This window comes from Cupriavidus basilensis OR16 (assembly GCF_000243095.1).
Taxonomy (GTDB): domain Bacteria; phylum Pseudomonadota; class Gammaproteobacteria; order Burkholderiales; family Burkholderiaceae; genus Cupriavidus; species Cupriavidus basilensis_D.
In genome coordinates, this window is record NZ_AHJE01000003.1 from 171,402 (window position 1) to 228,540 (window position 57,139).

Consider the following 57,139-nt stretch of genomic DNA (forward strand, 5'->3'; position numbering starts at 1 on the left):
ACGCGGCATTCCCAAGCTGCCGACGCCCAAGGGCGAGAACGTGGTGATCATCACGGGCGCCGGCGGCTCGGGCGTGTTGTTGTCGGATGCGTGCGTGGACAACAACCTGTCGCTGATGACCATGCCGGACGACCTGGATGCGGCTTTCCGCAAGTTCATTCCGCCTTTTGGCGCGGCGGGCAATCCGGTCGACATCACCGGCGGCGAGCCGCCCGCCACGTACAAGAACACCTTGCGCCTGGGCATGGAGGACCCGCGCATCCACGCCATCATCCTGGGCTATTGGCACACCATCATCACGCCACCGATGGTGTTCGCCAAGCTGGTGGTGGAGGTGAAGGAGGAAATGGCCGCGCGCGGCATCGAGAAGCCGATCGTGGCCTCGCTGGCGGGTGACGTGCAGGTGGAGGAGGCTGCCGAGTACCTGTACGAACACGGCGTGCCGTCCTACGCGTACTCGACCGAGATCCCGGTCGCGGTGCTGGGCGCCAAGTACAAGTGGGCTCGCGGCGCCGGCAAGATCTGAGGGCAAGGCCCGGCATTTCGACAATGCGGCACAAGGGTGGGCGCGGACAGCATGCCGCGCCCGCCGGAGGAGTTGACTGTGCAAATGTGGATTCGCTTCCAGAGCGGGGACGGGGAGATCGGCTTTGGCCGTATCGAGGGGGATCATGTCATCGAGTACGACGGCCCCGGCTACGCGCGGCCGGAACCCACCGGTGCAACTGTGCCGCGCGAGGGGCTGCGCCTGCTGAGCCCGTGCGAGCCGGGCAAGATCGTGGCGCTGTGGAACAACTTCCATGCGCTGGCGCGCAAGCTGGAAAAGCCGGTGCCGGCGCATCCGTTATTCCTGATCAAGCCGGCGAGTTCGCTGGCCGGCCCCGGCGACGCCATCCTGCGGCCCCGCAGCTACAGCGGCAAGATCGTCTACGAGGGCGAACTGGGCATCGTGATAGGGCGCCGCTGCCGCAACGTGGCCCCGGGAGAGGCGGCGGACCATATCTTCGGCTACACCGTGGTCAACGACGTGACGGCCGGCGAATTGATCGCCGAAGACCCGAATTTCCCGCAGTGGTGCCGTGCCAAGGGCTTCGACACCTTCGGCTGCCTGGGCCCCGTGATCGTCACGGAGTTCGACTGGCGCGGCGCCAGCGTGGTGACGCGGCTCGACGGGGCACAGCGGCAGAACTATCCGCTCTCCGACCTGATCTTCTCGCCAGAGCAGCAGGTGAGCCTGATCTCGCAGGATCTCACGCTGATGCCTGGCGATGTGATCGCCTGCGGCACATCGGTCGGTGTCGGCTCGATGAAGGATGGCGCCGTGGTGGAGGTCACGATCGAGGGCATCGGATCGCTGGTCAACCACATGCGCGGATAGTCGATAGTCCGGGCGCTGGCATCCAGCAAAGGAAAAGGGCAGGCGCCGGCTCACGCCGGTGCTTGCCCTTTTGCGCGTCAAAGCGGCAGCGTCATCAGCAGGGTAAGGGCGGAAGCATCGCGCAGGCCAAGCCGCGCCATCACGCGGCGCAGGGCAGCCGTGGCGGTACCGCAGGCCTCGCCGGCGCGGTTGGTGAAGTTCAGGCGTGCCAGCACACGGGTGGCAAAGCGCAGCGTGACAGGCACCTGCTTGCGGCAGAACGCTACCTTGCGCACATAGCCATCGACCTCCCAGAGCCAGGTCGTGTTGGCAGGGAAATAGCCGATGTCGCCGGCCCGCAGCACGTGCACGCGCCCGGTTGCGCTGGTGACCCTGACCTGGCCTTCCAGGATCAGCACGGTCTCCTCCCAGCCGTAGTACCACTCGAACGCGCCGCCGGTGCATTCCCAAACATTGGTGGACGCCAGGCCGTCGATCGCGCGGGAGTGCTGCGCGGCCCGCGATTGGGGAGCCCCCGTGCGAATCCAGGTGGGTTCGATCGGGCAGTTCTGCATCGGCAGGTCACCGGTGTTGGCGAATGCCCCTTCGCGCTGCTGCGCGATTGTGCCGGCCGGCGCGCCGGCGCCGGACATTGTCTGTGACCCCATGTCTGCCTCCTTGTCCTTGATTGGTAGGCAGACATTAGCGAGCCTGGCGTCGCGCCAATGTGCGGTGGCGCACTCTCGGCGCGATCTTGGTGCATGGCGCAGGCTTGCCGGAGAGAGAGGCGCAGGTGCTCAGTTGGCCTGATGCGCCATCGCACGCAGGTAGTCGGCCTTCTTGTCGAGGATCAGGCGGCTGAGGAAGTCGGCGTCGTAGGCATTGAGCAGGTGCGCGTGGTACTGCTCGATATAGCGCGCGATGCGGCTGTGCTCGCATTCGATGCCGCACAGCCAGGCATACATTTCGCTGTCCCAGCGAAAGCGCAGGCCGAGCTCGGCGAAGGCGGCGTTATAGGCCGCGAGTTGCGATTCGTCGACCCTGCGTGGTGCGCTGGCAGCGGTGTCGGCATGGGAACTGGCGCGGGTTGCGAACTGGACCTGGTTCATGATCGGACTCCTCGGGCTCTCAGTGAAAGGTGGGCCTGAGACGAGGATAGGTTTGCCGATCAATTAACGATAATTAAAGTTTAGCTGAATAACCATAAGCTATCGTTTATGTTTTATCAGCTTGTCCACGCCGGTGATACGCTGGATCAGGGTGGCGCCTTCTTCCATCAGGAAATGCTTGAAGGCCAGCGCCACCGGCGGCAGGCGCTTGTTCTTGCGATGCACCACGTACCAGTTGAGCATCACCGGGAAGCCCTCGATATCCAGCACGGCGAGATTGCCGGTCTGCAGTTCCAGCCCGACGGTGTGAGCCGACAGGAAGGCGATGCCCATGTTGGCGATCACGGCCTGCTTGATGGTCTCGGTGCTCTTGATCTCCATGGCAATGCGCAGGTTGGACAGGCGCCCGGCAAAGCCTTCCTGCATCGAGTTCCAGGTGTCGGAGCCTTTTTCTCGCGCGACGAAGGCTTCGTCGGCCAGCGCCGCCAGCGGAATGTTGCGCTCGCCGACCAGCCGGTGGTTGGGCGCGGCAACGATGACGTAAGGGTGGGGCGCGAAGGATTCGCTGATGGTATCCATGCCTTCCGGGGGGCGCACCATCACCGCCAGGTCGGTCAGGTTGCCCGCAAGCTGGTGCAGCAGTTCCTCGCGATTGTGCACTGCCAGATTGAGCGTCACGCCGTCATGGCGCTGCATGAACTCTGCCAGCAGCCGCGGGAAAAAGTAATCGCCGGCGCTGATCACGGCCACATTGAGCCGTCCGCCGGAGATGCCCTTGAGCTGCGACATGGCGTCTTCCGCTTCGCGGAATTGCTGCATGATGCTGCGGCTGTAATGCAGCATCTCGATGCCGGCCGGGGTGAGGTAGATCTTCTTGCCCAACTGCTCGAACAGCGGCAGGCCAACGTGGCCCTCGAGCTGGCGCACCTGCGTCGAGACGGCGGGCTGGGTCAGGTGTAGCTCTTCAGCCGCGCGGGAAAAGCTCAGGTGCCGGGCGACCGTCTCGAAAACCTTCAACTGGCGCAGCGTGGCGTTCTTCATGCACTCGTCCGTCCCATGTATAAAGGATCGTAAATGATCATAATAAAAAACTTTATGCTGTGCCGAACTTAGTTTGAACTAGCATCAGTCCACGGATGCACGTGCCGCAATGTCAGGCGCGCTCAATCAAGTAGTGACCAAGGGCTCCCCTTCCAGAGAAGCCTACCCGTCGCGCCACAGAGCGCGACACGCACTATGCAGGAGACACGACATGGCGCACGACAATTCGGCGGCAATAGCCGCAAGCCGTTTGGGCTGGCTTCACAACCGCTGGTTCCAGCTGGCGATCGGTGTGGTCTGCATGGGGCTGGTAGCCAATCTCCAGTACGGCTGGACATTATTCGTGACCCCGATGAACGCCAAGCATCACTGGGGCGAGTCGGCCATCCAGGTAGCCTTTTCCATTTTCATCGTGACCGAGACGTGGCTGGTGCCGCTTGAAGGTTGGCTGGTCGACAAGATCGGGCCACGCCCGGTGGTGGCATGTGGCGCGGTGTGCGCGGGGCTGGCCTGGGTCATCAATGCGTATGCGACCAGCCTGCCACAGCTGTACCTGGCGGCGGTGATCGCCGGCATCGGCGCCGGCGGCGTGTATGGCACTTGTGTAGGCAATGCGCTCAAGTGGTTTCCGGACAAGCGCGGCCTGGCCGCCGGGCTGACCGCCGCCGGGTTTGGCGCGGGCTCGGCGCTGACCGTGATTCCCATTGCCAACATGATCCAGCGCTCGGGCTACGAGATGGCCTTCATCACTTTCGGCATCCTGCAAGGCGTCAGCATCCTGCTGATGGCCTTGCTGCTGGTCAAGCCGCGCCCGCCTGTGGGCGCCGTGGCGGCCAAGGCGGTGCTGACCAATCCGATCGAGTTCACGCCGGGGCGGATGGTGAAGACGCCAGTTTTCTGGGTCATCTACGCCTCGTTCGTGGCGGTTGCGGCCGGCGGCATCATGGCCACCGCGCAGTTGGGTCCGATTGCACGGGATTTCGGCTTCGCGTCGATGCCAGTGACGATGCTGGGGTTCACGCTGCCGCTGCTCACCATGACGCTGTCGATCGACAACCTGTGCAATGGCCTTACGCGGCCGCTGTGCGGGTTTATCTCGGACCGCATCGGCCGGGAGAACACCATGTTCTTTATCTTCATCGGCGAGGGGCTGTCGCTGCTCGGGCTGATGGCGTTCGGGCATAACCCGTATCTGTTCATGACGTTCGCGGCGCTGACGTTCCTGTTCTGGGGCGAGATTTTCTCGATCTTTCCCGCGCTGTGCGCCGATACCTTCGGCAGCAAGTTTGCCGCGGCCAATGCCGGCACGTTGTATACGGCCAAGGGCACGGCGGCGATGCTGGTGCCGCTGGCTTCGATCCTGTCGGCGCGTGGCGGGTGGGATGCCGTCTTTACGGTGGCTGCGACCGTGACCATCGCGGCAGGTTTGTCGGCCAAGTTCGTGCTGGCGCCGATGCGAAGGCGGTTTATCACGGGGCACGCTGAGTCCCTGGCGCCCGCGACCGATCACGCGGCGTATCTGGCGGGGCTCTCTCCCCGCAAAAGCGATTGAATCACCAGCCGGGCCCGGACTCGCGTGACGCGATTCCGGGCCCGATGTCTATCACGATGCGCAGCGCGGGGCGTGGCAAAGCGGTTCTCCGCGCCGAATGCATACAGAAGGGGTGATCATGAATATCTCGCTTCCGCAGCTCAAGGCCTTCGCGGCCGTTGCACGACAGAGGAGCTTTACCCGCGCCGCGGCCGAGCTCGGGCTGACGCAATCGGCCATCAGCCGCAGCGTGCGCGAACTGGAAGACGAGATCGACCAGCGGCTGTTTGACCGCACCACGCGCCAGGTCGAGCTCACCGATGCGGGCGAGCACCTGTCGCAGCGCATCTGCCACCTGATCGAGGAGGTCGAGCAGACGCTGCGCGAGAGCCACGGTGCCGCCAGGCCGTGCCAGGGCGCGGTGCAGATCGCGTCCGACCCGGTGCTGTCGTCGATCTCGCTGCCGGGCTGGCTCGCGGGTTGCCGCACGGCCTGGCCGGGCATCGGCATCAGCCTGAAAGACCGCTCGCATGAGTCCGTGCTGCAGTGCGTGCGCAGCGGCGAGGTGGACTTCGGCATCGCCACGAACCCGCAAGCCGGGGACGATCTCTACTGCGAGGCCCTGTGCGCCGATCCATTCCATGCCGTGCTGCCGGCGCAGCATCCGCTGGCAGCGCGCGAGACGGTAGGGTGGGGCGACCTCAACGATGCCAGAGTGCTGATGCTGGATCAGCACTCTGGCGTCCAGCCTGCCGTGGAGCAGGCCTTTGGCGTGTATCACGTGCGCACCGGCTCGCTGCAGGTGCTTGGCCACTTTGCCTCGATCTTCGGCATGGTGGCGCTGGGGCTGGGTATCGGCATCGTGCCGTCGCGCGCACAGGCGGCTGGGCTGAGCCCTGCGGCCGTCATGCGTCCATTACGGCCGCAGGTTACGTCCACGATCATGCTGGTGCGGCGCAAGAGCCGTTCCCTCAAACCTAACGCAGCCGCGATCTGGGATGCGCTACGGGGCATGGAGGTTGAGCAGACGTCGCTGGCGCGTGTGAGCTAGCCTGGCGCCGCTGTGCGTTGCGCAGGCCTCGGAATCTTATTGATATATTACATACAGGATATTTACACATAGTGCGGCGCAGCATATAATGAAAACTCCTACTCACCATCCTTACCGGAGTTTTCTGATGGACAGCGCTCTTCTTCTCGGTCTCGCCCTTGGTCTGATTGCCCTCGGCGTTGGCGTTACGTTCCTGATTGCCACCCGCGTGCCGACCCCTGTGCTGGTCCGTGCCCAGGAGCATGGCCGCTTTGCCGGCCTTGGCTCGTCGCAGGAAACCGCCGGCATTGGCCGCGCTAGCCCGGCTTCCCGCGGCGTCCGCGCGGAACCCCAACTGGCTCGCGCCTGATGCTCGCGTGTTGCGATTGGCGGGCCGCCCGGCTGCCAATCGCTGCCGCCATGCGAGGGTAGGGGCCTAACCCTGCCCAATCCGTGTGGTTTGGTTGCTGAGCTTGCTTGCACAAAGCCATCCCGGGCACTTTTTTCCCGTTCCGCGGCGCGCATGCCGCCCTGCACGACCCCTCCGCTCTTCTGTCCTGAAGGGCAAGACATTCAGTACATTGACCTGCCGGCCTGCCTGACTTTATCTAGGGACTTTCCCGGAGATCGTCCGCGAGGCGCTAAGCCCTCCAACTTCCCGCCACCCGGATCTACATCTCCACAGCCGCCTGTTTACGCGCGCCATTGATGAGGCGGACCGCCCTAAGTCATTGATCCTTCAGCAGGCCGGCTTGCGCTGCCCGCCCGCTTTGATGCGCGTGACGCACGAGTCATCTCCATGCCGCTTTCCGGCACATTGCCACCGCCGTTTCCAGGCAGTTTCAGGGTCCGCCAGGTGGGCTAAAAGCGCCTTGACTATATTGATATATCACATACTGTATAGCACTGAAACGACCGCAGTATCTGGGATGCAGCACAAGCAGTGCCGTCCCAAAAGAGGTGTCCGAAGACGCCCTTTCCACATAAGGCGGCCCCGCCCGCCATAGGAGACACCATGGAACATCAGCAAAACGCGCCCGAGTCACGCTTTGCCTCCCCCTGGGTTCAGCTCGTCTTTGGCGTGATCTGCATGGCGATGATCGCCAACATGCAATACGGCTGGACGTTGTTCGTCAACCCGATCGACGACAAGTACCACTGGGGCCGCACGGCGATCCAGGTGGCATTCACCATCTTCGTCGTGACCGAGACCTGGCTGGTGCCGATCGAGGGCTACCTCGTGGACAAGTACGGCCCGCGTCCCGTGGTGGTGGGTGGCGGCCTGCTGTGCGCGATTGCCTGGGCCTTGAACTCCGTGGCCGCGTCGCTGCCGATGCTCTACTTCGCGGCAGCGGTAGGCGGGGTAGGCGCGGGCGCGGTGTACGGCACCTGCGTGGGCAATGCGTTGAAGTGGTTCCCCAACCGGCGCGGGCTGGCCGCAGGCATCACCGCCGCTGGCTTTGGCGCAGGCTCGGCGCTGACCGTGGTGCCGATTGCCAACATGATCAAGAGCAGCGGCTACGAGGCCACGTTCCTGTGGTTCGGCCTGGGCCAGGGCCTGATCGTCTTCTTCCTGGGCATGGCGCTCTATCCGCCTTCGGCCAAGGTGCTCAACCAGGTCACGTCCGCAGTCAAGACCGCTGCCTACAACGCCTCGCCGCGCCAGGTGCTGTCCTCGCCGATCTTCTGGGTGATGTACGCGATGTTCGTGATGATGGCGGCCGGCGGCCTGATGGCTACCGCCCAGCTGGGCCCGATCGCCAAGGATTTCGGCCTCGATGGCGTGCCGGTTTCGCTGCTCGGCCTGACGTTGCCCGCGCTGACCTTCGCCCTCACCATCGACCGCGTGCTCAATGGGCTGACGCGCCCATTCTTTGGCTGGATCTCGGACAACATCGGTCGTGAGAACACCATGTTCCTGGCCTTTGCGGTCGAGGCGGTGGGCATTCTGCTGCTGGCAAAATATGGTCAGGATCCCATTGCTTTCGTGGTGCTGACCGGTGTCGTGTTCTTCGCCTGGGGGGAAATCTACAGCCTGTTTCCGGCCACCTGCGGCGATACCTTCGGGCCCAAGTTTGCTGCCACAAATGCCGGCCTGTTGTACACCGCCAAGGGCACAGCCGCGCTGCTGGTGCCATTCTCCAGCGTCATCACTGCCGCCACCGGCGACTGGCACGCAGTCTTCATGCTTGCCTCGGGCATGGCTGCGCTGTCCGCCTTCCTGGCCTTGTTCGTGCTCAAGCCAATGCGCGAAGCCCACGCCAAGAAGTATGTGCATGCCAGTACCACGCCGCCGATGGGATATCGCGCGGTGCCGGAGGACCTGACCTGAGGGGTTTGCCGGCGCGGATCGGCGCGTCCAATGCGTCGCGGGAATAGGGATATGATCGAAGGCAAAGCCCATCCCCCGGCGCCAGCAATTTTCAGCAATTTTCAGCAATCGCCAGCAACCACCGGCGGGACCGCGGGCGAGGCAAGACAAAACAAAAAGACAAGAGCGGCGGGCAAGCATGTAAGGCGCTTGCCCCGTTGCCATTCGGCACCCATACGAGACAGCTTTCGAGATTGCCATGAACCAGGTCGTCATTCCCATCGCGGTCCAGGATATCGGCAAGGCGCGCAAGCGCCGGCAGCCAAAGGGGCGGCAGCCCGACCCGGCAGCCCTGGCCGAAGTCCGGGCCCTGCTGGGCGACGCGCCGCGCCGGCGCGACCTGCTGATCGAGCACTTGCATGCCATCAACGACCACTATGGCCAGTTGGCGATCCCGCACCTGGTGGCGTTGGCGCAGGAGATGGGGTTGTCGATGGCGGAGGTCTATGAGGTCGCCACTTTCTATCATCATTTCGATGTGGTGCACGAGGATGCGAATGGCGTGATCGCGCGGCCGCCCGGCGTGACGGTGCGCGTGTGCGAAGGCATCGCCTGCGAGCTCGGCGGGGCGCGCGACCTGCTCGCCCGGCTTGCGGCCCTGCTGGGTAGCGAAGTCGGCGTGGTGGCAGCGCCTTGCATCGGCCGGTGCGAGCGTGCGCCCGCCGCGCTGGTCGGGCAGAACCCGGTGGATTTTGCGAGCGCGCAAACCATTGCGGATACGGTGGCATCGGGTGCCGTGCGCCATGCGCCCGAAGCTCACCTGGGCTATGACGACTATCGCGCGCAAGGGGGCTATCGCTTGCTGCGCGCGCTGGCCTCGGGTGAGCGTGATTCGGCATCCTTGCTGCGCACGATGGAGGATTCCGGCTTGCGCGGGCTGGGTGGCGCGGGCTTTCCCGCTGGGCGCAAATGGCGGATCGTGATGGCCGAGCCGGCCCCGCGCCTGATGGCGGTCAACCTGGATGAGGGCGAGCCCGGCACCTTCAAGGATCGTGTCTACCTGGAGCGCGATCCGCATCGCTTCCTCGAAGGCATGCTGATTGCCGCCGCGGTGACCCAGGTCAGCGCGATCTACATCTACCTGCGCGATGAATACGCAGGCTGCCGCGCCGTGCTTGGCGAAGCGCTGCGCCGCCTGCATGCCGATCCACCGATCCCGGTGCTGCCGGAGATCCAGTTGCGGCGCGGCGCTGGCGCGTACATTTGCGGCGAAGAGTCCGCCATGATCGAATCGATTGAAGGCAAGCGCGGCATGCCCAGGCTGCGCCCGCCCTATGTGGCGCAGGTCGGCTTGTTCGGCCGGCCCACGCTGGAGCACAACTTCGAGACCCTTTACTGGGTCCGCGAGATCCTTGAAAAAGGCGCGGGCTGGTTTGCCGCACAGGGACGCCATGGCCGCCACGGGCTGCGCTCGTTTTCGGTGTCGGGGCGCGTGAAGCTGCCCGGCGTGCATGTGGCGCCGGCGGGGATCACCGTGAGTGAGCTGATCGCAGAATACTGCGGCGGCATGCAAGACGGCCATCGCTTCTATGGCTACCTGCCGGGCGGCGCGTCGGGAGGCATCCTGCCGGCGTCCATGGGCGATATTCCGCTGGACTTCGATACGTTGCAGCCCTACGGCTGCTTTATCGGCTCGGCCGCCATCGTGGTGTTTTCGGAGCAGGACAGTGCGGTGGCTGTGGCGCGCAACCTGATGCATTTCTTCAAGCATGAATCCTGTGGGCAGTGCACGCCATGCCGTGTGGGCACGGCCAAGGCGCTGGACGTGATCGCGCAGCCGACATGGGACCTTGCCGCGCTGGCGGACTTGTCGGCGGTGATGCGGGATGCGTCGATCTGCGGGCTGGGGCAGGCCGCGCCCAATCCGGTGGATTGCGTGATCAAGTATTTTCCCCAGGAACTGGCCTGAGCCGCGAGGACGACATGAATGCGCTGACCCGCGCCGAGCGCGCGCAAGTGGACGCCTCCTCGGATACCACGGTGACGTTCCGCCTGAATGGCAGGGACGTGCGCGCCGGGCCGGGCGAGAGCTTGCTCAAGGTGGCGCAGCGCGAGGGCTTCGATATCCCGCACCTGTGCTACAAGGACGGCCTGGACACCGCCGGCAATTGCCGCGCCTGCATGGTGGAGATCAAGGGCGAGCGCGTGCTGGCGCCGTCGTGCTGCCGTTACCCAATGCAGGGCATGGAGGTGCAGACCGCCTCCGAGCGCGCGGTGCGCTCGCAGCGCATGGTGCTGGAGTTGCTGCAGTCCGATATGCCCGAGGCGCATTACACGCGTAACAATGAGCTGGACCAAGGGTGGGTTGCCAGCTCACCTACAACGTCAAGGACAACCGCATCCTCTTTGTCGAAGGGCGTTTTGGGCCGGCCAACCAGAAACGCCTGTGCGTGAAGGGGCGCTATGGCTTCGATTACGCCCAGCATCCGCATCGGCTCACGGTGCCGCTGGTGCGGCGCGATGGCGCGCCTAAACGCGGCGATTTCGTGATGGATCCCGCGCGCGTGATGGACGTGTTCCGCGAAGCCAGTTGGGAAGAGGCCCTCGCGCTTGCGGGCGCCAGCCTGTCGGCCATCCGCGACAGGCACGGCAAGCGCGCGCTGGCCGGCTTTGGCTCCGCCAAGGGAAGCAACGAAGAGGCCTACCTGTTTCAAAAGCTCGTACGCACCGGCTTCGGCAGCAACAACGTGGACCATTGCACGCGGCTTTGCCACGCGTCGTCGGTGGCGGCACTGCTCGAAGGCATCGGCTCGGGTGCGGTTTCCAACCCGGTGATGGATGTGGCGCGCGCGCAGGTGGTGATCGTGATCGGCGCCAATCCCACCGTCAATCATCCAGTGGCGGCGAGCTGGATCAAGAACGCCGTAAGCAATGGCACCAAGCTGATCCTGGCCGATCCGCGCCGCTCCGACCTGGCGCGCTTCGCCCATCGCTTCCTGCAGTTCGAGCCCGATACCGATGTGGCGCTGCTCAACGCCATGATGCATGTGATCGTGGCCGAAGGACTGGTCGATCAGGATTTCATCGCCAGCCGCACCATCGGCTACGAGGAACTGGAGCGCAACGTGGCGGCCTACAGCCCGGAGCTGATGGCGCCGGTCTGCGGCATCGATGCGGAAACCATCCGCTATGTGGCGCGCCTGTATGCCAGCTCCAAAGCGTCGATGATCCTCTGGGGCATGGGGATTTCCCAACATATCCACGGCACCGACAATGCCCGCTGCCTGATCGCCCTGGCGCTGATGACGGGGCAGATCGGCCGGCCTGGCACGGGGCTGCATCCGCTGCGCGGCCAGAACAACGTGCAGGGCGCTTCCGATGCCGGCCTGATCCCGATGATGTATCCGGACTACCGCCGCGTCGACGATCCCGAGGCCATCGCGCGCTTCGAGTCGTTGTGGGGCATGCCGCTGGACCGCCAGCCGGGACTGACCGTGGTCGAAGTGATGCAGGCCATCGAGCGGGGCGAAGTGCGCGGGATGTACATCATGGGCGAGAACCCGGCCATGTCGGACCCTGACGCCCAGCATGCGCGCGAGGCGCTGGCGGCGCTGGACCACCTTGTCGTGCAGGATATCTTCCTGACGGAGACGGCCTACCTGGCCGACGTGGTGCTGCCGGCTTCGGCGTTCCCGGAGAAGACGGGCACCTTTACCAACACGGACCGCACGGTGCAGCTTGGCCGCCAGGCGATCGATCCGCCCGGGCAGGCACGCCAGGACCTGTGGATCATCCAGCAGATGGCGGCCAGGCTGGGGCTGGACTGGTCGTACGCAAGCGTGGCCGACGTGTTCGACGAGATGCGCCATGCCATGCCAAGCATCGGCGGCATTACCTGGGAGCGCTTGCAACGGGAGGACGCGGTGACCTATCCCTGCCGCGCCGAAGGCGACCCGGGCGAGCCGGTGATCTTTACGGATGGGTTTCCGACCGCCTCGGGCCGGGCCCGTTTTGTTCCGGCCGACATCATTCCCGCGGCCGAGCGGCCCGACCAGGATTATCCCGTTGTGCTTATCACCGGCCGGCAGCTCGAGCACTGGCATACCGGCAGCATGACCCGGCGTGCGGGCGTGCTGGATGCGATCGAGCCGGAGCCGGTGGCGCTGGTGCATCCACTCGACCTGGCTGCCATCGGCGCTCAGCCGGGCGATGTGGTGACGCTGGCATCGCGCCGGGGCCAGGTCTCGCTGTTTGCGCGGGCCGACGATGGCACGCCGCGCGGCGCGGTGTTCGTGCCATTCTGTTACTACGAGGCCGCCATCAACAAGCTGACGCGCAGCTGATTGACTTGATGGAGCCCCGCAATGAAAGCCGTTGGCCTGACCCGTTACCTGCCGATCGACGACCCGCAATCCCTGGTCGATGTCGAGATCGCCACCCCCGTGCCAGAGGGCCGAGACCTCCTGGTCAAGGTGGCGGCGATTTCGGTCAATCCTGTGGATGCCAAGGTGCGCGCGCCCAAGGACAAGGTCGAGCCTGCCGTGCGCGTGCTGGGGTGGGATGCGGCGGGCACGGTGGCCGCAGTGGGCCCGGATGTCACGCTGTTCAAGGTGGGCGATCCGGTTTTCTATGCCGGCAGCATTACCCGGCCGGGCGCCAATAGCGAGTTTCACCTGGTGGATGAGCGCATCGTTGGCCATAAGCCCGCAGCGCTCGATTTTGCTCGCGCCGCCGCACTGCCATTGACGGCCATTACCGCCTGGGAAGCCCTGTTCGATCGCCTGGGCGTCTCGCCGCAGGGCGAGCACGCCGGGCGTTCCGTGCTGGTCATCGGCGGGGCGGGGGGCGTGGGTTCCATCGGCATCCAGCTGGCCAAGACGCTGGCTGGGCTCACGGTCATCGCCACCGCGTCACGGCCCGAATCGGCTGCGTGGTGCCGCAAGCTGGGCGCCGACCATACCATCGATCACCGCAGCGACATGCCGGCCCAGTTGCGCAAGCTCGGGTTTGCCGAAGTCGACTACATCCTGTGCTTTAACGACACGGACCGCCACTTTGCTGCCATGGCGACCGTGATTGCACCGCAAGGCAAGATCTGCTCGATCGTGGAGAACAGCAGCCCGCTGGCCGTGGGTGACCTGAAGAGCAAGAGCGCCACCTTTGTGTGGGAGTTCATGTTCACCCGTTCGATGTTCGGCACGCCGGACATGATCGAGCAGTATCTCCTGCTGAACGAAGTGGCACGCCTGGTCGATGCCGGCCGGCTGCAGACCACGCTTGGGGAGAACCTCGGGCGGATCGACGCGGCCAACCTGCGCCGCGCCCATGCCATGCTGGAAAGCGGGCAGACCATCGGCAAGCTGGTGCTGGAAGGGTTCTGAGGTTTCCCTGGACGGGGAGAATGGCGGGAGAGGTGAAGGCCCGCCTCTTTTCCCCCGTCAATCGGCAATTAACCGCCAGGACCAAGCCCCAACCGCCACCAGCGGTTTTGTGGCGCACCACAAAACCGCTAAAGCAAACAGGGTTCAGGAGTGATTCAGGCATGGGCCTCGGCTTGCATCCCGCGGGTTGGCTCGGCAACGCCAGGCACGCGCGCGGCGCCGCCGACGAATGCCACCGCGCGCGCGACGACTTGTGCATCGTGCAATACACGGCGGTGGCCGAGTCCGTCCGTGGTCATCAGTTGCGCGCCAGGCCAGGCGCCGGCAATGGCTGCGCCATTCTCCCAGCCCACTTCCTTGTCCTGCCGGTCGTGGATCACCAGTGTGGGCGGTACCGGGCGGGCGTGGCCAATTGCCGGGACGTTGAAGGCTGACCACGGCATGCCCAGCCAGCGCTCGCTGTTGCGCTGCATGCGAGCCAGCACGCCCGGGCCAATGCCGAGACGCCAGGCCAGTGCCGCGGCGGCATTGTGCATGTCGGCTGGCGGGCCGATCATCACGGCAGCCTGCAAGTGCAAACCTTCGCGCACGGCCAGCGCCAGTGCGGCGCTACCGAGCGAATGCGCGATCACCGCGTGGATCGGGCCGGCGTGCCAAGCCGTGGCCAACAGCGCGCGCGACATTTCCACAACGGAACTCTGGCTCCTGCCGCGCGCACCCGCGTCGGAGCCGCCGTGCGAGAGCGCGTCAAAGGCAACGACGCGCATGCCGGCCGCCAGCAGTGGCGCAACCAGCGGCTGCCATTGGGCGGCATGGCCACCCCAGCCGTGGGCCAGCAAGACGGTCGGCCCACTGTTGCCCCATCGATAGACGCGTACGCGCCGGCTCGCTCCCTGGCCAGTCACGAGCGCCCAGTCCGCGCGCGCGCGGTCAAGCAGTTCGCGGCCAGCGCCATCCGGGCCGGTGCCGCGGGGCGGACGGAACCACGCTTGTTCCAGCGCGCGTGCCGCGCCGGCGGGATAGAGCAGGTCGGCCAATTGCCAGCCAAGGCGGACCCAAGCCATTGGCACTCTGGATGGCGGTGCGGCCTGGCGGGCTTTGGTGGATGAGTAAATCGCTTGCGTCACGGCGGGCACCTCCAACGAAGACTCTTAACATCCCGGGCCGGGTTGTTTGGGGCAGGGGAGCTGCCCCACTAGTAAGACCGACCAGTCGTGCTATTTATGATTTCAAAAAAAGACGACGTCCAGTCGTCCCGAAATTCGTGCCGGTTGGTCGCGCGGGAGGTGTCTCGCCCAAGCGCCTCCCGGCCCTTTGCTACTTGTGCGCCGGCTGCGCAAGCTCGGCGCGGCGGAGCAGCGCTTCGAATGCCCGGCGGGCCATGATCTCGGTGTCTTCACGGCCCAGCAGCTTGAAAGACTGTTGAAAGGACATGCCGATGCCCACCATCTCGAAAGCGAACTGCCGCGCGTCTTGTGCCGGCGAAAGATCGCCTTCCTCGATCGCATCGGTCACGGCTCTGGCGATGAGGCTATGCCAGTCTTTCAGCGATTGCACCACCTGATCCCTGATCGTACCGGGGCGGTCGCGGTATTCCTGGCCTAGCGCCATGAACAGGCAGCGGCCTTTATTGACAGGTCCGCCGAGCCAGAGCATGTAGCCTTCAAAGAGGGCTTGCACCCGGCGCGTGCCACGCGGCAGGCGCATGGCCGGCCTGATGACGATGTCCGAAAAGCGCTCCAGGGCGAGCGCCAAAACAGCCTGCTGCAAGGCCTCTTTGGACTTGAAATGCGCGTAGAGCCCACTCTTGGACATGCTGGTGTCGGCGGCCAATGTGGCGAGCGACAATTGCTCGAACCCGACCTGGGCGGCGGTGTCCAGGGCTTGCTCGATGATGGCTGCGCGGGTAAGTTGTCCTTTCTGCATGTTGTAAGAATAGCACGACCGGTCGTATTGTCAATCTCGCGCTTGTGCGTCCTCGTCAACCTAATTCACCGCCGCCCGTTATGTCACCACGGAGGCAGATAATTGTGCTGTATCGGACCTATTGACAGGCTAGGATTAGCCTGCGTAGGGTACCAACAAGAAATCTGCACAAAGTGTTGCCCTGATTACATACGGAACGCTTTGCGTGCTCTATACTCGAATGCACGTCCGCGCACTTTTTTTTCACTGGTGACTGGAGACCGACATGAACAGTACAGCCGTGCCTAGAGGCGCTAGCGAACCGTTCCGGCAACTGCGGGCGTTGCGCCGAGCGCGAAAGCTCAAGCAGGAAGACGTCGCCCGTAAGGCCGGGATCTCCCGGGAAGCTTACTTGCGGGCAGAATCGGGTCAGGCCGACCCCCGCATGTCGACTTTCCTAGCGGCTTGCGAGGCGCTTGGCCTGGAAGTGGTGCTGGCACCCCAGCATCTTGCTGCCGACGTCAATGCGTTTATTGCCAGCCGCAATGGCGGCGTCACGGCCGCTTCCATGGCCGGGCAGGCGCCTGCTGCAACGCCTTCCGCCGCAAGCCCCGCGCCGGCCAACCCGGTCAGCACAGGCTTCGCGTCGAGCCCGGGCGAAGGTCACAAGCCAGCCTGAGCACTCGCGCTGGTTCCGGCCGGGTCTGCGGCCGGATTGGCGCGCGCTTGTCATGCCAGCAGCGGGTACGCCCCCACGTGCCTGCTGCTGGAGATTTGCCTGTTTTACATGGGATGGCCAGATACCGCGCTTGGCGGCATCTGCCTTTCCTTGACGGCCTCGGTTCCCCCGCCGAGGCCGCTTCCCTGCTGTTGCCTGTCGCAGTGGCTTGCCGCTTTTTCCCCTGTTTCCATTGTTTGCCCGGCATGGCTCGGGCTGCTTGCGCTTGCGCTTGTGCGCCGTCTGGCGTTGCGCCTTTGTCTCGCCCCGTCTCGTCTATCGCGCCTAACCTATTAACGTAATGTCGCTGGCCTTCCTTGTTCTCGACGAAATAGGGTCGATACGGGTTTGACACGTCCATGACCCGAGATTACGATATGGTAAATCGATTACGGATTGTGAAATTCAAGATCCGGCGTCTGAAAGACACCACTAGTGTGATCCCTCGGCCACCATGCGCGTTGCGGAAGTGGCCTGAGGCATAGGGAGACAGGCCAATGCCGCTGAATACCGAACCTAACCTTGCCCGTCCGGACGACTTCTACGAGGCGCTGATCGACATGCATCGCGACCTCTCCGACGCACAGAGCCAGTCCGCCAACGCGCAATTGATCCTGCTGCTGGCCAATCACATTGGCGATCTTGCGGTAGTGCAGGAAGCCATGGAGCTAGCCCGCGCGGGCGTGCTCGAGTCATCGAAAGCGAAATCGAAAGCGTAAGAGGAAGACCCAAGACATGACGCAGATGCAACTGAACGTGACAGGGCAGTCGCCCGACCACGGCACGCCCGGCTACCAATCCGGCTTTGCCAACGAGCTCGCTACCGAGGCGCTGCCCGGTGCCTTGCCGGTCGGGCAGAATTCGCCCCAGCGCGCGCCCTATGGCCTGTATGCCGAGCAGATTTCCGGCACGGCGTTCACTGCGCCGCGCGCGCACAACCGGCGCAGCTGGTGCTATCGCATCCGCCCGGCGGCGATGCACGAGCCGTTCACGCGGCTTGAGCAGTCGCGCATCGTCAGTCATTTCGATGCGGTGCCGCCGTCGCCCAACCAGATGCGCTGGAGCCCGCCGGCGATGCCCGGCGAACCCACCGATTTTGTCGACGGCATTGTCACCATGGCCGGCAATGGCAGCCCGCAAGCCATGTCGGGCTGCGGCATCCACCTGTACCTGGCCAACCGGTCGATGACGGATCGCTTCTTCTACAACGCCGACGGCGAGATGCTGATCGTGCCACAGCAGGGCAGGCTGCGCGTGGCGACCGAGATGGGCCTGCTGGATGTCGAACCGCAGGAGATCGTGGTGATCCCGCGTGGTGTGCGTTTTCGCGTGGAGCTGCCGGACGGCGAGGCGCGCGGCTATATCTGCGAGAACTACGGCGCCTTGTTCCGCCTGCCCGACCTGGGCGTGCTCGGGTCCAACGGCCTGGCCAATCCGCGCGATTTCCTCACGCCGCATGCGTGGTACGAGGATCGCGAGGGCGATTTCGAATTGGTGGCGAAGTTCCAGGGCAACCTGTGGCGCGCCGCGATCGGACACTCGCCGCTGGATGTGGTGGCCTGGCACGGCAACTATGCGCCGTACAAGTATGACCTGCGCCGCTTCAACACCATTGGCTCGATCAGCTTCGATCATCCGGACCCGTCGATCTTCCTGGTGTTGCAAAGCCCCTCGGACACCCCGGGCGTGGACGCCATCGATTTCGTCATCTTTGGCCCGCGCTGGCTGGCGATGCAGAACACGTTCCGCCCGCCCTGGTTCCACCGCAATATCGCCAGCGAGTTCATGGGCCTGATCGAGGGCGTCTACGATGCCAAGGCCGATGGCTTCTCGCCTGGCGGCGCCAGCCTGCACAACTGCATGAGCGGCCACGGCCCGGACGCCGAGACGTTCGCCAAGGCCACCGCCGCGGATACCTCGCAGCCGCACCGCATCAGCGATACCATGGCGTTCATGTTCGAGACGCCGGCCGTGATCCAGCCGACGCCGTATGCAGCGGAGTCGGCGCAGTTGCAGGACGATTACTACCGGTGCTGGCAAGGCCTGAAGAAGCATTTCAACCCCAACGAGCGCTGATCCTCAAGCCCCAAGGCCTGTTCCATATGGCCAACCATCATGAATCGGGGTGCCCGCTGCCATATGCCGCAGGCACCCCTTGTCATTCCCTTCCGGAGCCCCCGATGACCACTGTCCAGAAGAGTTGGATCGAATCCGCCAACGATGGCGTTACGCATTTCCCGCTGCAGAACCTGCCCTACGGCATCTTTTCCCCGAACGGGCAGGGCCCGCGCGTTGGTGTCGCCATCGGCGACTTCATTCTCGACCTGTCCGTGCTGGACGCGGCCGGCTTGCTGCCGGCTTCTGTCAAAGGCGTGTTTGCCGGCGCGACGCTCAATGCTTTCATCGCGCTCGGCAAGCCGGTCTGGACCGAAACCCGCCAGCGCCTGAGCGCCATGCTGGCGGCGGACGACACCACCTTGCACCCCAAGTCCGCGCTGCATGAGCAGGCCCTGGTGCCGATGGCCTGGGCGACCTTGCATCTGCCGGTGGACATCCCGGGCTACACCGATTTCTACTCCTCGCGTGAGCACGCCACCAACGTCGGGCGCATGTTCCGCGATCCGGACAATGCGCTGCTGCCCAATTGGCTCGAGATTCCCATCGGCTACAACGGCCGCGCCAGCTCGGTGGTGGTGAGCGGCACGGCACTGCGCCGCCCCAAGGGCCAGATCAAGCCGCCTAACGCGCCGCGCCCGATCTTTACCGCTTGCCAGAAGCTCGATTACGAACTGGAAATGGCATTCATCGTCGGCAAGCCGTCGGCGCTGGGCGAGCCGGTCAGCACCTCCGCCGCGGCCGGGCACATGTTCGGCATGGTGATCCTGAACGACTGGAGCGCGCGCGATATCCAGCAATGGGAGTACGTGCCGCTGGGCCCGTTCAACAGCAAAGGCTTCGGCACCTCGATCTCCCCGTGGGTGGTCACCATGGACGCGCTGGAGCCGTTCCGCCGTGACAATCCGGTGCAGTCGCCCGAGCCGCTGGCGTATCTGCAGCAGCCCGAGCGCAATGCCTATGACATCGCCCTCGAAGTCTCGCTGCGCCCCGAGGGCGCGGCGCAGGGCACCACCGTCTGCCGCACCAACTTCAAGGCCATGTACTGGACCATGGTGCAGCAACTGGCGCACCACACCGTGTCTGGCTGCAATGTCCGCGTGGGTGACCTGATGGGCTCCGGCACCATCAGCGGCACCACGCCGGATTCCTACGGCAGCCTGCTGGAGCTGACCCGCAACGGTGCCGAGCCCCTGACGCTGGCGGACGGCGGCAAGCGTGGTTTCCTGGAAGATGGCGACGAAGTGGTCATGGCCGGCTGGTGCCAGGGCGATGGCTATCGCGTCGGATTCGGCGAGGTGGTGGGGAAGATCCTGCCCGCGCTTTAAGGGATCCAGCGAAGCAACGCGGCTAATCAACCGGGCTAAGCGGGACATCCAGGATGACCGCAGCGCGGCCGGCCAGCAGCAGTTGGCCGGCCGCGCTCACTTCAAAGGCATAGAGGATGTTGCTCTCGCCGCCGCTGATGCGGTGGGCTTCCACCCGCAGCGGCGCGGCGATATCGTCAAGTCGCGCCACGCGCAGATCCAGTTTGCGCACACTGGCCAGGTAGCCCACACGCGGGCGCTGCGCGGGCAGTTGCAGCGCGGCCCACGGCCGCCAGGCGTCCGTGGGCGCGCAGCGGGTTATCGGGGTGGCTGTGGCTGGTGGCTTCGCAACGGATGAATTCCGGGCTCCAGTCGAGCACGCTGTCCAGCAGGCACATGGTGCCCTGATGCGGAATATGCGCGGCGATCCAGGCGTGCCTCAGCGGTGCCGTGTCCGGATTCATGACGTCATGCCGACCGTCGCCATCCGCAGGCGCAAATCGTCCAGATAGTCGATCACCACCTCGCTCGGGCCACCCAGTGCCAGCGCCTGCAGCAGGGGCAGGGCCCGTGCCGCGGGTATGCCCTGGCGCAACCGTTCCAGCCCGGGGTCCGTCATCCGGCTCGCCGGTGCTTCGGTCAGCGTCACATCGATCCGCGCGAGCGAACGCGCGGTAGGCTCGGGCAGGAGCACCATCGCCACGCCGAATGCGTCGGGGATTGGCCGGTGGCTGCGCAGCGGTTCCGGATAGTCCGTGTCATAGGCGATCAGCAGGCACGCTTCGCGGTCCACCGCCACCTGGCACAGGGCGTCCAGCAGGCCGGCGCCGAAGCTGCCGTCGCGCGCGCACAGCACATTGGACGATGCCATGGCGCCGGAGGCTATGCCCCAGTAGCCCGCCGCCGCGTTATGCACGGAGTTGTGGAAGCGCGTCGGCGAGATCAGCGGGTCGTCGCTGGCCAGTGCTTCGCAGATCAGGTGATAGTTCTGGCCGTCCCCGCTGGATGCACTGAACACGGTCGGCAGGGCCGCCGCATCCATGCCGCTGGCCGCCGCGGCTTGCCGGCCAAGTGCCAGCGCCAACTTCACGCAGGGACCGGTGCGGCGCCGTTCGGCCGGGGGCAGGCCGGCCGGTGGCGGCAGCCAGGTCGGTTCGCTGGCGTAAGGCAGCGTGCCGGCAAGCACGGCGGCGCCTTGCGGCCAATCCTTGAAGCCGGGGCCTAGCAGGCCGAGGCCTTCGATGAATGCGCTGACTTGCATGGGTAGTTTCAACCTGGCGAATCGGCACGCCCAAACAACAGGCTGCAGTTGGAACCGCCAAAGCCAAAGGCGTTGCTCAGTACGCGATGCACGGGCTGCTCGCGGTTTTGCAGCAGGTAGTCGAGCGGCAGCTCGGGGTCCGGCTCGGTCGTGTTGATGCCCGCCGGCAGTAGGCCGTGACGCAGCGCCAGCGCGCAGATTACCGCTTCGATGGCGCCGGCGGCTCCCAGCGTGTGGCCGGTCGCACCCTTGGTGGAGCTGCACGGCACGCCGGGCAGCAGGTCCAGCATGGCCTTGCCTTCGGCCGCGTCGTTGCTGCGCGTGGCGGTGCCATGCAGGTTGACGTAGTCGATCTGCGCCGGGGTCAGGCCGGCGCCGGCCAGCGCCTGCGCCATCGCCATGCGGGCGCCCAGGCCTTGCGGGTGCGGCGCGGACATATGGTGGGCATCGCTGGATTCGCCAATGCCCAGCAGCAGGATGTCATCGCCGGCGCTCGCCGTGGGCAGGCGCTCTAGCAGCCCGAAGGCAGCGCCTTCGCCGATCGAGATCCCGTCGCGCTGCGCATCGTAGGGCCGACATGCCTGGCTGGAAACCAGTTCCAGCGAATTGAATCCGTAGAGCGTGGTGTGGCACAGCGAATCGACGCCGCCCACCACGGCCGCATCGATCAGCCCCGCCTCGAGCATGCGACGAGCAGGCAGAGGAGATCGACACCGCCGGCCCGCGCAGGGCGAAGTAGCACCGCACGAACTCCGCCAGCGAGTAGGGGCTGTGGCTGCCGCGGTAATGAAAGTCCGCCGGCAGCGCGCCGGTATTGGGGGGCAGTGCGGTCTCGTCCACCTGTGCGACTTCACCGATATACGTATCCAGCCTGATATCGCTGAAGCCGCAGGGGGCCAGGCCACCGCGTTGCGCGCGCAGTGCCGCCAGGGTGGTGTCGAGGCCATGCCCGAGGCAACTGGCGGCGGTGTAGTGCGAGAAAAGAAGGGGGGACACTGCGTCGTGGATCCGTTTGCGCGGTGCGCAGATTGTAGCAAAAGGCCTGTGCGGGCCACGTCACCAACGGCAGGCTGGCGCGGTGTCTCAGCGCGTGGCTCGGAGCATGGCATCGCGTACGGTATCGCGCAACGTCACGCAGCGCAACCCAGCGCTCTCGATGGCCCGCAGCACGCGCGGCAGCGCCGCCAGCACCAGTGGCTGTCCGGCACGATCGTGGCCCGGGTCGCCGTCGTGCATCAGCAGGATGTCACGCTCGGCCAGGCCCGTCAGCAAGCGGGCCGCGACGCGTCCGGCATCGCCGGCCGCGGCGGTGTCGAAGCCCCTCCGCGTCCAACTGGCCAGGTGCAGGCCAAGCCGGCACAGCACGGGCTCGAGAAAGGGATTGCGCAGGCCTGCGGGGGCGCGGAAGAAGCGTGGCGCGGCGCCGGTCAGCTCCGTCAGCACACGTTGTGCCGCGGCGATATCGTGCATCTGCCGGGCCGGGCCAAACAGCGAGAAGTGATGGCGATGGTCCAGGCTGTGATTTTCCACTGCGTGCCCGCGCCGCGCGATCTCGCGTACCAGCGCGGGGTGCCGCGCGGCGCGTGCGCCGATGCAGAAGAAAGTGGCTTGCATCCGGTGCTGGTCCAGCAGGTCCAGGACGCGCGGCGTCACCTCGGGATTGGGCCCGTCGTCGAAGCTCAGGGCCACGCAGCCTTGTGCCGACGGCGGGAGCCTCAGCAGGTTTGGTCCCAGCCAGGTACTGCGCGGCCACAACCCGGCCGCCGTCAGCAGCAGGTGCGAGGCGATCACGCCGCCGGCGGCCCATGGCAGGGCCGCGGGTTGCGCGACGATGGCCGCGGCGGCGCCGGCATGTAACGCCAGCGTACCGCTGACCAGGGCGCCGGGACGCCACGGGCGGGTGTCCTGGATGCTAGGGGAATTGGTTATGGGGTTCATGGTTGGTTCCTGGCCGGCGCGGACAACAGCGCAGGCGGCGCCAGGATAGCCGAAAACAATAGTGCCAGCACCGCGCCGGGGCCCACGGTCATGCCGAACGCTTGCAGCAATGGCAGGCTCGAGAAGGCGAGCAGGCCAAAGGCCGCCACCGTGGTCATGTTGGCCAGCATCAGGGATACCAGGGTATGCGGTGAGATGGCGCTGTCCTGTAGTTCGAGCCCACCGCGATCAGCAGCAGCATGCCGACCAGGTGGAGGATGGTGAGCTGCCGTCCGCTGGCGGCCAGTCCCGCCACGACCACGAGCGTGGCTGCAGCCAGCGGCAGCAGGGTGCCCAGCACGCGCTGGGGCGAGCGCAGCGCGATCGCCAGCAGCACGGCAATGGCGGCCAGCCCGCCAAGCGACAGGTGCAGCGCTTCGCGCATATAGCTGTCGTAGAGATGGTCGGATTCGTACTTCAGGTCGACAAAGAGCGTATCGTGCAAGCCAGCGCGCGCAATGGCCGCGCGGATCGGCTCCGCGTCCAGGCTCGGTTTGCCCTGCGCGGCCGTCGCGGGCGCGCGCAGCGGCAGCGTCGCGCTCCAGCGCTCGCCGCGGCGGGTTAGCAGCCCGTCGACGGCGAGCGCCATCGAAGTGCCGCGCAGGTCTTCCCGGCGCAGCGGCGCCGCGCTGCGCGTCTGCTCGGCTTCGTCCAGGAATGGCGCAAACAGGCTGGGCTTCACGGGTTGATCCGCTACCGCCGCCTGCAGCCGTTGCGCCAGTTCCTGCCGCGGCGGCAGGCTGGCCTGCCGGGTGTGCTGGGTGGCCAGGCTGGGCAGGTAGCGTGCCGGGCTCTCGTAGCCCGCGATGACGCCTTGCGCCACCAGCGGGTCCAGCTCTCGGGCCACGCGCTCCGCACCCTGCAGCACGCTTTCCTGGTCGGGGCCGGACAACACCACGAGGTAACGCACGTCCGGTGCGCCGAGGTCGGCGCGCAACGAGGCATCGAGTGCCTGTTCCTGCTCGGGCACCGGGCTAAGCGAGGCGAGTTCCTGGCTCCACAGCGGGCCGCGCTGCATTAGCAGCACCGTGCCGGCGGCCAGCAGCAGCGCGGCCATCGGCCAGCGCAGCCGGTGGGCATGCGCGGCGATGCGGGCCAGGCGCATGCCCAGCGGCGTGACGTCGCGCATGCGCAGTTTGGCCGGCGCCAGCCGCGGCAGCACGAAGCGCGTGACCAGGGCTGCCGTGGTCAGCCCGGCAATGGAATACAGCCCCAGCTGGGCCAGCCCCGGGAAACCCGAAAGCAGCAGCGCGGGCGCTGACCGAGAACACGCCAGGGCCGGTCATCACGAGGCGGTGAGCTTCGGCGCCGGCCTGTGCTTGCTGCGCTTGCTCGAAGGCCTGGCGGATGGCGGCGATGGCACTCGCTTGGCCGTCGGTGTCGGAGCCTGCGCTGGCGGTTTGCGCCAGCAGCACGGCGCGCTTGCCGTCACGCGAGATCCAAGCGCCATCGCGCAGCGGCACGCGCTGGTTGCTGTCGAGTTGGCCCAGTATGGAGGTGATTTCGCCAGTGGGGTCGCGTGGCAACAGCGTCTTGGTGAAGTGGGGCTGAGCAGGTAGCGATGCGCATAGAGGAAACGCTGGTCGCTGGCCTGGTTGACCGGCTCGCCATTGTTGACCGAGGACAAGCGCGGATCGGCACGTAGCTTTGCCGCCACCGCTTTGGAAAGCGCGGCGCGCCCGGCGGTGTCGCCGCCTTCGATGCCAAGCAGGATCAGGCGCGAGACCCAGCCTTCGCGCAATTGGTCCACCAGCAATTGCTGCTCCGCGCTGGGCGCGCGCGGGAGGAAGGCGGACAAGTCCGTGGTGAAACTGGTGCGGGAAACCGCCGCAGCGCACGCTAGCAGGAATACCAGCCACAGGCCGACCGCCACGCGCGCCGGCCGCCCGGACAGGCGCTGGCGCAAGTTGTCGCCGCGAGCCTGTCCGGTCATGGTGCGCCGGCGGTCTTGATCTGCATCACCGAGCGGTCGCCGTCGGCCTGCACGATCTCCACGCTATCGAGCGTGTCCCGCGCGCCGTCGATGCGGATCTGCTTGACCATGCCCGCCATGCGCGAATCGGCCGGTGTCAGGGTCAACGTCCAGCGCGCGGCGCGGCCCTCGATGCCGAGGCGATAGTAGCGCTCCAGCGCATTGCGGTTGCCGGCCAGGGTGCCGCGGATGCTTAAAGGCCGCGATTTCGGGGTAATTCTGCAGCGGCATCACGAAGCGCTTGCCGCTGCGCTCCACCGTCATCATGTCGCCGTCGAGCACCAGGTTCTCCGGCTTGGGCGTGACGGTACGTTTTTCCAGATGATCCGGCGCCACGAAGACCAGCTCGCCCGACGACACCACCGGACGCTCGAGCATGGCGAGATACTTGGTCTCGGTAAAACGCACGCGCCTGGATTTGCGCTGCGCCAGCGCGAACATCAGCTGATCCACGCCCCAGGTCGCGGAAGCGGTGGCGGGCGGTTCGGCGGCCTGCGCGAGCGGCGGGGTGCCCACGTTAAGCGCGCCAGCAATGCAGGCAAGCACGGACAGCCGCGCAAGAAAACGCAGACGGCAGGGCTGGCGGGCGTTAGGGGATCGGGGCATGGGTCAGGGCTCGTTGCCGGGCGGCGGCGCGCTGGAAAGCGGCGGGCCGGACTGCCAGAAGTCGTAGAAGTTGAACCAGTTGTACGGCGCGTCGTGGCAGTGACGTTCCAGCATGCCCACGTAGCGCGCCAGCGCGGCCTGGACTTCGTGCTCGCGCTGGCCGCGCGCCACGTGCGAGAAATCCGCCAGCGTCTCGAAATGAATATCGTACCGGTTGCCGCCGCGGTACAGCCCGGTCATGAAGATCACGGGACGGCGCAGCATGGCCGCCATGCGCAGCGGGCCGGTGGGGAAGCCCGCCGGCGCGCCGAGGAAATCGCACTGCTGCACGGGATCGGTGGCGCGCTGCGAGAGCGTGCGGTCGGCCAGCATGCCGATCATGAAGCCGCGCTCCAGGTATTCGCGCACCTTCAGCATGGCATCGATGCGGCCGAGCGCAATCAAATCCTGGCGCAAGGCCGGGTTGATGGCTTCAAGCACGTCGTTGAGCTTGTGTGCGTTCTCCTCGTACATGGTGATCGCCACCCGCAGGTTGGGTCGTAGGCGGCCCACGGCGCGGATCACTTCGAAGCTGCCCATGTGCGCACCCAGCAGGAAGGCGCCACCGCCTCGCGCCATGGCTGCGTCCACCAGTTCGCCGCCATGCACGCGGATGTCGAACAGGTCGAAGCGTTCGTTGAGCAGGTAGATCCGGTCGTGGATGGTCGCGGCGAAGGTGAATACGTGCTTGAAACCGTCGCTCCAGCCGGCGTAGCGTCCCAGCACGCGGTCCAGGTAGGCGCGCGAGGCATGGCGCGCGATTGGCGAGAACAGCACGAAGTAAGCGGTGATCAGGCGCAGCGCGGCGCGCCCGAACGGACGGCCAAGCCGCAATGAGAGCCAGCTCATGATGCGCAGCAAGGTGATGTTGCTGCGCTCCTCACGGCTGGACCAGTCGGCGCTGGCGGCTTGCTGTCGCTTGGCAGGCCACGTCATGCGCCGTTTCCCCCGGACTGCGGCGCCGGCCCCGGTGGGGTCAGCGTGCCGCTTGCCACGTCACGGCCGTTGGCGTCGAGCGTGAAGTGGATGGTGCCGCGTGCATCGGTTTCATACGTGAGCGTCACCGATTCTCCGGGCGATACCGGGCTCAGGAACTTGACCGAGCCGATCTGGAAGATCTCCAGCGGTTGCGCCAGCGCCGCGCCGATCAGCATGATCGCGTGATCCAGCAGCACCACGCCCGGCACCACCGGATGGCCGGGGAAATGCCCGGCCATCGCGGGGTGATCGGGCGCGATGACGAAGCTGGCAGCAGCGCGCGCTTCGCCTTGCTCGGGGCGGTGGCCGGGTTGGTCCGCGCGCATCATGTCGTGTCGCCGTGCCGTTGGGCCGCCTGCAGTTTCACCACCAGTGGCGCCAGGATCTCGTGCGGGAGCTTGCCGGTAGCGTTGCGCGGCAGGGTATTCACGAACAGCAGCGGGCGCGGCAGGAAGGCCTGATCGATGCGTTCGCGCAGCGCTTGCTGGATCTGCGCGGCCCGCAGGCGCGGCGCCACCACCAGTGCGACCAGGCGCGGCACATGGCCCTCGGGCCGCTCGTCCGGCATGAAGAAGACGCCGTCTTCCACACCCGCGATGGCGTTGATCTGGTGATTGAGGTAAGCCAGGGAGGTGCGCTTGCCGGCGATATTGATCAGGTCCGCCTTGCGGCCGTGCAGCAGGAATCGGGTTTCGTCCAGCAACTCCAGCGCGTCGCCCATGGCAACGGGTTGTTCCACGTGGCCGCCCGCGGCCCAGATCTGTTCATCTTCTCCGGCTTCGCTGCGCGCTTCCAACTTCACCTCGGGGAACAGCTCCCAGGCGCTGGTCTGCGCGGTGCGGCGCGTAGCCAGTTGGCCGGTTTCCGTGCTGCCGTAGACCTCCATCAGCGGCGCCGCCAGGCGCGCCTCCGCTTCGCAGGCCAGCTTCTCCGACAGCGGCGCGGTGGCGGACAGGACCAGGTCCGCGTGCGGCAGCTTGCCGGGAGAAAGCAGCAGCGCGCGCAGATGGACCGGCGAGGTCACCAGCACGCGCGGGCGCGGCACGGCTTCCAGCGCAGCGCGGATATCCGCGGGGTAGAAGGTAGGCGCCGCGCTCAACGCGATGCCGCCCTGCAAGGCCAGCAATACCGTGGACTCGAAGCCGTACATATGCTGGGGCGGCACGGTGCCCACCAGCGTATAGGCGCGGCCATCCTGCAAGCCCAGCCGTGCCGCCGCGGCTCGCACATTGCTGACCAGGAAGCCCCAGGTCTTGCGGTGCGGCACCGGCTGTCCGGTCGAGCCCGAGGTGAACACATAGGCCATGACGCGCTCGCCAGGAATCGACGGTATGCGCACCTCGGCCGCGGGTGCATCGGTGGCTTGCCTGACGAACGCGGGAATGCGCAAGCGCGGCAGCGCGATATCGCAATCCGGCGTGTCGTGCAGGCAGAAGGCGTCGGGTGCGAACGAGGCAAGCTGGCGCACCATCTCCGGGGTATGGGTGGACGGCAACAGGCTGATCTTGTCGGCCAACAGCGCCGCGCACAGTCCTACCGTGAAGCAATAGCGGTCGGCGCAGACATTGAAGACATGGCCGCCCGGCGGCAACTCGGCGGCAAGCCGCATAACGTCGGCCAGGAACTGGCGCACCGTCACCGCCTGGCCGAGATGGTAGGCAATGATGCTGTCCGGCGAGGCGTGCGAAACCAGTGGAAAGGTGCGCACGATGTCGGACTGCAGATGTGCTGGGGCGGCCGGCATCAACGCGACAGCCCGGCGCGCGCGGCCATGGCCGCGCGGTAGCCCTGGATCGCTTCCCCGACGCCGGCATGGGCCAGTCCCGGGAGCGCAAAACGGCGGCAGCCCGCTTCCACCACGAACATTAGTGCCACCAGCAGCGGGCTGCACAGGTTGGCGAAGGTGGACCAGGCGGCGATAGGCGCAAGCGCGAACAGGGCCGTGGATACCGTTGCCATGACGGCAAAGAACAGCGTCCACGCCAGCGTAATGACGCGCGTGTAGCGTTTCAGCGCGGGGGAGAGCGGTCCCCGCACGATGGCGGCGAACTGGGTGCACAGCGGTAGCTGCCCGCGCCGCAAGCTACGGCCGAACATCAATCCGAGTGCGGTGTTCGCGCCCATGTGCTGCAAATAGTAGGTCCACCCGAAATGCAGCGAGAGCGGGGCGCGCAGCAGCCACAGGCCGGCACAGGCGAGTCCGAGCAAAATGAGCAGGGGGAGCCGCCAGCCGGAACGCCAGCTGAAGCTCAGTGCCAGCAGGACAAAAGGCGCGGCACCCATCAGTAAACCGGCCACCTGCGCGCCGGGCTGCTGGGCCACACGGTGCAAGGCGTATTCATACAAGGCGAAAAGTGCAGCAACGATTGCCCAACCGTGCCGGCGCAGCGGATGCTCGCCAGCCGCATGTGCTGTGCCAGGCACCCGTTTGGGTGGGGCGGTTTGGCTGCCGGTGTGGCAGTCGTCAGCCGCTCTGGTGGACACGTCGGCGGCACGGTGGGGCGCGAATGGATCACAAGATGACATGTGGGGCGCTATCTAGGTACGGGTGGCGCTCGTCTTGCCGGCTGCAAGGATCACATGCCCTGCAATGGCGCCCGACAGGACGAACCGGCGCCTGTCTGGGCACCGGGAAGCAAGACGAGAGCATATAGCGTGAAGACTGCGGAAGTGGAGCGATGATTCCGGAAGTGGTGAACAATGTTGTTACCAAACTTCTCTTTTCTAGTGGGATTTACCCCGCCTTGGTAGCATCAGCCCCAAAGACGGTGCCGAAGTATACAGTAGCAGTCTGACTTCACGCATGCCCCGGGCGGCACACGACAGTCATAGCGTGCATGCGGACCCCCCTCGATATTTCCAACGTTGCGACGATGACCGAACTGGAACATGAACTCGCCGAGTTGATCATCGGTGAACTCGATATCACCGATATCAAGCCGGAAGATGTCTCTGCGGAGACACCCCTATATGGTGACGGCTTCGGCCTGGATTCCATCGACATCCTCGAAATTGCCCTGCTGATCTCCAAGAAATACGGCTTCGAGTTGCGCTCCGATAATCCTCACAACCACGAGATTTTCGCCTCGCTCGGCAGCCTTGCCGCTTTTACGGCAGAGAATCGGTCCCGTTGAAGGCTTTGGGCCAACCGCCCGGGATGTCAGAAGCAATAGGACAGACAACGCACACCAATGTGCGGTTTCTGTACGGGTATCGCGGAAGAGGTGCCTGTGACCGTAACGAAGCAGCCGCTTGTGGGAGCGTGGATGGAGCAGCAAGAGAAGCGCAAGTTGGCGCTGGTCACCGGCGGCAGCGGGGCAATCGGACAAGCAATCTGCGTGGCGCTGGCGCAGGCCGGCCACGAGGTCTGGGTCCACGCCAACCGCAATCTTGCCCAGGCCGAAGCGGTGGCTGGAACGATTCGCGCCGTTGGCGGACGCGCGCATGCCATCGCCTTCGATGTCACCGATGCCGATGCTACTGACGCTGCATTGCGGCGCATCCTGGCCGACGGGCCGGTGCAGATACTCGTCAACAACGCTGGCATCCATGACGATGCCCCCATGGTCGGCATGACGCGCGAGCAATGGCGCAGCGTGATCGATGTCTCGCTCAACGGCTTCTTCAACGTCACCCAGCCCTTGCTGATGCCAATGATGCGCACCCGCTGGGGCCGCATTGTCAGCATGGCTTCGGTGGCGGCGCTGATGGGCAACCGCGGCCAGGCCAACTATGCGGCCGCCAAGGCCGGGCTGATCGCTGCCACGCGCTCCCTGTCGATAGAGATGGCCTCGCGCGGGGTGACCGTCAATGCCGTGGCGCCAGGCATCGTCGAGTCGCCCATGATTGGGCAGGCGTTTCCGGTCGAGCGCATCCGGCAGCTGGTGCCGGCGGGGCGGGCCGGCAGCGCGCAGGAAGTGGCGGCCATGGTCGCCTACCTCGTGTCTGACGCGGCGGCCTACGTCACAGGCATGGCCTAGGGCGGCCGCGGGATGCTAGAAGACATGATGGATAACAATGCCCATTCCAGCGCCGGTGGCGGCATGCCGGCCGCGTTGCCGGCTTGCGGCCCGCGCCAGTGCGATGTGCTGGTGATCGGCGGCGGTCCTGCCGGGTCCACCGCCGCGGCCTTGCTGGCGGAGCGCGGCTTCCAGGTCACTCTGCTGGAGAAGGCGAGCCATCCGCGTTTCCATATCGGCGAATCCTTGCTGCCCGCCAACCTGCCGCTGTTCGAGCGCCTGGGGGTGGCCGATGAAGTGCGGGCCATCTCCATCGAGAAATGGGCCGCCGAGTTCGTCTCGCCGTGGCACGAAGGCGGCCAGGCTTTCGAATTCGCCGATGCCTGGGACAAGTCGATGCCCTATGCCTACCATGTGCGTCGCTCTGCCTTTGATGAGTTGCTGTTCCGCAATGCGGCGCGCAAGGGTGCGCAGGTGATCGAGCAATGCCGGGTGAAGGAAGTGGCGTTTCTTGCGCAGGACGCGGGCGCTGTCGTGCATGCCGTGCGGGACGACGGCAGCCAGGAGGACTGGCAGGCGCGCTTCGTGGTCGACGCGTCGGGCCGCGATACGTTTCTTGCCAACCGCTTCAAGACCAAGCTGCGCAATCCCAAGCACAACAGCTCTGCGCTGTACGGGCACTTTCGCGGCGCGCGGCGTCATCCTGGCAAGAACGAAGGCAACATCACGATCTTCTGGTTCGAGCACGGCTGGTTCTGGTTCATCCCGCTCTCGGACGGGACCACCAGCGTGGGCGCGGTGACCTGGCCGTATTACCTCAAACGCCGTGACAAGCCGCTCAAGGACTTCTTCGCAGACACCATCGCGCTGTGCCCGGCGCTGGCGGAGCGCCTAGCGGATGCCGAGCTGGTAGCGGATGTGGAAGCTACCGGCAACTATTCCTACGTGACCGGGCAGACCTTCGGCCCGAACTACGTGCTGCTTGGCGACGCCTATGCCTTTATTGACCCGGTGTTCTCGTCTGGCGTGATGCTGGCCATGACCAGCGCCTTTGCCGCGGCCGATGCCATCGAAACCTGCCTGCGCCAACCCGCCAGGGCGCAGGCTGCGCTGCAGCGTTTCGACAAGGTCGTGCGCCACGGGCCCAGGCAGTTCTCCTGGTTTATCTACCGCATTACGACGCCGACCATGCGCGACCTGTTCATGGGGCCGCGCAACTTGCTGCGGATGAAAGAGGCGCTGCTGTCCGTGCTGGCTGGCGACATCTACGGCAAGACGCCGATCTGGCGCTCGCTGCTGGCTTTCAAGGTGCTCTACTACGGTGTGGCGCTGGTCAACTGCCGGCGCTCGCTGGGCGCATGGCGTCAACGCCGCCGCAACATCCGCCCGCTCGACGACACCGGTACGGTGGCCAGCTAATGAAGCGCGATGCGATGAAAGCAACACCGCTGCGGCTGGCGCAATACACGGCCGGTGCGCTGGCGGCGGCGCGGCCGGGCTGGCTGGAGGGCGCGCTGGGCGCCGTCTGGTATGGCGGCGGTGCGCCACCGCCTGGGCTTGCCGGCGCGGACTTGCCGCTGCTTCGCGTGGCCACGCCGCCGCTGGGCGAGGATCCGGTCGTTTGCGAAGTCTGGCACAGCAGCAACGCGGCCTGGGATGCCATGGCCCAGCCCGCCACCGGCCGGCACGGCGTGGTGCATTACCGCGCAGACACTACGCTGGGCCTGATGTTCGGCAGCGTCACGCTGCGCGAGGCGGATTTTGCCGGTGCATCGGGCGCCACGCTGCAGCTCGCCACCGAGCAGGCCTATCGCGACATATTCGGCCTGCTGGATGCGCAGGGTTATCCCTATCTGGTGCGGGTGTGGAACTACGTGGCCGATATCAACGCCGAAGAGTCCGGCATGGAGCGGTATCACCAGTTCAATATCGGGCGTCAGGATGCCTTCACCGCTTGCCGCCGGGAGATTGTGGGCAATGTGCCGGCGGCCTGCGCGCTTGGCACGGTGGGCCAGCCCGTGGCGCAGCGCACGTTGTCGATCGGCTTCCTGGCCAGCCCGCGGGCGCCTGTCGCGGTGGAGAATCCGCGACAGGTCAGCGCCTATCGCTACCCTGCGCAATACGGGCCGCGCAGCCCGACCTTTGCGCGTGCCGGCTTGTGGGAGGCCAGTACGTGGCCCAGTACGCAGGCGAAGGAGCAGGGCGAGCGCGCCGCGCCCGTGCTGTTCGTCTCCGGCACCGCTAGCATCGTTGGCCATCGCACCGTGCACGTTGGCGACGTGGCCGCGCAAATGCGCGAGAGCATTGCCAACATCGCCGCCGTGCTGGCGCAGGGCGCGCGCGACGGCCATCCCGGCCTTGGTTTGCCGGAACTCGCCTACCGGGTCTACGTTCGCCATCCGCAGGAGTGTGGCACGCTCGCCAGCGTGCGCTCCGAACTGGAGAAGGCAGTGGGGGCCGGCGTGCCGATCACCTACGTGCAAGCCGACATCTGCCGCGAGGATCTGCTGGTGGAAATCGAGGCATCAGCCGGCCACGGGCTGGAAGTGCTTGCGTGAGCGCGGCCAGGGAAGTGCCTTGATGCTCCGGCAACTACGCGAAACCTTGCAAGGCCAGGCCACGGTGGCGGCCGAGTACGCGGCGTTCTACGCCGGCATATTGCTGCTGGCGCTGATCTCGCTGCTATGGGCACCCTGCGCCGCGGCTTGCTATTGGCTGCTGCCGCCCGGGCTGGGGCAGCGCTTTGGCCGCTTCGTGATCATGGGCATATTCCGCTTCTACCTGGGGGCGCTGGCCGCCATGGGCGCTTGCCGCTTCGACCTGCGTGAGCTGGACAGCCTGCGCGGCGGGCCGCCCCTCGTGCTGGCGGCCAATCACCCCGGCCTGCTGGATGCCTTGCTGGTATTGTCGCGGCTGCCCGGGGCGGCCTGCGTGATGAAAGCCGAGGTGGCGGACAATCCCTTCCTCGGCGCCGCCGCCAGGCTGGCGCGCTATATCCGCAACGACACGCTGACCGGCCTGATCCGCAGTGCCGTGCAGGAACTGCGGCATGGCGGCCAGTTGCTGGTGTTCCCCGAAGGCACGCGCACCACACGCTGCCCGGTCAATGCCTTCAAGGGCGGTGTCGGGCTGATTGCCAAGCGTGCTGGCGTGCCGGTGCAGACGCTGTTTATCGAGACCGATTCGCCATTCCTGGGCAAGGGCTGGCCGTTTTTCCGCAAGCCCGATATGCCGGTCTGCTATCGCGTCCGGCTGGGCCGGCGTTTCGATCCCCCAGACAGCGACCGCGGGTTCATGGCCGAACTGGCGCAATATTATGAGGCGGAGCTGTCATGCCCGGAGATGGAGCCTCTGCGTCCCGGCACGGCTGGCTGAGCTGCGGTGCACCACGTCTGAGCGGCCGGGTTTACGTGGTTGCCGCGCACGCCCCGGTTATTGTTTTTTCACTGTTTCCAGATTCATTTTCAGATTCACCTTCGCATGACTAAGCCTTCCACCACTCATCTCGTCCTGATTCCCAGCTATAACCCGGGGTCCAAGGTTCGTGACACTGTGCGTGAGGCGCGGCGCCACTGGTCGCCGGTATGGGTGGTGGTGGATGGCAGCACCGACGGCAGCACCCAGTGGCTGCAGCAGGAGGCGGCGGCCGACCCGGGCCTGCGCGTGCTTGTGCTGCCCCGCAACCAGGGCAAGGGCGCGGCGGTGCTGCACGGGCTGGAGCAGGCCGCCGCGCAAGGGTTTACCCACGTGCTGACCATGGATTCCGACGGCCAGCATCCGGCCGGCCTGGTCGCGCCCTTCATGGCGGCATCGCAACGCGACCCGCGGGCCATGGTGCTCGGCCGTCCGGTCTTCGATGCCAGCGCGCCGAAGGTGCGGGTCTACGGGCGCCGTATCTCCAACGCCTGGGCCAACCTGGAAACGCTCTGGGCCGGCATCGGCGATTCCCTCTATGGCTTTCGCGTTTACCCGATCGCGCCGCTGCGTGCCGTCATGCACAAGCAGCGCTGGATGCGCCGTTTCGATTTCGATCCCGAGGTGGTGGTGCGCATGTGCTGGCAAGGCGTGCGGCCGCTGAACCTGGATGCGCCGGTGCGCTATTTCAGCGCCGGGGAAGGCGGCGTATCGCATTTCAACTACGTGCGCGACAACCTCTTGCTGAGCGGGATGCACGCGCGCCTGCTGGCCGGCTTCCTGCTGCGCCTGCCGTTGCTGGTCTGCCGCCGGCTGTGTGCCCGGGATGGCACGGCTTCCCGCATTACTGCGCCCTAACGGCGCCCGGATGGGGCATCTTGCCGCCCGCCGATGGCGTTTGCTTGCCGTCGGGCGTGGCCGGCCATGCATGCTTCGGCTCGCCTTCGGGTAGACTGACCACCGAGTAAGTTCCGCCCATGCAGCCGGCTAATCGAGATACCAGTCTTGCAAGGAGAAGTCCCCCATGCATGCAGTTCCGTTGCTAGATAGCAGTGCCAACGATAGCGATAGCCCCACCGAAGTCCCGCTGCGCGACCTGCGCCGCGTCACCATTCATCCCGATCACTGGTATCCCCTGGCCTGGTCGCGCGAGGTCAAGCGCGGCAAGGCGCATGGCGTGCGCTGCCCGGGAAGCCGATCGTGCTGGTGCGCACGGAGTCCGGCGCGGTGTTTGCGCTCGAGGATCGTTGCGCGCACCGGCAGGTGCCGTTGCACGCAGGCGTGGTCGACGGCGAATCGATCCGTTGCTGCTATCACGGCTGGACCTATGACTGCACGGGCCGCTGCATCGATGTGCCTTACCTGGGCCGCGAGCGCCTGCCCAACGGCGTGCGCTCCTACCCCTGCCGCGAGGTGGAAGGGCTGATCTTCGTGTTCCCCGGCAGCGCGGTGCTGGCCGACGAAACCCCGTTGCCCAGCCTGGGCTCGGTGGCCAACAAGGCCTACAAGACGCGCCGTTTCGGCCGCGAGGTCAAATGCCATTACTCGTTCATGCACGAGAACCTGATGGACATGAACCATCAGTTCCTGCACCGGCGGCAGATGGGCCAGATGCGCGCCCGCTCGCTGGGCCGCCGGCGCGGCGACGGATGGGTCGAGGTGGACTACACCTTCGCTCGCGAGCAAGGCAAGCAGCCCGTGGGCGAAGCGCTGGTGTTCGGTGGCGGCAGCAAGGGCAGCAAGGGCGGGCAGGGCGGCAAGGACGTGATGACGGTCCGCACCCTGTATCCCTACCAGACGCTGCAGATCCGTACCTCGGATGGCACGCTGGTGATGGACCTGTGGATCGTCTACGTGCCGCTCGACGCCGAGCAGCGTACCAACCGCACGTTCGGGCTGCTGTCGATCAAGAAACCCGGCATTCCCGGCATTCTCGATCTGGCATGGCCGCTGCTGGTGTGGTTCACCGAGCGGATCTTCAAGGAGGACCGCTGGATCGTCGAGAGCGAGCAGGCGGCGCATGACAAGCAGGGCGCGGACTGGAACCAGGAGGTGTTCCCGGTCATCAACGAACTGCGCGACCTGCTGCGCGAGTGCGGCGTGCCGGAAGCGCGCGCCGGGAGTTGACGGCGGCTAGCGGATAGCGGATTGGTGGATTCGCGGACAGGCTGACGGCTATTGCGAGAACCGGCTGCGCTCGTCGCGCTCGAGCGCGGAGCAGGCTGTCCTGAGGATGGCCGAGAAACGCGTCTGACAGACAGCAAGGCCTTGCCGATCGAGTTCGCATGGAGCTCGCGCCGCTCGCCGGCAGTGGCGATATAGCGGATCGCGTGCGGGGATTCGAGCACGTCCAGGTACACCACCCATCTGCCTTCATGCAGCTTGCCGATCACCACGGTCTCGCCCGTGGCGGCGCGCAACTCGTTCATGGTGCCGTGCACGCGGTCCAGCACCGGGTCATGCCGCGCGATCTGCTGCGCCATGGCCAGCAGGCGGCCCGTGGGGTAATAGCCCTGGCGGCGCCCGGTCTCATACAGATAGCCCAGCGAGGTCAGGGTGCGGATCAGCGCCAGGCAGCTCGATGCTGGCACCGCCAGCAACCGGGCCAGCTCCGAGAGCGACAGCGCGCGCCGCTCGCGCGCGAAGGTTTCAATGATCTCAAGCACGCGCAACGCCGTCTTCACGTTCATCGGCGGCGCCTTGTTGTCGTTGGCGGTCATGGGTGGGGCAGGCCCGGATCGGTCGGAAGAGAAGCACTCATCATAATCGATAGCGCCAAGGCAGACGGCGCGGCCCGCCCGATGCCGGGGCTCAATAGCTCACGTTCAGCCCAAGCCGGAAGCTGCGCGGCGTGCCGTAGAACGCCTGCGAGCCGTCGGGTGCGAAAGCCCCGGGTATCGCCACGGCCAGGTTGTCCTGCTTGACCGAGCAGAGCGCGCCACTGACATTGAGATTCGGAAATCCCGGTCGGGAAAGATGCCGCATCGGTTGCAGCGTCTCAGTATCCCTGATGCGCGAGATTGGAGAATCTGCCGGGGATTATTGGGAAATATCCGATTTGTGGCGAAGAAGGCGCTGTTACTCTGCATGCGAAGGCTACTGAGACGCTGCGGACCGGCTGAAACAGTTGACTAGTTTTTTCATAGGGATAAAATAACTTTCACAAACATGAAAAACAGTCCGGACCAACTGGCTCCTTCCCGGGGGAGCTGCTGCGCCGGCATGGAGACCGCAATGACCACTCCGTCGTCCTTACCGAGCTATTTCGTCAGGGCCGAAGACGTACCCGGCTACCACCCGGCCAATCATGTCGGCACGTTGAACCGCCGCATCATCGGCCGCGAGAACGTCGGCGCCACCCAGCTTGAGGTCATCCACGGCACCATCGAGCGCGGCAAGGGTGCTTTGCCCCACGCACATCCCGGCATCGAGCAGGTCTGCTATGTGCTGGAGGGCAGGGCACGCGCCGAGGTGAACGGGCAATCGCGCGAGCTTGGGCCTGGCGATTGCTGCTTCTTCCCAGCCGAGGCCATGCATGTGTTCACGGTGATCAGCGACGAGCCCGTGAAGCTGCTGGTGATCTACGCCCCGCCTTACGAGGAAGCCCCGGAGCGCGTGATCCGTCCCGCCTGAGGATGGCTGCCAATCGCTGCCAATAGTTGCGTGTTGCCGCCATTCCGCCCCGGCGGGGCGGCACCCGATATGACGTTTGTTGCTCAAGCCTGGTAGGAGATTTCGATGACACTGTCTTCCCGACGCCGTTTGCTGGTGTGCGCCGCTATCTGGAGTGCCATGCCGGCATTGGCATGGAGCGGCACCTATCCGAGCAAGCCGATCCGCATGGTGGTGCCTTACGCGCCGGGCGGCGCCTCCGACGTGGTGGCGCGGCTGGTTTCGCAGAAACTGGCGGAGGCCTTGAAGCAGCCGGTGGTGGTGGAGAACCGCCCCGGCGCCAACGGCATCATCGGCACCGACGTGGTCGCGCGTGCCGCGCCCGATGGCTACACGCTGCTGCTCAATACGGCCGGCGCGCAGACGCTGAGCCCCGTGCTGTACAAGGCCGGTTACGAGCCGCTGAAGAGTTTCGCGCCCATCAGCCTGATCAGCAGCATCGGCTTTGTGATGGTGGTCCACCCGTCGGTGCCGGCCAAGACCGTGCAGGAGTTCATCGGGCTGGCACGTGCCAAGAGCCGTCCGTTGAGCTTGTCGGCCGGCAGCAGCATGATCGAGCTGATCGGGGAGACGTTCAAAACCACCGCCGGCACGCCGGACGTGGTCAGCGTGTCGTATCGCGGCACCGGCCCGCAGATGCAGGCCGTGGTCGCGGGCGAGGTCGACATGACCATCGATCCCTTCAATTCGATGGCGATGATCCGGGCCGGCAGGCTGCGCCCGCTGGCCGTGCTGTCGCCCAAGCGCTCGCCGGCGCTGCCCGATGTGCCGACCATGCAGGAAGCCGGGATCCAGGGCATGAACTTCAATTCATGGGCCGGCCTGCTGGCGCCGGCCGGCACCCCGAAGGAAATTGTCACGCGCCTGAACCAGGAAATCGTACGGATCGTGGCGATGCCGGATATCAAGGAGCGCCTCGCGGCCATCGACTATGAGGCCGTTGGCAGCACGCCCGAACAGTTCGCCACCATCATTGCCGATGACGCCGCGCGCTGGGCCAAGCTGGTGAAGGACACGAACTACAAGGAAAAGACCGCGCCATAACACGGCGCGGCAGCTAGTCCCATCGCAACGGCAAAGCGGATCCATCACAGAGATCGCTAGCCAGGAATACAGGAGACAACCCTATGCCAAGCCTCATCACGCTGCTGCGCGCGGCGCTGCCATTGCTGACCCTGGCCGCGGCGCCGTTCGCGGCCGCGGCCGACGCCTATCCCAGCAAGCCGATCCGCATGGTGGTGCCGTTCGCCGCCGGCAGCGGCACCGACGCGGTGGCCCGCATCACCGCCAAGGAGCTCGGCGACGCGCTCAAGACCAATGTGGTGGTGGATAACCGCCCCGGGGCCAACGGCGCGATTGCCGCCGAGATCGTCGCGCAGGCCGCACCCGACGGCTACACGCTGTTCATGACGACCAACACGACGCATTCGGCCAATCCTTCGCTGATGAAGAAGCTGCCGTACGACCCGATCCGCGACTTCACGCCGGTGGCGCGCATGGGCAACTTGCCGTTCATGCTGGTGGTCAACCCGAAGCTGCCGGTCAAGACCGTAGCGGAGCTGATCGCCTACGCGCGCACGCATCCGGGCATGTCTTACGCCAGCGGCAACAGCACCGGGATCGTGTCGGGTGCCACGCTCGGGCGCATGGCCGGGCTGGACCTGCTGCACGTGCCCTACAAGAGCACGCCGCCCGCCATGACCGATGTGATCGCGGGGCAGGTACCGATGATGTTTGTCGACGTGGCGGCCGGGATCGCCAACGTCAAGGCGGGCAAGCTGCATGCGCTGGCGGTGACCACGGCGCAGCGCAGCCGCCTGCTGCCGGACCTGCCGCCGCTGGCGGACACGCCCGAGTTGAAAGGCTTCGATATTACCTCCTGGAACGGCGTGTTCGCGCCGGCGAAGGCGCCGGCCGACGTGGTCGACCGGCTTAACCGCGAACTGTCGCGCATTGCTGCCAGCAAGGAGGTCGCCCCGCGCTTCGAGGCGCTGGGCTTTGAGGCATTCGGGCAATCGCCCAAGCAGTTCTCCGGCTTCGTGGCCGGCGAACTGGTCAAGTGGACCAAGCTGGTCAAGGACGCAGGCATCCAGCCGGAATGAGGTAGGCATGAACTTTGAAAGAACCCCCGAGCAGCGCGCCATTGTCGAGGCGGTGACGCAGCTGTGCAGCGACTTCGGCGCCGACTACTGGTCGGGCCTGGATGACGAAGGCAAGTTTCCCCACGCGTTCCATCAAGCCATGGCGCAGGCGGGCTGGCTCGGCATCGCAATGCCGGAAGCGTATGGCGGCGCCGGGCTTGGCATTACGGAGGCGGCGCTGATCATGCAAACGGTGTCGGCGTCCGGCGCGGGATTTTCCGGCGCGTCGGCCATCCACATGAATGTGTTTGGCCTCAACCCGGTCGTGGTGTTCGGCAATGACCGCCAGAAGGAGGCGGCGCTGCCGCCGCTGATCGCAGGGACGCAGAAGGCCTGCTTCGCCGTGACCGAGCCCGACGCTGGCCTGGACACCACCCACCTCAAGACCCAGGCCGTGCTGTCGGCGGATGGCGGCAGCTATCGCGTGGACGGCCGCAAGATCTGGATTTCCACCGCGCAGGTGGCCGATCGCATGCTGCTGCTGGCGCGCACCACGCCGCTGGACAAGGTAGCCAAGCCGACGCAGGGCCTGAGCCTGTTCTATACGGCGCTGGACCGCAAGCATATCGAGGTGCGCGAGATCCACAAGATGGGGCGCGCCGCGGTGGACTCGAACATGCTCTTCATCGACGGGCTGACGGTGCCGGTGACCGACCGCATCGGGGACGAAGGGCGCGGGTTCGAGTACATCCTGCATGGCCTCAATCCCGAGCGCATCCTGATCGCGGCCGAAGCCGTCGGCCTTGGCGCGTGGCGCTGGAAGCGGCAACGCGCTATGCGAAGGAGCGCACCGTGTTCGGGCGCCCGATCGGCCAGAACCAGGGCATCCAGCATCCGCTGGCGCAAGCGTGGATGGCGCTGGAGGCCGCCGACATGATGGTGTGGAAAGCCGCCTGGCTGTACGACAACGGCAAGCCCTGCGGGGCAGAAGCCAATACCGCCAAGTACCTCGCGGCGGAGGCCGCGCACCAGGCCTGCCAGACCGCGGTCCTGACGCTGGGCGGCATGGGCTACGCGCGTGAATACCAGGTGGAGCGTTACCTGCGCGAGTCGTATATCCCGCGCATCGCCCCGGTCAGCGCGCAGTTGATCATGTGCCATATCGCCGAGCGCGTGCTGGGTTTGCCGAAGTCATATTGAACTCGTTCTTGATGCAATGCCCGCCAATCCGCCCGGCGGCGCTGCCATTCTTTCAGCGATGAAAATAATAAAAAACGCGCCGCATCTTCATACGGCGCGTTTTTTTAATCTGAGTAATTGACTGCTGCTTACTTGCCCAGTTCGTGACCGATGATGCCGCCCGCCACCGCACCGCCGATCGTGCCCGCGGTGCTGCCGTGCGTCAGTTCATGGCCCGCCACGCCGCCAGCCACGGCGCCGGTAGCGGTACAACCGTTCAACCCGAACAGAAGCGTTGCGCTCGCGATGAGCGCGCTTGCCAGTCTCAACATAGTGGTCTCCTACATGCTTGATGCTGCTGGCGGCGTCAACGGGCGCGCCTGCCATGCTTACAAGATAGCCGGGGCACCACGCCCCCCCCCCAACCGGGGCGGCCTCTGATATGGATGTAGGAATTGGATGACGCCGCGAGCGCGGCGTCAGGAAGGGGGCAACCGGGAAAAGGGCGGCAGGGCAGCAGGGCGGCAGAACCGCTGGCGGCGCAGGCAGCACACCTGCCCGGCAGCCATTCGGCCAGCGCAGGATCAGCGCAGGCGCTTGATCAGCGAGGAAGTATCGGCACGGCCACAGCCGTCTTGCTGCAGGTCCGCATAGAACTGATCGACCACGGCGGTGACCGGCAGGCTGGCGCCATTGCGGCGCGCTTCGTCCAGGCACAAGCCGAGGTCCTTGCGCATCCAGTCCACCGCAAAGCCGAAATCGAACTTGTCTTCGATCATGGTCGGGCCGCGGTTTTCCAGTTGCCAGGAGCCGGCGGCACCCTTGCTGATCACGTCCAGCACCACCTTCATGTCCAGGCCCGCGCGCTCGCCAAAGGCGATGGCTTCGGACAGACCCTGCAGCAGGCCGGCGATGCAGATCTGGTTGACCATCTTGGCCAGTTGGCCCGCGCCGGAGCCGCCAATGCGGGTGACGGCGCGCGCATATGCGCCCAGCACCGGCTCCACCCGCTCGTACACGGCCTCGTCGGCGCCGCACATGATGGTCAGGATGCCCTTTTGCGCACCGACTTCGCCGCCCGAGACAGGCGCATCGACAAAGTGCAGCCCGCGTTCAGCGGCAGCGGCATACAATTCGCGCGCCACATTGGCACTGGCGGTGGTGTGGTCGACAAACACGCAGCCTGCCGGTGCGTTGCCATAGGCGCCATCCTTGCCGGTAAGCACCGAGCGCAGGTCATCGTCATTGCCCACGCAGGAGCAGACCACTTCGGCGTCTTGCGCGGCCAGCGCAGGCGTGGCGGCCGACTTGCCGCCAAATGCCGCGACCCACTGCTCGGCCTTGCCGGCCGTGCGGTTGTAGACGGTGACCTGATGGCCCTTGGCGGCGAGATGGGACGCCATGTGGTAGCCCATGACACCCAGGCCGATAAATGCAACGCGCATGCTTTGAAAACTCCGAAGCCCGCGTTTGGCAGCGGGTATGTGGTTTGGCCAGGTGGGCAGCCCACCGAAGCCGGGAATGCTGCCATTCTTGCACTGCAACGTCAACAAGCGTCGCCATGGGTGATTGTTGCGCGCACGCGCTTGTCGGGGCCAGCGAGGCGGCGACAAGCCTCGGCGCAAGCTGCGTTCGCTGACCACCGACGATGTGGCAGCCGGCCGCGGCGCGATGCCACCGTGTTGCCTGGCGTCGTCATCACGCAGCAGGCGGCGGATGGCCCGGCTGCCTGGCAGGCCGGCGCGGCCGGCTATTCGAACGACACCTGGCCTGAACCGGTCCGGCTGACGGCACGCTGGTGCGGCTTGCCGGCAACGACGATGTCGCCCGATCCCGTCAGCGCCACGCTGGCGGCATCCGACGCGTAGCCGAGGAGACGGCCTGAGCCGCTCAACTGCGCGTCCAGCCTTTGCGCGTGCAAGGCGCTGGCGTCCACCTCGCCGGAACCAGAAATGGCGGCGCGCACGCTGCCGACCGTGCCCTCGGCAATGATCGAGCCGGAGCCGGACAGGCGCAGGTCGATGGAGGCCTCGTGCAGGCCGGACGCGCGCAGGGTCCCGGCGCCGGGAATGCTGACCGCCTGGAGCGAGGGCCCGGTAATGGCAACCGTGAGCGGCGCGGCGAGCACGACCGGCGCGCTGAGGCTGATCGTCAGCCTGCCGTCGGTCAGGGTGGTGAGCACCAGCGGCAGGATGTCCTCGGGCGCGGTGATGGCAACGGAGTAGGTGCGCGAAGCCGAGAACACCGCATCGACCGGGGCGTTGAGTTGCAAGCTGGAGAATGCGCCGACCATTCGCTGCTCGGTCTTTCCGGGGGCCGTGCCCTTGGTGGCGTCATGGGAAGTCACCACCTGGCCATTGACGATGACGACACTGCCGCCGGATATGCCTGATGCGGAAATGCCGCTCTGGTTGATGACCACGGTGCTTGGCTGGGCCAGCGCCGCGCCGGCAAGGCAACTGCATGCCAGGCAGGTGGCGCATAGCGGGTGGATGTAGGTCATGGCGATCCTTCAGGCTGGCCAGGCTCCTGGTGGAACGTGTATTTGTCCTTGCCGGTCCTCTTTGAATCATAGAGTGCTTCGTCGGCTTTGATGAGCGCTTTGGGGAGCGTATCGCCGTCGACCAGGCGGGCCACGCCAATGCTGATTGTCACGGGGTGCTCCGAGGGCATGTCCCGGACGCTGCGGCACAGCAGGCCGATGCGGATTTCCGTCTCGGCGCGCGTCATCCCTTTGAGATAAATGCCGAACTCTTCTCCGCCCAGCCGTGCGTACTGGCAATCTTCCATCACCAGCTGGATCCGCGCGGCCACGTGCCTGAGCACTTCGTCGCCAATATCGTGGCCGTAGCGGTCATTGACCTTCTTGAAATTGTCGATGTCCACCATTGCCAGGTAGTGGTCCTGCTCGGCGGTGGCGCGCGGCACCAGGCTGCCTGCGTTGAGCATGAAGGCACGGCGGTTGGGGATGTCGGTCAGCGTATCGACATAGGCTTGCTGCAGCAAGGTCTTGGCCATGACAAAGTTCTGCACCTTCGCGCGCCACAGCGTGACGAAGGTGTACGCCGTAATGCCGCTGAAGTAGAGGGAGTAGCAGAGCACCATGATGCCCTTGAGCTCCATCAGGTCATGCGCAGGCATGATGGGAAACAGCAGGGCCCAGGTCACGGCGAAGACACTGAAGAACGCCCTGGGGCTCAACGGGAGCCTGGAGGCGCCGAACAGTACGCTGGCTGCCACCAGTATCGACCAGATCGCACGGGTGTCGTCCGGCATGCTCTCAAGCACGAGGCGCCCCCCCACGCAGAAGGCAACCACGAAGCCGAAGTTGAGAAACTGGAACTGTTGCGCACGCTGGATGAAGGGTACGGCCACGGTCAGCGCCGACAGCAGCGCAAGGTGGAGGATCGAGTTGATCGTGAAACCCTGGCCGCCCTTGAAGCTGACCAGCAGATCGAATACGAGCCAGATTCCCACGCTGGCGGCGAAGGTCATCAGGCAGAGGCGATGCAGCCGCTCGAACTCATGCTGGGCGAACTCCGCTTGCAGCGGCGCCGACACGGGCTTGTTCAGTAACCCTGATTCGACGGTTCGAAACATGATTCGACTTGCCTTTGAAGGATCAGATGGTCTGGTGCCTGGGCTTGCTCAGGCTCAGGCCGGTGGCAGGGCCGTGCAACGAATCCAGCGGCAATCATACAAGGACTTGAGGCATGCCGGCGCCGGGCAAAACCGGTTTCAGACGGGCGTTTCAACGCCCGCTCCGGGCACGGCGCGGGCCGCCCCTTTTTGTCGCCGCCCTTGGTGGCGCGGCGCTCACACGCTGCATGGCGAGGTTCCCTGTGTCGGGTCCCGATGCCTATGCTAGAGGTGGCGGTGGATCGCTTCGGCTGACGTAGCGGTCGACGCCGGAGTCGGGTATCCCATGCCAAACAGCACGATGCCCGGCGCTCGCCAGTGCCGGAATATACGATGCGGCGCGGGCGGTTCGTACGATTCGCGCTGGCAGTCGAGTAGGAGGAAACATGAGAACGCTGGGCTTGCTGTTCGCCACCACGTTGGCGATGGCGTCGCCGTTGCACGCATACGCAGCGGGTTGCCAATATGACATGCAGTGCAAAGGGGAGCGCATCTGCCAGAAGGGCCAGTGCGTATCTCCGGATGACGATGACCAGAGCGTCGACCAGTCCGTCAAGCCACCAGCCTCTCGTATTGCTCCCGCTCCGGTGCCTGCCGCCAGCCAGTTGCCCGCGTCCTCCCGCATGGCGAAGAGCGCGCCGCCCGCAACACCGGTTCCGGGCGAGCCGCGCTTTTGCTGCACGGTAGCGGGCAGGCTCAAGCTATATAACAACGCAGCGTTCGACCCGGATACCATCGTCGGCGACGCTTGCCAGGGCATGACCAACTCGGGCAAGCCTGTGCCCGGCACCGCCTGCCAATGACGTGGCATGAAGCGCCATGCAAGCGCTGATCCGGGCTTACCGGATCAGCGCTTTTTTGATTCGCGCCATGGCTTCTTGCTGTTGCCTTGTGGATGGCACGGCGAACGCCATCCCTCGCCAATCCGCATGTGGATTGTCCTGCCCAGTGGTGAAATGGAATTCGAAGCTTCAGACGGGGAGCGCCGGGCGCCGGCTCTATTCGGCTGGCTTGGCGGGCTCCACGGCCGGCTCCACAACGTCGGCCGGTGCCGTCAGCAGCGCAGTCTTGCGCGGCGCGGCTTCGGCGGTTGCTTCCGGCGGCAGCTTGCTGCCTGGCAGGCAGGCCGCGACCCAGCCCGTCATCGCCGCGCCCATGGTGGGCAAGCCGTTGCCGTACTCCGGCAGGAAATCCCGGCCCATCAGGCACCATTGAAACGGATCCTGGCCGCCGATCGCGTCGAAATGGCGTTGGACGTCGGCGGAGAAATCCGCGTTCGCGCCAAACACGATCTCGATCAAGCTGTGGGTGTAGGCGGCAATGTGCTGCGCCATCACGTCGGCCAACTCGGGCCGGAAGGTGGTGAAGCTGAAGGGTTGCGCAGCCGCCTCGCGCAAGTAGTCGGTGCTCTCGGCGATGAGCGTTCTTGCCGTTTGCAGGTTCAGCGCGCCGATTTTTCTGCGCCACCTGGGCCCAAGGGCTTGCCAGGCCAAAATCGATGACCGGGTAAGGCAGAGGCGCCTCGACGTGTTCAGCGTGAGAGGGGGTAGCCATGAGCGTCTCCGATGTTTCATGACGACGCAACACGTCCGAAGGGATTTCGCCGGTGGCAATCGTCACTTGCTGCGCCGCAGCATCGCGCTAGTCATCATAGGCGCAATCATCGGGGTGTCAAGGCGTGAAACGGCAGGCGCCCGCTCCGTCACATGAGGGCGGGGCGGGCATCTTGCTTGCGGGGCCGGGCGGTGGCGGGGCCGCTTACTCCGGCTTGACGCCCGCTTCCCGGATCACCGCGGTCCATTTCGCCAGCTCGGATTTGATGCGGGCCTGCGCCTGCGCTGGTGTGGTCCAGGTTGCGATGGCGCCTTGCTTGAGCAGGGAGGCCTTGACGTCGGGCTCGGCGAGGATCTTCTTGAGCTCGGCGTTGAGCCGGTCCACCACCGGTGCCGGGGTGCCGGCCGGGGCCACGATGCCAAACATGGAGTTGACCTCGAAGTCCTTCAGGCCCGCTTCATTGGCCGTTGGCACGTCGGGCAGCGCCGCCACCCGCTCGCTGGTGGTAACGGCGAGCGCGCGGATCTTGCCGCCTTTCACGTAGGACTGAGCCGCCGGCACGGTCTCGACCATGCTGAGCACCTGCCCGCCGATCAGGTCGGTCATGGCGGGGCCGCTGCCTTTATAGGGCACGTGCAGCATGTCCACGCCGGCCATGCGCTTGAACATCTCGCCGGCCAGGTGCTGGGGCGAGCCGTTGCCGGCGGAGGCAAAGGTGATCGCGCCGGGCGTGGATTTTGCCAGCGCGATCAGCTGTGGCAGGCTGTTGGCCTTGACGCTGGGATTGACCACGAACACCAGCGGCACCGTGCCAACGATGGCCACCGGGGCGAAGCTTTTCTCGATGTCGTAGGAGACGCGGTTCTTGTACAGCGCCGCATTGATTGCGTGGCTGGTCAGCGCCCCCATCAGCAGGGTATAGCCGTCGGACGGCGACTTGGCGACCAGCTCCGCCCCGATATTACCGGCGGCGCCAGCCCGGTTGTCGACCACGACCTGCTGGCCCAACGCGGTAGACAGGTGCTGCGCCAGGGTGCGGCCGATGACGTCGGTGGCACCACCCGGCGGGTAGGGCACGACGAGCCGGATTGGCTTGGTGGGATAGTCAGCGGCAGCGGCCAAGCCAGGGAAGGCGGCTGTGCCTGCCAGCAGGGCGCCGGCGAGCGCGCGGAGGATCAGATGGCGCCTGGGCGCGGAAACGCGCGTGCGCGCGGGGCGTCGAATGCCGGTCATGGGGGAATCTCCTGCGCCGGGTTGGTATGGATGGGAAGGCACAGCACTGCTGTGCAGCGCGGGACGCCCGGCTCGTCGCCATGGCAGAGTGTAGGGGCCGTCTCTTGATAGAAGAATCAGAAGTTTTCTATCGACTGATCTGAATTTTCAATTAAAGGTGAGAGGCTTAATTTTCCGTTGCGGCGGGGCGGCAAGGCCAGATATGATACCTGTCTCGATTATCAATAATATTATTGGAGATATGTATGGCCGGCTCCCACGATTCCCCTAAGGACCCTTCTGCCTCGGCACAGGCCGGCCAGGACACCTTCGAGCCGGCGCAAGACGCCGAGAGCGGCCTGGGCAAGGGCCTGACCAACTATGGCGACAAAGGCTTTTCGTTGTTCCTGCGCAAGGCCTTTATCAAGGCCCGTCAAGCGCGGGGTCATGCTGGCGGGCGGCCTGCCGGTGGACTTTCCCACCATCTCCGTGCATGAGAGCTTCTCGGCACCCACCAGCATGTACCTGCGCAACCTCATGTCGATGGACACCGAGGAAATGATCCGCGCGCAGCCCATGGACGCCGTGGTGCTGATTGGCGGCTGCGACAAGACCGTGCCCGCGCAACTGATGGGAGCGGCCTCAGCCGGTGTGCCGGCGATCCAGTTGGTCACTGGCTCCATGCTGACCGGATCGCATCGCGGCGAGCGCGTGGGCGCGTGCACCGATTGCCGCCGCTACTGGGGCCGCTACCGCGCCGAGGAGATCGACGCGCCCGAGATCGCCGACGTGAATAACCAGCTGGTTGCCAGCGTGGGCACCTGCTCGGTGATGGGCACCGCCAGCACCATGGCCTGCCTCACCGAGGCGCTCGGCATGATGGTGGCCGGCGGCGCATCGGCCCCGGCGGTCACGGCCGACCGCGTGCGGGTAGCCGAGCGCACCGGCACCACCGCCGTGGCCATGGCCCGCTCCGGCCTGACGCCGGACCGCATCCTTACCGGCCACGCGATCGAAAATGCCATCCGCGTGCTGCTGGCCATCGGCGGGTCCACCAACGGCATCGTGCACCTGACCGCCATCGCCGGTCGGCTGGGCATCGACATCGACCTGGCGGGGCTGGATCGCATGAGCCGCGAAACGCCGGTACTGGTGGACCTGAAGCCCTCGGGCCAGCACTACATGGAAGACTTCCACGCGGCGGGCGGCATGCCTGCGCTGCTGCGCGAGCTGCGTCCGCTGCTGCATCTCGATACGCTCACGGTCTCTGGCCGCACGCTGGGCGAGGAACTGGACGCCGCGCCCGCGCCTTTCGCGCAGGATGTGATTCGTCCGTTCGACGCACCGATCTATCCCGTAGGCGGCCTGGCCGTGCTGCGCGGCAACCTCTCGGACGGCCGCATGAGCGGGACCGCGGCCGGCACCATCGTGCTGCACGTAACGCCGGAAGCCGCCATCGGCGGCCCGCTGGCGCACGTGCGCAACGGCGACCGCATCCGCCTGTCGGTGGCGCGGCGCGAGATCTCCCTGCTGATCGACGACGCAGAGCTGGCCCGCCGCGCCGCCGAGCACCAGGTGGTGCGCCCTTCTGCCGAGCGCGGTTACCGCAAGCTGTTCCTGGCCACGGTGACGCAGGCCGACCAAGGGGTGGACTTCGATTTCCTGCGCGCCGCGCAGACCCACCAAACCGTGCCGCGCAAGTCCTGAGCACCCTGCCATGGATCGACCAACCCGTGCCGGAACGCGCGCACAAGCGGCGGATAGCATGCAGGACGATGCCGGCGGCGGCGCAAGCGCCATGCTGGCGGCCGCCGCGATCCTCGAGGAAGACATCGTCTTTGGCTCGCTGAGTCCGCGCGAGCGCCTGGTCGAGGACGACCTGATGGCCCGCTTCAACCTCAAGCGCCATGTGGTACGCCAACTGTTGGCCACGCTCGAAGGCATGGGCGTGGTCGAGCGTAAGCGCAACGTTGGCGCGGTGGTGCGCGCCTTTCCCGCGCGCGAGGTGATGGAACTGTACGCACTGCGCGAAGTGCTGGAAACGCACGCCGCGAGCCTGATCGCACTGCCGGTGCCGGCGGCGCGCCTGCAGGCCCTGGTTGCCGTTCAGCAGGAGCACGACGTTGCGGTGGCCGCAGGCGATGCGCGTGCGGTGTTTCGCATCAACCAGCGCTTTCACCGGGAATTCTTCGCCCTGGTCGACAATGCGGTGCTGCGGCAGGCCATCGAGGAATACGCGCGCCGAGCCCATCCGATCCGCTTCGGCTCGCTGGCCGCGGCGGGCTATCGCGAGCGAGCCAGGCAGGAGCATTGGGCCATGATCGAGGCCTTGCGCGAGGGACGGCGCGAGGACCTGGTCGCGCTATGCCGTAGCCATCTGCTGCCGTCGCGCGATGCTTACCTCGCGGCGGAACGGGAGCGTGCCGGAGGGCCTGCTTAGTGCATTACATTATTTGTCTCCCGGGCAGGGTTAATGGAAATATTGGGAGGGTCAATACGCCGCTCGAGGGGAAACTTGAAATCGCTTCCCGGATGTTTAGCCGCGCGAGGCTGCATTTGCGCGTTGTAGCAGGGATATTGGCCGGCGGGCCGTGCTAAAATCCGGCCTTTCTGAAGATTGTCGGTCCGCAAAAAAGATGTCAGCGCAACCGCGTAAGCCGCTTCCGGAGCGCGCGCCCAAAATGGGGCTGAGTGGTTTGATCCTGCTCCTGGCCCTGGGGTCGGTCCTGCTGACCATGGCCAATACGCTGTACTCCAGTTACCGCGTGCAGCATGACCTGCTGATCCGGAATACGCTGGAAGCCAACCGCGTCTATGCGGCAAAGCTGGCGGAGTCCACGGAAACCCATCTCGACAGCACCATGCAGCAACTGGCGTACAGCGCCAGCGTGCTCGCCTCGGACATGGATGATCCAGCCCACGTGAGTGAGGAGGCGGAGCGCCTGCGCTTGCAGACCAAGAGCCTGAACTCGGTTGCCATCGTCCGCGAGGACGGCATGGTGCTTGCGGTGTCGCCGGCGGCCCTGCGCCGGGCCGGATCGAGCGTGAAGACAGATTGGGGGCATAAACTCCTGATTACCCGCACCCCGGCAATCAGCGAGCCTTTCACCTCGGCCGGTGGGAGGCTCATTATCTTTATTTCCCATCCAATCATTAATTCGGCAGGCAGGCTGCTTGGTTATGTTGGGGGTACGATTTATCTTAATTCCAAGAACCTGCTGCATCAGATTCTCGATAGCCATTATTATCGGGATAGCTCTTATGTCTACGTGGTGGACCGTCAAGGCACGGTGATTTTTCATCCGGACGGTTCCCATGTCGGCAAGTCGATTTGCAAGAATGCAGTCATACTGGCGGTAACCGGCGGTGCAGCGGGCGCGCGGCAGATCGTGAACCAGAATGGCGTCGAGATGCTTGCCGGCTATGCACCGATCGCGTCCACGGGATGGGGCATCGTGGCGCAGAGATCCACGCAAGCCACGCTGGCCGGCCTGAATGACCTGGCGCTGGTGACGTTCGGCAACAGCATTCCCTTCCTGCTCCTGTCGCTGGTCTTTATCTTGTGGTTTTCCCGCTGGATCTCGCGGCCGCTGGGGCGGTTGGCCGATGACGCCCGAATGGGGGCCACGGCTGAGGGGATCGCGCGCATTGAGCGGATCCAGGCCAGGTATGTCGAAGCCGACCGCCTCAAGAAAGCGCTGCTGCGGGGCATGAGCCTGACCAGCAGCAAGCTGGACCGGCTTAACCATGAAACCATTACCGACGCGCTGACGGGTTTGCGCAATCGCCGCGGGCTGGACAATGCGCTCGGCCTGTACGAGCTTGGCGGGCAGTCCTTTGCCGTCATCACGCTCGACGTGGACCACTTCAAGTCGATCAATGACCGCTACGGGCACGATGTCGGCGACGAGGTGCTGAAGCACATCGCTGGCCTGATGCGGGCCGGCTCCCGGGGCGGCGACATGATATGCCGCAGCGGCGGGGAGGAGTTCGTCATCCTGCTGCCCGGCACGACCGTGGAGAATGCGTTCCTGATCGCGGAGCGTTTGCGTGAGGCCGTGGAAAAGATGCCTAACCCCAGCGGTGGCGTCGTGACGGCGTCGCTTGGCGTCGCGCATTTTCCTTCGTCGGCGGAGCTGGTTGGCGAGGTGCTGAAAAAGTCGGATATCGCGCTCTATCAGGCTAAGCGCAACGGACGCAACAACACGGTCCGCTACCAGCAGGAACCGGCCGTCCCGGCGGATGCACCCTGACCGCGCCCGCGGGGGAGCGCCGGGGCGATGGCTGCCGGCGCCGAACAACCCGCGATATCGCGCGCGCTTGCAAGCCTAGTGCGTTCCTTGCTTACCGCTTACCTACCGCTTACCTACCGCGAGGCCGCTTCGCGCTCGCTCATCCAGGTTCGGCCACGCTGCCACCGGCTTCGGCCAGGTGGGCGCGCAGCACGCCGACCAGCGCCGCCGCCGCGGGCGACAGGCTGCGGTTGCGCGCCGTCACCAGCCCGATCGAGCGCTCCGTCACGGGGGCGGTGAGCAAGCGCTCGACGATGCCGGCCTGGCGCACCGTCCCGGCCGCGATTTCCGGCAGCGCCGCTACGCCGAAGCCGCATTCGACCATGGCCGCGATGGTGGCCAGGTGCTCGGCCTCGAACACCGGCTGGAAGCGGATGCGGTTCTGCAGGAATGCCCATTCGGCATACTGGCGCACGCTGCTGGGGTGTGTCATGGAAACATGCGCGGCCTCAACCGTATCGGCCCAGCGCACCGGTCCCTTGCCGTGGGCCAGCGGGTGCTCGCTGGGAATCAGCAGCACGAAGCGGTCGGACATCATCGGGTCGTAGTGCAGGTCCGCCTGTTGCGGGTCGGCCGCGGTCAGCGCGAAGTCCACCTCGCCCGCGCGCACCAGGTCAAAGGCCGGCCCGGAGAGCGTGTCGAAGACCTTGAGCGTGACCTTGGGGTGCTCCCGCCGGTAGGCCATCAGCACCCGCGGCAGCAGGCGGGCGGCCAGCGAGGGCAGGGCGGCCACCGCCACGTGGCCGCGTTCGGCGCTGGCAATGCCGCTCACGGCGTCGATGGCGTCACGAAAGGCGGCCTGCAGGATCGCTGCCTGCTGCATGAAGACCTCGCCCGCCGCCGTCAGCCGCACGGTGCGGGTGGTGCGGTCGAACAGCCGCACGCCGAGGGACTCCTCGATGCGCAGGATCTGGGTGGACAGCGCCGACTGCGACAGGTGCAATTGCCCCGCCGCCTGGCGGAAGTTCAGGGTCCGGCCGAGCACCAGGGTGGTCTCGACATCGCGCATCGACAGGTTGATTTTCACGGCAGGACTCGTGGATTGATCTCATTAATCGATCATTCTATCCAGAAAATCTGATTCATCAATCAAAGCGGCTTGTCTACACTCATGCTCAATCCCGCTGAATCCGGGCCGTGACGCAGCGCGAGCGACGTTTTCGCCATTTTTGATGCGCGCCCGGTTCAGCCGCCCAACGACAACGCCAGACAGTACAAAGGCACTGCCCACGCCGTGGTGGTAGGTGGCGGCACCATGGGCGCCGACGTGGCCGTGGTGCTCACCCGTGCGCACTGCCGCACTACCGTGGTCGAGCCCGACGCGCAACGCGCAGGCGCGGTGACGGCGAGGGTCGCGGCCAATCTCGCGGCGATCGGCCCGGCAGCCGAGGCAGGCCTGGCGGGATTGACCGTAGCCGCCGGGCTCGACGCGCTCGACTGGGGCACCGTCGACCTGGTGATCGAATGCATCCCCGAGCGGCTCGACATCAAGCGCGCGCTGTTTGCCGACCTGGCGGCACGTGCGCGCCCGGACGCCATCCTCGCCAGCAATAGCTCGAGTTTCCCGATCAGCGCCATCGGCGCTGGCCTGCCCACCGCCGAGCGCATGCTCGGCCTGCATTTCTTCATGCCGGCGCACCTGGTGCCGCTGGTGGAGGTGGTGCTGGGCGAGGGCAGCGCCGAGGCCGGCGCAGATGCCTTGATCGCTTTCATGCGCCGTTGCGGCATGGTGCCGGTCAAGGTGAAGAAGGACCTGCCAGGCTTTCTCGCCAACCGCCTGCAGCACGCCTTGTCGCGCGAAGCGTTCGACCTGATCGACCGCGGCATCGCCTCGCCCGAGGATGTGGATGCGGCGGTGCGCTTTGGCTTCGGCTTCCGCTTCCTGGCCGCCGGGCCGGTCATGCAGCGCGACCACGCCGGCATCGATGTGCACGCGGCGGCCGGAGCCACCATGTATCCCACGTTCAACAATGCGTCGGAACCGGCCCGCTGCCTGACCGAGCGCGCGGCGGACGGCCGCCACGGCATGAAGAGCGGCGAAGGCTTCTATCGCTGGACGCCCGAGGCCATCGCCGTGGAGCGCGAGCGCTATGATCGGCTGTTGCGCGCGGGACTTGACCTGATCGCGCCGGAACTGCCCAAGATCGAACCCTGAACCCAACAAGATCGCAAGATCGCAAGCTCACCAGAGCACCAGGAACATCAAGAGCGCAATATGAGTGAACACACCTTGCTGGCGGAATCGCCGCTGATCATTACCGTCGCGCCCAACGGCGCCTACAAGACTGCCAAGGACCACCAGGCCGTGCCGCTGACCGCGGCGGCGCTGGCGGCCGATGCGCGTGCCTGCCTGGAAGCCGGCGCGGCCATGATGCACATGCACGTGCGTCAGCCCGACGGCCGTCATTCCCTGGATGCGCAGATCTATCGCGAAGCGCTTGCCGTCGTGAAGAAAGAAGTGGGCAACGCCTTGCTGGTCCAGGTGACGAGCGAAGCTGCGGGCATCTACCGCTCGGCCGAGCAGATCGCCATGGTGCGAGAGCTGCGCCCGGAGGCAGTCTCCATCGGGCTGCGCGAGATCGCCGTGCCGGACATTGCTTTGGCGGGCATGTGCGGGTCGGCTTCGAGAACAACCTGATGCTGCGCGACGGCAGCACCGCGCCAGGCAACGCGGCACTCGTCTGGCAGGCGGCCGAAGGCGCACGCACGCTTGGGCGCCCGCTAGCTTCGGCCGACGAGGCCAGGCAGATCTACAGCGAGATCCGCTGAACGGCGGCGCTCACGCACCGTCGCTGAAGGTGTCGCGGGCGCCGTTGCGAGCGCCGTCGGTGAACGGGTCCCGCGCACCGGCGCGCGCGCCGTCGGTGAACGGATCGGAGATACGGATCGACGCTGCGCGGGGCGGCGCTGGCGAGGCTGGCGACACCGCCAAGGGTGGCGGCCAGTGCGGTGGCGAGCAGGGCTTGCTTGAGAGTACGCATCGTTTTTCTCCGAGGATTCGAGGGGGGGCGATCTCTTTCGATCGACCGTGCTGGCAGTCTAAGAACTGGGCACCCACGACAACATGACCGGCACATGACAATGCTGTCATGCGGCCCATGGCTGCCGCGGCGGCATTCCTTGTTCGCCGCCCAGCGCTTGCCCCAAGCCCCAATTCCCTCGAAGTTCGCGCAACGTCTCGTCGCGGCGCCCCAACTTTTGCCAACTGGCGTTACCTCGCGAATCCTGGCGCGTAACGCAGCCCGGGCACATCCAAATTGTTTCGAAAATGTGCCAAAAACCCCATAAATTCTTAATGATTGGCGAAAACGCGCAATCAAGCTATGCTTGCCCGATTGTCGGGCGCGCAGCACTCCATCCGCTCCCCGGGGGCTGCTGCCGGGCGGCTGGGCAAGGAGGCCGGCATGGCCGGTGGCCGCGGGTGCGGACACCATGGCCGGCAATCACATAAGGCCTGAAAAGGGCCATGAAACATGACGCTTTACCAGATCAAACCGAAGTTCCAGGCCCTGCTGAGGCCGTTGGTGAAGCGCCTCGCCGCGCGCGGCGTCACCGCCAACCAGGTCACGCTGGCGGCGGCCGGCGGGTCTTTGGTGGTGGGTGCCCTGGTGGCCGCGCTGGCTTGGGTGCCCGGCGTCTTCCTGTTGATGCCGCTGTGGCTGTTTGTGCGCATGGCGCTGAACGCCATCGACGGCATGCTGGCCCGCGAGCATGGCCAGCAGAGCGTGCTGGGTGCCTATCTCAATGAGCTTGGCGATATCGTCTCCGATATTGCGCTGATCCTGCCGTTCGCCCTGGTGGCGCCGTTTGGCGCCGGCGAGATCATGGTGTTCGCGCTGCTGGCCGTCATCGTCGAGTGCGCTGGCCTGATCGGGCCGCTGGCAGGTGCCAGCCGCCGCTACGACGGTCCCCTGGGCAAGAGCGACCGGGCCCTGGTGCTGGGGGCGCTGGGCCTGTGGGTCGGGCTAGGGCTGAGCCTGGCGTACGCCGCGCACTGGCTGTGGGTGCTGTTGTCGCTGCTGTCGTTGCTGACCATCGCCAACCGGGTGCGCCGCGGCGTGGCCGAAGGTGAACAGGTACGCCAGGCAAGCGCTCAGGCCGCACCGCATACCAAACCGTCTTCCCAACCCGTGGAGTGATACTACGTGGATAGTCAAACCGGCCGTAACGCTGTCGAGTCGCAGTTCGAAACCCACGACGGGCAGTCGCTGTTCTATCGCCACTGGCCTGTTGCAGGCCAGGCGCCGCAGGGTGCCGTTGTGCTGTTTCACCGCGGGCACGAGCATTCGGGCCGCATCGCGCACCTGGTGGATGAACTGGGCTTGCCGGGCCACGCATTCTTTGCCTGGGATGCGCGCGGCCATGGCCGTTCGCCGGGCGAGCGTGGCTATAGCCCGAGCCTGGCCACGTCAGTGCGCGATATCCAGACGTTCATCGATCACATCGCCACCGAGCACGGCATTCCGGTCGAGCGTATCGCCGTGGTTGCGCAAAGCGTGGGCGCTGTCCTGGCGTCAACGTGGGTGCATGACTACGCCCCGCGGATCCGTGCCCTGGTGCTCGCTTCGCCGGCGTTCAAGGTCAAGCTCTACGTGCCGCTGGCGCGGCCGGGCCTCAAGCTCATGCACAAGCTGCGAGGCAAGTTCTTCGTCAACAGCTACGTCAAGGCCAAGTTCCTGACGCACGATCCAGAGCGTATCGCCACCTACCAGCAGGATCCGCTGATTACGCGCCCGATTGCCGTCAATATCCTGCTGGATCTCTACGAGACGGCCGATCGCATCGTGGCCGACGCGGCTGCCATCACCGTGCCCACGCAGTTGCTGATCTCCGGCGCCGACTGGGTGGTGCATCGCGGCCCGCAGGATGCGTTCTACGCGCGGCTTGGCTCGAGCGTCAAGGAGCGCATCGTGCTGGACGGCTTCTACCACGACACCCTGGGCGAGCGCGATCGCGCGCAGGCCGTGGCGGCGGTACGTAGATTTATCCTGCGCGAGTTCGAGACACCATCGGCGCCGGTCTCCTTGCTGAACGCCGACCGTGGCGGCGCCTTCAAGGAAGAGTCCGACCAGTTGGCGCGGCCGCTGTCGCCGGCCAGCCCGGCGGGCATCTACTGGGGACTGACGCGGGCCGGCCTGAAGTTCGGCGGCCTGCTGTCAGACGGGGTGCGGCTCGGGCACAGGACGGGATTCGATTCAGGCTCCACGCTCGACTACGTTTACTGCAACAAGGCGCAGGGGCGGTTTGGCGTTGGCCCGATGATCGACCGCAACTACCTGGACGCCATTGGCTGGCGGGGCATCCGTCAGCGCAAGGTCAACATCGAGGAGCTGCTTGGCGTGGCCATCGGCAGCCTGCGCGTCGCCGGTGTGCCGGTGCGCATCGTCGATATCGCCGCGGGCCATGGACGCTACGTGCTGGAGGCGCTGGCCGCCAAGAGCATCAACGGCACGGCCGCGCAACAAGTGCAGAGCATCCTGCTGCGCGACTACAGCGATA

43 protein-coding genes and 12 pseudogenes (2 of these 55 only partly in view) are annotated in these 57,139 nt (G+C 65.8%); 32 read left to right on the plus strand and 23 right to left on the minus strand.

From position 1 onward, the window contains the following. Both OR16_RS47160 and OR16_RS01630 read left to right on the plus strand, forming a co-directional pair. A pseudogene (locus OR16_RS47160) lies at window positions 1–526 on the plus strand (acetate--CoA ligase family protein) (it extends 1,605 nt beyond the left edge of the window). Between the two features lie 78 nt (window positions 527–604). Further along, a complete protein-coding gene (locus OR16_RS01630; protein WP_043418051.1) occupies window positions 605–1,378 on the plus strand; it encodes a fumarylacetoacetate hydrolase family protein in 774 nt (257 codons plus the stop codon). 77 nt (window positions 1,379–1,455) lie between these two features. Here OR16_RS01630 and OR16_RS01635 read toward each other — a convergent pair whose 3' ends face one another. From OR16_RS01635 to OR16_RS01645, 3 genes are all read right to left on the minus strand, one after another. Next, a complete protein-coding gene (locus OR16_RS01635; RefSeq protein ID WP_237716886.1) occupies window positions 1,456–2,025 on the minus strand; it encodes a cupin domain-containing protein in 570 nt (189 codons plus the stop codon). Between the two features lie 129 nt (window positions 2,026–2,154). Beyond that, window positions 2,155–2,466 carry a hypothetical protein gene (locus tag OR16_RS01640; protein ID WP_006156231.1) on the minus strand — a complete coding sequence of 104 codons (312 nt, stop codon included), beginning with the start codon at window positions 2,464–2,466 and terminating at the stop codon, window positions 2,155–2,157. A 99-nt stretch (window positions 2,467–2,565) separates the two neighbouring features. Continuing rightward, window positions 2,566–3,507: a LysR family transcriptional regulator gene (locus tag OR16_RS01645; RefSeq protein WP_006156232.1), complete on the minus strand. Its 942-nt coding sequence runs from the start codon at window positions 3,505–3,507 to the stop codon at window positions 2,566–2,568. A 211-nt stretch (window positions 3,508–3,718) separates the two neighbouring features. Between OR16_RS01645 and oxlT (OR16_RS01650) the strand changes: the two genes are divergently transcribed. From oxlT (OR16_RS01650) to OR16_RS01680, 7 genes and pseudogenes are all read left to right on the plus strand, one after another. Then, window positions 3,719–5,059: an oxalate/formate MFS antiporter gene (gene oxlT / locus OR16_RS01650; RefSeq protein WP_006156233.1), complete on the plus strand. Its 1,341-nt coding sequence runs from the start codon at window positions 3,719–3,721 to the stop codon at window positions 5,057–5,059. Between the two features lie 118 nt (window positions 5,060–5,177). Further along, on the plus strand, window positions 5,178–6,089 hold the full coding sequence (locus tag OR16_RS01655) for a LysR family transcriptional regulator (protein WP_043418053.1): 912 nt from the start codon (window positions 5,178–5,180) through the stop codon (window positions 6,087–6,089). Between the two features lie 127 nt (window positions 6,090–6,216). Then, window positions 6,217–6,438 (plus strand): hypothetical protein, encoded by a 222-nt coding sequence (locus OR16_RS01660; RefSeq protein WP_006156235.1) that lies wholly within the window; start codon window positions 6,217–6,219, stop codon window positions 6,436–6,438. A 645-nt stretch (window positions 6,439–7,083) separates the two neighbouring features. Then, on the plus strand, window positions 7,084–8,400 hold the full coding sequence (oxlT, locus tag OR16_RS01665; protein ID WP_006156236.1) for an oxalate/formate MFS antiporter: 1,317 nt from the start codon (window positions 7,084–7,086) through the stop codon (window positions 8,398–8,400). A gap of 238 nt (window positions 8,401–8,638) precedes the next feature. After that, window positions 8,639–10,348, plus strand: a complete 1,710-nt coding sequence (locus OR16_RS01670) for an NADH-ubiquinone oxidoreductase-F iron-sulfur binding region domain-containing protein (RefSeq protein ID WP_006156237.1) — start codon at window positions 8,639–8,641, stop codon at window positions 10,346–10,348. A 14-nt stretch (window positions 10,349–10,362) separates the two neighbouring features. Continuing rightward, window positions 10,363–12,719 (plus strand): annotated as a pseudogene (gene fdhF, locus OR16_RS01675) (formate dehydrogenase subunit alpha); the annotation flags it as partial. 24 nt (window positions 12,720–12,743) lie between these two features. Next, window positions 12,744–13,760: a zinc-binding alcohol dehydrogenase family protein gene (locus tag OR16_RS01680; RefSeq protein ID WP_006156238.1), complete on the plus strand. Its 1,017-nt coding sequence runs from the start codon at window positions 12,744–12,746 to the stop codon at window positions 13,758–13,760. 155 nt (window positions 13,761–13,915) lie between these two features. Here OR16_RS01680 and OR16_RS01685 read toward each other — a convergent pair whose 3' ends face one another. Then, on the minus strand, window positions 13,916–14,824 hold the full coding sequence (locus OR16_RS01685; protein WP_006156239.1) for an alpha/beta fold hydrolase: 909 nt from the start codon (window positions 14,822–14,824) through the stop codon (window positions 13,916–13,918). Between the two features lie 253 nt (window positions 14,825–15,077). Then, the gene (locus tag OR16_RS01690) at window positions 15,078–15,686 is read right to left on the minus strand and encodes a TetR/AcrR family transcriptional regulator (protein WP_006156240.1); all 609 of its coding nucleotides are present in this window, start codon (window positions 15,684–15,686) and stop codon (window positions 15,078–15,080) included. A 265-nt stretch (window positions 15,687–15,951) separates the two neighbouring features. Here OR16_RS01690 and OR16_RS40695 point away from each other — a divergent pair, with 265 nt between their 5' ends. The 4 genes from OR16_RS40695 to fahA all read left to right on the plus strand — a co-directional run bounded on the left by OR16_RS40695 (window position 15,952) and on the right by fahA (window position 19,826). Next, window positions 15,952–16,344 carry a helix-turn-helix domain-containing protein gene (locus OR16_RS40695; protein ID WP_081488630.1) on the plus strand — a complete coding sequence of 131 codons (393 nt, stop codon included), beginning with the start codon at window positions 15,952–15,954 and terminating at the stop codon, window positions 16,342–16,344. A gap of 536 nt (window positions 16,345–16,880) precedes the next feature. Then, window positions 16,881–17,102, plus strand: coding sequence for a DUF2783 domain-containing protein (locus tag OR16_RS01705; protein WP_006156242.1), 222 nt, complete (start codon window positions 16,881–16,883; stop codon window positions 17,100–17,102). Window positions 17,103–17,118: 16 nt separating this feature from the next. Next, a complete protein-coding gene (gene hmgA, locus OR16_RS01710; RefSeq protein WP_006156243.1) occupies window positions 17,119–18,459 on the plus strand; it encodes a homogentisate 1,2-dioxygenase in 1,341 nt (446 codons plus the stop codon). A 104-nt stretch (window positions 18,460–18,563) separates the two neighbouring features. Beyond that, the gene (fahA, locus tag OR16_RS01715; RefSeq protein WP_006156244.1) at window positions 18,564–19,826 is read left to right on the plus strand and encodes a fumarylacetoacetase; all 1,263 of its coding nucleotides are present in this window, start codon (window positions 18,564–18,566) and stop codon (window positions 19,824–19,826) included. A gap of 22 nt (window positions 19,827–19,848) precedes the next feature. Here the strand turns inward: fahA and OR16_RS01720 are convergent. From OR16_RS01720 to OR16_RS01760, 9 genes and pseudogenes are all read right to left on the minus strand, one after another. Next, a pseudogene (locus OR16_RS01720) lies at window positions 19,849–20,269 on the minus strand (3-hydroxylacyl-ACP dehydratase). Next, window positions 20,266–21,066, minus strand: coding sequence for a beta-ketoacyl synthase chain length factor (locus OR16_RS01725; protein ID WP_006156247.1), 801 nt, complete (start codon window positions 21,064–21,066; stop codon window positions 20,266–20,268). Before OR16_RS01725 ends, OR16_RS01720 begins: the two are co-directional and overlap by 4 nt. Window positions 21,067–21,074: 8 nt before the next feature. Beyond that, window positions 21,075–22,062 (minus strand): annotated as a pseudogene (locus tag OR16_RS01730) (beta-ketoacyl synthase N-terminal-like domain-containing protein). A gap of 87 nt (window positions 22,063–22,149) precedes the next feature. Then, entirely contained in the window at window positions 22,150–23,004 is an 855-nt protein-coding gene (locus tag OR16_RS01735; protein ID WP_006156249.1) for a polysaccharide deacetylase family protein, read from the minus strand. Beyond that, window positions 23,001–24,976, minus strand: a pseudogene (locus tag OR16_RS01740) (MMPL family transporter). The gene OR16_RS01735 and the pseudogene OR16_RS01740 overlap by 4 nt, the downstream one beginning before the upstream one ends. Beyond that, window positions 24,973–25,621 (minus strand): annotated as a pseudogene (locus OR16_RS01745) (LolA-related protein). Before OR16_RS01745 ends, OR16_RS01740 begins: the two co-directional pseudogenes overlap by 4 nt. Before the next feature lie 3 nt (window positions 25,622–25,624). After that, a complete protein-coding gene (locus OR16_RS01750; protein WP_006156251.1) occupies window positions 25,625–26,596 on the minus strand; it encodes an acyl-CoA synthetase in 972 nt (323 codons plus the stop codon). Then, window positions 26,593–28,346 (minus strand): annotated as a pseudogene (locus OR16_RS01755) (AMP-binding protein). Before OR16_RS01755 ends, OR16_RS01750 begins: the two are co-directional and overlap by 4 nt. Before the next feature lie 35 nt (window positions 28,347–28,381). Continuing rightward, a complete protein-coding gene (locus OR16_RS01760; protein ID WP_006156252.1) occupies window positions 28,382–28,984 on the minus strand; it encodes a hypothetical protein in 603 nt (200 codons plus the stop codon). Between the two features lie 527 nt (window positions 28,985–29,511). Here OR16_RS01760 and OR16_RS01765 point away from each other — a divergent pair. From OR16_RS01765 to OR16_RS01795, 7 genes and pseudogenes are all read left to right on the plus strand, one after another. Beyond that, window positions 29,512–29,772 carry a phosphopantetheine-binding protein gene (locus OR16_RS01765; RefSeq protein WP_006156253.1) on the plus strand — a complete coding sequence of 87 codons (261 nt, stop codon included), beginning with the start codon at window positions 29,512–29,514 and terminating at the stop codon, window positions 29,770–29,772. Between the two features lie 132 nt (window positions 29,773–29,904). Continuing rightward, window positions 29,905–30,618 (plus strand): 3-oxoacyl-ACP reductase FabG, encoded by a 714-nt coding sequence (gene fabG, locus OR16_RS01770; RefSeq protein WP_006156254.1) that lies wholly within the window; start codon window positions 29,905–29,907, stop codon window positions 30,616–30,618. 63 nt (window positions 30,619–30,681) lie between these two features. Beyond that, window positions 30,682–32,016, plus strand: coding sequence for an NAD(P)/FAD-dependent oxidoreductase (locus OR16_RS01775; protein WP_043418059.1), 1,335 nt, complete (start codon window positions 30,682–30,684; stop codon window positions 32,014–32,016). Between the two features lie 14 nt (window positions 32,017–32,030). Next, a complete protein-coding gene (locus OR16_RS01780; protein ID WP_081488636.1) occupies window positions 32,031–33,155 on the plus strand; it encodes a hypothetical protein in 1,125 nt (374 codons plus the stop codon). A gap of 22 nt (window positions 33,156–33,177) precedes the next feature. Further along, window positions 33,178–33,972 (plus strand): lysophospholipid acyltransferase family protein, encoded by a 795-nt coding sequence (locus OR16_RS01785; protein WP_006156257.1) that lies wholly within the window; start codon window positions 33,178–33,180, stop codon window positions 33,970–33,972. A 105-nt stretch (window positions 33,973–34,077) separates the two neighbouring features. Continuing rightward, window positions 34,078–34,869, plus strand: a complete 792-nt coding sequence (locus tag OR16_RS01790) for a glycosyltransferase family 2 protein (protein ID WP_043417973.1) — start codon at window positions 34,078–34,080, stop codon at window positions 34,867–34,869. A 166-nt stretch (window positions 34,870–35,035) separates the two neighbouring features. Further along, a pseudogene (locus OR16_RS01795) lies at window positions 35,036–36,138 on the plus strand (Rieske 2Fe-2S domain-containing protein). A 125-nt stretch (window positions 36,139–36,263) separates the two neighbouring features. On the opposite strand, the pseudogene OR16_RS40700 reads toward OR16_RS01795, so the two are convergent. Then, window positions 36,264–36,701: pseudogene (locus OR16_RS40700) on the minus strand (IclR family transcriptional regulator); the annotation flags it as partial. A gap of 121 nt (window positions 36,702–36,822) precedes the next feature. After that, window positions 36,823–36,996, minus strand: coding sequence for a hypothetical protein (locus OR16_RS43930; protein WP_158001319.1), 174 nt, complete (start codon window positions 36,994–36,996; stop codon window positions 36,823–36,825). Between the two features lie 249 nt (window positions 36,997–37,245). Between OR16_RS43930 and OR16_RS01805 the strand changes: the two genes are divergently transcribed. The 4 genes and pseudogenes from OR16_RS01805 (at window position 37,246) to OR16_RS01820 (ending at window position 40,964) form a co-directional block, all read left to right on the plus strand. Beyond that, on the plus strand, window positions 37,246–37,644 hold the full coding sequence (locus OR16_RS01805; protein ID WP_006156261.1) for a cupin domain-containing protein: 399 nt from the start codon (window positions 37,246–37,248) through the stop codon (window positions 37,642–37,644). A gap of 105 nt (window positions 37,645–37,749) precedes the next feature. Next, complete coding sequence (locus OR16_RS01810; RefSeq protein WP_043417977.1) at window positions 37,750–38,727, plus strand: Bug family tripartite tricarboxylate transporter substrate binding protein; 978 nt, start codon at window positions 37,750–37,752, stop codon at window positions 38,725–38,727. 83 nt (window positions 38,728–38,810) lie between these two features. Further along, complete coding sequence (locus OR16_RS01815) at window positions 38,811–39,785, plus strand: Bug family tripartite tricarboxylate transporter substrate binding protein (RefSeq protein ID WP_006156263.1); 975 nt, start codon at window positions 38,811–38,813, stop codon at window positions 39,783–39,785. A 7-nt stretch (window positions 39,786–39,792) separates the two neighbouring features. Then, window positions 39,793–40,964 (plus strand): annotated as a pseudogene (locus OR16_RS01820) (acyl-CoA dehydrogenase family protein). Between the two features lie 128 nt (window positions 40,965–41,092). On the opposite strand, the gene OR16_RS01825 reads toward OR16_RS01820, so the two are convergent. The 4 genes from OR16_RS01825 to OR16_RS01840 form a co-directional block, all read right to left on the minus strand. Then, a complete protein-coding gene (locus OR16_RS01825; protein ID WP_006156264.1) occupies window positions 41,093–41,275 on the minus strand; it encodes a glycine zipper 2TM domain-containing protein in 183 nt (60 codons plus the stop codon). 252 nt (window positions 41,276–41,527) lie between these two features. Then, the gene (locus OR16_RS01830) at window positions 41,528–42,427 is read right to left on the minus strand and encodes an NAD(P)-dependent oxidoreductase (RefSeq protein ID WP_272942816.1); all 900 of its coding nucleotides are present in this window, start codon (window positions 42,425–42,427) and stop codon (window positions 41,528–41,530) included. Window positions 42,428–42,693: 266 nt separating this feature from the next. Next, a complete protein-coding gene (locus OR16_RS39435; RefSeq protein ID WP_006156267.1) occupies window positions 42,694–43,446 on the minus strand; it encodes a GIN domain-containing protein in 753 nt (250 codons plus the stop codon). Further along, window positions 43,443–44,543 carry a GGDEF domain-containing protein gene (locus tag OR16_RS01840; RefSeq protein WP_043417979.1) on the minus strand — a complete coding sequence of 367 codons (1,101 nt, stop codon included), beginning with the start codon at window positions 44,541–44,543 and terminating at the stop codon, window positions 43,443–43,445. Before OR16_RS01840 ends, OR16_RS39435 begins: the two co-directional genes overlap by 4 nt. 425 nt (window positions 44,544–44,968) lie before the next feature. Between OR16_RS01840 and OR16_RS01845 the strand changes: the two genes are divergently transcribed. Next, window positions 44,969–45,385, plus strand: a complete 417-nt coding sequence (locus OR16_RS01845) for a hypothetical protein (protein ID WP_006156269.1) — start codon at window positions 44,969–44,971, stop codon at window positions 45,383–45,385. A 195-nt stretch (window positions 45,386–45,580) separates the two neighbouring features. Here the strand turns inward: OR16_RS01845 and OR16_RS43935 are convergent, their stop codons facing one another. Together OR16_RS43935 and OR16_RS01855 are read right to left on the minus strand one after the other, a co-directional pair. Beyond that, entirely contained in the window at window positions 45,581–45,979 is a 399-nt protein-coding gene (locus tag OR16_RS43935; RefSeq protein ID WP_158001320.1) for a hypothetical protein, read from the minus strand. A 361-nt stretch (window positions 45,980–46,340) separates the two neighbouring features. Next, on the minus strand, window positions 46,341–47,369 hold the full coding sequence (locus OR16_RS01855; RefSeq protein WP_006156271.1) for a tripartite tricarboxylate transporter substrate binding protein: 1,029 nt from the start codon (window positions 47,367–47,369) through the stop codon (window positions 46,341–46,343). 245 nt (window positions 47,370–47,614) lie between these two features. Between OR16_RS01855 and OR16_RS01860 the strand changes: the two are divergent. From OR16_RS01860 to OR16_RS01870, 3 genes and pseudogenes are all read left to right on the plus strand, one after another. After that, window positions 47,615–49,055, plus strand: a pseudogene (locus OR16_RS01860) (dihydroxy-acid dehydratase). 58 nt (window positions 49,056–49,113) lie between these two features. Next, complete coding sequence (locus tag OR16_RS01865; RefSeq protein WP_006156274.1) at window positions 49,114–49,788, plus strand: GntR family transcriptional regulator; 675 nt, start codon at window positions 49,114–49,116, stop codon at window positions 49,786–49,788. Between the two features lie 196 nt (window positions 49,789–49,984). Beyond that, the gene (locus tag OR16_RS01870) at window positions 49,985–51,601 is read left to right on the plus strand and encodes a sensor domain-containing diguanylate cyclase (protein WP_423739624.1); all 1,617 of its coding nucleotides are present in this window, start codon (window positions 49,985–49,987) and stop codon (window positions 51,599–51,601) included. A 139-nt stretch (window positions 51,602–51,740) separates the two neighbouring features. Here OR16_RS01870 and OR16_RS01875 read toward each other — a convergent pair whose 3' ends face one another. Continuing rightward, the gene (locus OR16_RS01875) at window positions 51,741–52,667 is read right to left on the minus strand and encodes a LysR family transcriptional regulator (protein ID WP_006156277.1); all 927 of its coding nucleotides are present in this window, start codon (window positions 52,665–52,667) and stop codon (window positions 51,741–51,743) included. 207 nt (window positions 52,668–52,874) lie between these two features. On the opposite strand from OR16_RS01875, the gene OR16_RS01880 reads away from it, so the two are divergent. The 4 genes and pseudogenes from OR16_RS01880 to OR16_RS01900 form a co-directional block, all read left to right on the plus strand. Continuing rightward, window positions 52,875–53,795, plus strand: a complete 921-nt coding sequence (locus OR16_RS01880) for a 3-hydroxyacyl-CoA dehydrogenase family protein (RefSeq protein WP_006156278.1) — start codon at window positions 52,875–52,877, stop codon at window positions 53,793–53,795. Between the two features lie 60 nt (window positions 53,796–53,855). Beyond that, a pseudogene (locus tag OR16_RS01885) lies at window positions 53,856–54,409 on the plus strand (3-keto-5-aminohexanoate cleavage protein). A 704-nt stretch (window positions 54,410–55,113) separates the two neighbouring features. Continuing rightward, a complete protein-coding gene (locus OR16_RS01895) occupies window positions 55,114–55,779 on the plus strand; it encodes a CDP-alcohol phosphatidyltransferase family protein (protein ID WP_006156280.1) in 666 nt (221 codons plus the stop codon). 6 nt (window positions 55,780–55,785) lie between these two features. Beyond that, window positions 55,786–57,139 carry the 5' portion of a bifunctional alpha/beta hydrolase/class I SAM-dependent methyltransferase gene (locus OR16_RS01900; RefSeq protein WP_006156281.1) on the plus strand. 428 nt of this gene lie beyond the right edge of the window, so the window shows 1,354 of its 1,782 coding nt (coding positions 1–1,354); it begins with the start codon at window positions 55,786–55,788; its stop codon lies beyond the right edge, outside the window.

What these genes read in the sequence shown, in the direction of transcription:
- OR16_RS01635 (WP_237716886.1), bottom strand. Translation starts at nt 2,025, where the DNA reads ATGGGGTCACAGACAATGTCCGGCGCCGGCGCGCCGGCCGGCACAATC.
- OR16_RS01790 (WP_043417973.1), top strand. Translation starts at nt 34,078, where the DNA reads ATGACTAAGCCTTCCACCACTCATCTCGTCCTGATTCCCAGCTATAAC.
- oxlT (WP_006156236.1), top strand. Translation starts at nt 7,084, where the DNA reads ATGGAACATCAGCAAAACGCGCCCGAGTCACGCTTTGCCTCCCCCTGG.
- oxlT (WP_006156233.1), top strand. Translation starts at nt 3,719, where the DNA reads ATGGCGCACGACAATTCGGCGGCAATAGCCGCAAGCCGTTTGGGCTGG.
- OR16_RS40695 (WP_081488630.1), top strand. Translation starts at nt 15,952, where the DNA reads ATGAACAGTACAGCCGTGCCTAGAGGCGCTAGCGAACCGTTCCGGCAA.
- OR16_RS01640 (WP_006156231.1), bottom strand. Translation starts at nt 2,466, where the DNA reads ATGAACCAGGTCCAGTTCGCAACCCGCGCCAGTTCCCATGCCGACACC.
- OR16_RS39435 (WP_006156267.1), bottom strand. Translation starts at nt 43,446, where the DNA reads ATGACCTACATCCACCCGCTATGCGCCACCTGCCTGGCATGCAGTTGC.
- OR16_RS01765 (WP_006156253.1), top strand. Translation starts at nt 29,512, where the DNA reads ATGACCGAACTGGAACATGAACTCGCCGAGTTGATCATCGGTGAACTC.
- OR16_RS01855 (WP_006156271.1), bottom strand. Translation starts at nt 47,369, where the DNA reads ATGACCGGCATTCGACGCCCCGCGCGCACGCGCGTTTCCGCGCCCAGG.
- OR16_RS43930 (WP_158001319.1), bottom strand. Translation starts at nt 36,996, where the DNA reads ATGCGGCATCTTTCCCGACCGGGATTTCCGAATCTCAATGTCAGTGGC.
- OR16_RS01645 (WP_006156232.1), bottom strand. Translation starts at nt 3,507, where the DNA reads ATGAAGAACGCCACGCTGCGCCAGTTGAAGGTTTTCGAGACGGTCGCC.
- hmgA (WP_006156243.1), top strand. Translation starts at nt 17,119, where the DNA reads ATGACGCAGATGCAACTGAACGTGACAGGGCAGTCGCCCGACCACGGC.
- OR16_RS01840 (WP_043417979.1), bottom strand. Translation starts at nt 44,543, where the DNA reads ATGTTTCGAACCGTCGAATCAGGGTTACTGAACAAGCCCGTGTCGGCG.
- OR16_RS01680 (WP_006156238.1), top strand. Translation starts at nt 12,744, where the DNA reads ATGAAAGCCGTTGGCCTGACCCGTTACCTGCCGATCGACGACCCGCAA.
- OR16_RS01685 (WP_006156239.1), bottom strand. Translation starts at nt 14,824, where the DNA reads ATGGCTTGGGTCCGCCTTGGCTGGCAATTGGCCGACCTGCTCTATCCC.
- fabG (WP_006156254.1), top strand. Translation starts at nt 29,905, where the DNA reads ATGGAGCAGCAAGAGAAGCGCAAGTTGGCGCTGGTCACCGGCGGCAGC.
- OR16_RS01815 (WP_006156263.1), top strand. Translation starts at nt 38,811, where the DNA reads ATGCCAAGCCTCATCACGCTGCTGCGCGCGGCGCTGCCATTGCTGACC.
- OR16_RS01825 (WP_006156264.1), bottom strand. Translation starts at nt 41,275, where the DNA reads ATGTTGAGACTGGCAAGCGCGCTCATCGCGAGCGCAACGCTTCTGTTC.
- OR16_RS01750 (WP_006156251.1), bottom strand. Translation starts at nt 26,596, where the DNA reads ATGACGTGGCCTGCCAAGCGACAGCAAGCCGCCAGCGCCGACTGGTCC.
- OR16_RS01775 (WP_043418059.1), top strand. Translation starts at nt 30,682, where the DNA reads ATGCCGGCCGCGTTGCCGGCTTGCGGCCCGCGCCAGTGCGATGTGCTG.
- OR16_RS01805 (WP_006156261.1), top strand. Translation starts at nt 37,246, where the DNA reads ATGACCACTCCGTCGTCCTTACCGAGCTATTTCGTCAGGGCCGAAGAC.
- OR16_RS01690 (WP_006156240.1), bottom strand. Translation starts at nt 15,686, where the DNA reads ATGCAGAAAGGACAACTTACCCGCGCAGCCATCATCGAGCAAGCCCTG.
- OR16_RS01865 (WP_006156274.1), top strand. Translation starts at nt 49,114, where the DNA reads ATGCAGGACGATGCCGGCGGCGGCGCAAGCGCCATGCTGGCGGCCGCC.
- OR16_RS01870 (WP_423739624.1), top strand. Translation starts at nt 49,985, where the DNA reads ATGTCAGCGCAACCGCGTAAGCCGCTTCCGGAGCGCGCGCCCAAAATG.
- fahA (WP_006156244.1), top strand. Translation starts at nt 18,564, where the DNA reads ATGACCACTGTCCAGAAGAGTTGGATCGAATCCGCCAACGATGGCGTT.
- OR16_RS01705 (WP_006156242.1), top strand. Translation starts at nt 16,881, where the DNA reads ATGCCGCTGAATACCGAACCTAACCTTGCCCGTCCGGACGACTTCTAC.
- OR16_RS01670 (WP_006156237.1), top strand. Translation starts at nt 8,639, where the DNA reads ATGAACCAGGTCGTCATTCCCATCGCGGTCCAGGATATCGGCAAGGCG.
- OR16_RS01655 (WP_043418053.1), top strand. Translation starts at nt 5,178, where the DNA reads ATGAATATCTCGCTTCCGCAGCTCAAGGCCTTCGCGGCCGTTGCACGA.
- OR16_RS01785 (WP_006156257.1), top strand. Translation starts at nt 33,178, where the DNA reads ATGCTCCGGCAACTACGCGAAACCTTGCAAGGCCAGGCCACGGTGGCG.
- OR16_RS01845 (WP_006156269.1), top strand. Translation starts at nt 44,969, where the DNA reads ATGAGAACGCTGGGCTTGCTGTTCGCCACCACGTTGGCGATGGCGTCG.
- OR16_RS01660 (WP_006156235.1), top strand. Translation starts at nt 6,217, where the DNA reads ATGGACAGCGCTCTTCTTCTCGGTCTCGCCCTTGGTCTGATTGCCCTC.
- OR16_RS01810 (WP_043417977.1), top strand. Translation starts at nt 37,750, where the DNA reads ATGACACTGTCTTCCCGACGCCGTTTGCTGGTGTGCGCCGCTATCTGG.
- OR16_RS01725 (WP_006156247.1), bottom strand. Translation starts at nt 21,066, where the DNA reads ATGCAAGTCAGCGCATTCATCGAAGGCCTCGGCCTGCTAGGCCCCGGC.
- OR16_RS01895 (WP_006156280.1), top strand. Translation starts at nt 55,114, where the DNA reads ATGACGCTTTACCAGATCAAACCGAAGTTCCAGGCCCTGCTGAGGCCG.
- OR16_RS01735 (WP_006156249.1), bottom strand. Translation starts at nt 23,004, where the DNA reads ATGAACCCCATAACCAATTCCCCTAGCATCCAGGACACCCGCCCGTGG.
- OR16_RS01780 (WP_081488636.1), top strand. Translation starts at nt 32,031, where the DNA reads ATGAAAGCAACACCGCTGCGGCTGGCGCAATACACGGCCGGTGCGCTG.